General features: G+C 71.2%; 51 protein-coding genes (1 of these 51 cut by a window edge). 24 read left to right on the forward strand and 27 right to left on the reverse strand.

The annotated features are described in order from the left end of the window. Nucleotides 1–85 precede the first annotated feature (85 nt). Both ACFWY6_RS01595 and zapE read right to left on the reverse strand, forming a co-directional pair. A complete protein-coding gene (locus ACFWY6_RS01595; RefSeq protein ID WP_384685028.1) occupies nt 86–1,447 on the reverse strand; it encodes an alkaline phosphatase PhoX in 1,362 nt (453 codons plus the stop codon). Between the two features lie 102 nt (nt 1,448–1,549). After that, complete coding sequence (gene zapE, locus ACFWY6_RS01600) at nt 1,550–2,641, reverse strand: cell division protein ZapE (protein ID WP_266871552.1); 1,092 nt, start codon at nt 2,639–2,641, stop codon at nt 1,550–1,552. Nucleotides 2,642–2,678: 37 nt separating this feature from the next. On the opposite strand from zapE, the gene ACFWY6_RS01605 reads away from it, so the two are divergent. From ACFWY6_RS01605 to ACFWY6_RS01625, 5 genes are all read left to right on the forward strand, one after another. After that, complete coding sequence (locus tag ACFWY6_RS01605; protein ID WP_384685032.1) at nt 2,679–3,443, forward strand: pyrimidine reductase family protein; 765 nt, start codon at nt 2,679–2,681, stop codon at nt 3,441–3,443. A gap of 145 nt (nt 3,444–3,588) precedes the next feature. Beyond that, nucleotides 3,589–4,062 (forward strand): indole-3-glycerol phosphate synthase, encoded by a 474-nt coding sequence (locus ACFWY6_RS01610; RefSeq protein ID WP_384685035.1) that lies wholly within the window; start codon nt 3,589–3,591, stop codon nt 4,060–4,062. A 136-nt stretch (nt 4,063–4,198) separates the two neighbouring features. Continuing rightward, complete coding sequence (gene murC / locus ACFWY6_RS01615; RefSeq protein WP_384685038.1) at nt 4,199–5,596, forward strand: UDP-N-acetylmuramate--L-alanine ligase; 1,398 nt, start codon at nt 4,199–4,201, stop codon at nt 5,594–5,596. Between the two features lie 22 nt (nt 5,597–5,618). Beyond that, entirely contained in the window at nt 5,619–6,026 is a 408-nt protein-coding gene (gene msrB / locus ACFWY6_RS01620; protein WP_361823853.1) for a peptide-methionine (R)-S-oxide reductase MsrB, read from the forward strand. A 90-nt stretch (nt 6,027–6,116) separates the two neighbouring features. Then, entirely contained in the window at nt 6,117–6,719 is a 603-nt protein-coding gene (locus ACFWY6_RS01625; RefSeq protein ID WP_384685042.1) for a rhomboid family intramembrane serine protease, read from the forward strand. Between the two features lie 48 nt (nt 6,720–6,767). Here ACFWY6_RS01625 and ACFWY6_RS01630 read toward each other — a convergent pair whose 3' ends face one another. From ACFWY6_RS01630 to ACFWY6_RS01640, 3 genes are all read right to left on the reverse strand, one after another. Further along, complete coding sequence (locus ACFWY6_RS01630) at nt 6,768–8,105, reverse strand: M28 family metallopeptidase (protein ID WP_384685045.1); 1,338 nt, start codon at nt 8,103–8,105, stop codon at nt 6,768–6,770. A gap of 185 nt (nt 8,106–8,290) precedes the next feature. Next, a complete protein-coding gene (locus ACFWY6_RS01635) occupies nt 8,291–9,637 on the reverse strand; it encodes a hypothetical protein (protein ID WP_384685048.1) in 1,347 nt (448 codons plus the stop codon). After that, nucleotides 9,630–10,925, reverse strand: coding sequence for an MFS transporter (locus tag ACFWY6_RS01640; RefSeq protein ID WP_384685051.1), 1,296 nt, complete (start codon nt 10,923–10,925; stop codon nt 9,630–9,632). The genes ACFWY6_RS01635 and ACFWY6_RS01640 overlap by 8 nt, the downstream gene beginning before the upstream one ends. Nucleotides 10,926–11,048: 123 nt before the next feature. Between ACFWY6_RS01640 and ACFWY6_RS01645 the strand changes: the two genes are divergently transcribed. From ACFWY6_RS01645 to ACFWY6_RS01665, 5 genes are all read left to right on the forward strand, one after another. Further along, nucleotides 11,049–11,996 (forward strand): LysR family transcriptional regulator, encoded by a 948-nt coding sequence (locus ACFWY6_RS01645; RefSeq protein WP_384685054.1) that lies wholly within the window; start codon nt 11,049–11,051, stop codon nt 11,994–11,996. 86 nt (nt 11,997–12,082) lie between these two features. Further along, nucleotides 12,083–12,472 carry a CU044_2847 family protein gene (locus ACFWY6_RS01650; RefSeq protein WP_384685057.1) on the forward strand — a complete coding sequence of 130 codons (390 nt, stop codon included), beginning with the start codon at nt 12,083–12,085 and terminating at the stop codon, nt 12,470–12,472. Nucleotides 12,473–12,475: 3 nt separating this feature from the next. Beyond that, nucleotides 12,476–14,632 carry a trypsin-like peptidase domain-containing protein gene (locus ACFWY6_RS01655; RefSeq protein WP_384685060.1) on the forward strand — a complete coding sequence of 719 codons (2,157 nt, stop codon included), beginning with the start codon at nt 12,476–12,478 and terminating at the stop codon, nt 14,630–14,632. Nucleotides 14,633–14,663: 31 nt separating this feature from the next. Next, nucleotides 14,664–15,614: an AAA family ATPase gene (locus tag ACFWY6_RS01660; RefSeq protein ID WP_384685063.1), complete on the forward strand. Its 951-nt coding sequence runs from the start codon at nt 14,664–14,666 to the stop codon at nt 15,612–15,614. Nucleotides 15,615–15,616: 2 nt separating this feature from the next. Further along, nucleotides 15,617–19,000, forward strand: a complete 3,384-nt coding sequence (locus ACFWY6_RS01665) for an SAV_2336 N-terminal domain-related protein (protein WP_384685066.1) — start codon at nt 15,617–15,619, stop codon at nt 18,998–19,000. On the opposite strand, the gene ACFWY6_RS01670 is transcribed toward ACFWY6_RS01665, so the two are convergent. Both ACFWY6_RS01670 and ACFWY6_RS01675 read right to left on the reverse strand, forming a co-directional pair. Continuing rightward, on the reverse strand, nt 18,997–19,467 hold the full coding sequence (locus ACFWY6_RS01670; RefSeq protein WP_361823865.1) for a hypothetical protein: 471 nt from the start codon (nt 19,465–19,467) through the stop codon (nt 18,997–18,999). The genes ACFWY6_RS01665 and ACFWY6_RS01670 overlap by 4 nt on opposite strands. Nucleotides 19,468–19,559: 92 nt before the next feature. Beyond that, complete coding sequence (locus ACFWY6_RS01675) at nt 19,560–19,970, reverse strand: organic hydroperoxide resistance protein (RefSeq protein ID WP_266871568.1); 411 nt, start codon at nt 19,968–19,970, stop codon at nt 19,560–19,562. 166 nt (nt 19,971–20,136) lie between these two features. Here ACFWY6_RS01675 and ACFWY6_RS01680 point away from each other — a divergent pair, with 166 nt between their 5' ends. Beyond that, on the forward strand, nt 20,137–20,634 hold the full coding sequence (locus ACFWY6_RS01680) for a MarR family winged helix-turn-helix transcriptional regulator (protein ID WP_384685071.1): 498 nt from the start codon (nt 20,137–20,139) through the stop codon (nt 20,632–20,634). A gap of 39 nt (nt 20,635–20,673) precedes the next feature. On the opposite strand, the gene ACFWY6_RS01685 is transcribed toward ACFWY6_RS01680, so the two are convergent. From ACFWY6_RS01685 to ACFWY6_RS01710, 6 genes are all read right to left on the reverse strand, one after another. Beyond that, complete coding sequence (locus ACFWY6_RS01685; protein WP_384685074.1) at nt 20,674–21,684, reverse strand: ABC transporter substrate-binding protein; 1,011 nt, start codon at nt 21,682–21,684, stop codon at nt 20,674–20,676. 57 nt (nt 21,685–21,741) lie between these two features. Beyond that, a complete protein-coding gene (locus ACFWY6_RS01690; RefSeq protein ID WP_384685077.1) occupies nt 21,742–22,563 on the reverse strand; it encodes an ABC transporter ATP-binding protein in 822 nt (273 codons plus the stop codon). 1 nt (nt 22,564) lies between these two features. Further along, entirely contained in the window at nt 22,565–23,704 is a 1,140-nt protein-coding gene (locus ACFWY6_RS01695; protein ID WP_384685080.1) for a FecCD family ABC transporter permease, read from the reverse strand. Nucleotides 23,705–24,088: 384 nt separating this feature from the next. Continuing rightward, the gene (locus tag ACFWY6_RS01700; protein WP_384685083.1) at nt 24,089–25,372 is read right to left on the reverse strand and encodes an MFS transporter; all 1,284 of its coding nucleotides are present in this window, start codon (nt 25,370–25,372) and stop codon (nt 24,089–24,091) included. Further along, a complete protein-coding gene (locus tag ACFWY6_RS01705; RefSeq protein ID WP_384685086.1) occupies nt 25,369–26,196 on the reverse strand; it encodes a Rossmann-like domain-containing protein in 828 nt (275 codons plus the stop codon). The genes ACFWY6_RS01700 and ACFWY6_RS01705 overlap by 4 nt, the downstream gene beginning before the upstream one ends. Nucleotides 26,197–26,295: 99 nt before the next feature. Further along, on the reverse strand, nt 26,296–27,285 hold the full coding sequence (locus ACFWY6_RS01710; RefSeq protein ID WP_384685089.1) for a pyridoxal-phosphate dependent enzyme: 990 nt from the start codon (nt 27,283–27,285) through the stop codon (nt 26,296–26,298). Nucleotides 27,286–27,461: 176 nt separating this feature from the next. Between ACFWY6_RS01710 and ACFWY6_RS01715 the strand changes: the two genes are divergently transcribed. Continuing rightward, nucleotides 27,462–28,421, forward strand: coding sequence for a kinase (locus ACFWY6_RS01715; RefSeq protein ID WP_384685247.1), 960 nt, complete (start codon nt 27,462–27,464; stop codon nt 28,419–28,421). Here the strand turns inward: ACFWY6_RS01715 and rbsD are convergent. The 8 genes from rbsD to ACFWY6_RS01755 form a co-directional block, all read right to left on the reverse strand. Further along, the gene (gene rbsD, locus ACFWY6_RS01720) at nt 28,418–28,807 is read right to left on the reverse strand and encodes a D-ribose pyranase (RefSeq protein ID WP_384685092.1); all 390 of its coding nucleotides are present in this window, start codon (nt 28,805–28,807) and stop codon (nt 28,418–28,420) included. The genes ACFWY6_RS01715 and rbsD overlap by 4 nt on opposite strands. Beyond that, the gene (locus ACFWY6_RS01725; protein WP_384685095.1) at nt 28,804–29,790 is read right to left on the reverse strand and encodes a ribokinase; all 987 of its coding nucleotides are present in this window, start codon (nt 29,788–29,790) and stop codon (nt 28,804–28,806) included. Before ACFWY6_RS01725 ends, rbsD begins: the two co-directional genes overlap by 4 nt. Nucleotides 29,791–29,840: 50 nt before the next feature. After that, nucleotides 29,841–31,787 (reverse strand): substrate-binding domain-containing protein, encoded by a 1,947-nt coding sequence (locus tag ACFWY6_RS01730; protein ID WP_384685098.1) that lies wholly within the window; start codon nt 31,785–31,787, stop codon nt 29,841–29,843. Then, on the reverse strand, nt 31,777–33,321 hold the full coding sequence (locus tag ACFWY6_RS01735; protein ID WP_384685250.1) for a sugar ABC transporter ATP-binding protein: 1,545 nt from the start codon (nt 33,319–33,321) through the stop codon (nt 31,777–31,779). Before ACFWY6_RS01735 ends, ACFWY6_RS01730 begins: the two co-directional genes overlap by 11 nt. Nucleotides 33,322–33,335: 14 nt before the next feature. Beyond that, nucleotides 33,336–34,352 (reverse strand): LacI family DNA-binding transcriptional regulator, encoded by a 1,017-nt coding sequence (locus ACFWY6_RS01740; RefSeq protein WP_384685101.1) that lies wholly within the window; start codon nt 34,350–34,352, stop codon nt 33,336–33,338. A 227-nt stretch (nt 34,353–34,579) separates the two neighbouring features. Next, nucleotides 34,580–35,854, reverse strand: coding sequence for a DUF1266 domain-containing protein (locus tag ACFWY6_RS01745; protein WP_384685103.1), 1,275 nt, complete (start codon nt 35,852–35,854; stop codon nt 34,580–34,582). Between the two features lie 72 nt (nt 35,855–35,926). After that, nucleotides 35,927–37,354 carry a cytochrome P450 gene (locus ACFWY6_RS01750; RefSeq protein WP_384685106.1) on the reverse strand — a complete coding sequence of 476 codons (1,428 nt, stop codon included), beginning with the start codon at nt 37,352–37,354 and terminating at the stop codon, nt 35,927–35,929. Further along, a complete protein-coding gene (locus ACFWY6_RS01755) occupies nt 37,351–38,169 on the reverse strand; it encodes an alpha/beta fold hydrolase (RefSeq protein ID WP_384685253.1) in 819 nt (272 codons plus the stop codon). Before ACFWY6_RS01755 ends, ACFWY6_RS01750 begins: the two co-directional genes overlap by 4 nt. Before the next feature lie 213 nt (nt 38,170–38,382). Between ACFWY6_RS01755 and ACFWY6_RS01760 the strand changes: the two genes are divergently transcribed. The 4 genes from ACFWY6_RS01760 (at nt 38,383) to ACFWY6_RS01775 (ending at nt 43,913) form a co-directional block, all read left to right on the forward strand. Then, a complete protein-coding gene (locus ACFWY6_RS01760; RefSeq protein WP_384685109.1) occupies nt 38,383–40,686 on the forward strand; it encodes a GTPase-associated protein 1-related protein in 2,304 nt (767 codons plus the stop codon). Nucleotides 40,687–41,008: 322 nt separating this feature from the next. Continuing rightward, on the forward strand, nt 41,009–41,668 hold the full coding sequence (locus tag ACFWY6_RS01765) for a tellurium resistance protein (RefSeq protein ID WP_384685255.1): 660 nt from the start codon (nt 41,009–41,011) through the stop codon (nt 41,666–41,668). Further along, nucleotides 41,665–42,537, forward strand: coding sequence for a PP2C family serine/threonine-protein phosphatase (locus tag ACFWY6_RS01770; protein WP_384685112.1), 873 nt, complete (start codon nt 41,665–41,667; stop codon nt 42,535–42,537). Before ACFWY6_RS01765 ends, ACFWY6_RS01770 begins: the two co-directional genes overlap by 4 nt. Nucleotides 42,538–42,554: 17 nt before the next feature. Beyond that, complete coding sequence (locus tag ACFWY6_RS01775; RefSeq protein WP_384685258.1) at nt 42,555–43,913, forward strand: protein kinase; 1,359 nt, start codon at nt 42,555–42,557, stop codon at nt 43,911–43,913. Between the two features lie 112 nt (nt 43,914–44,025). Here the strand turns inward: ACFWY6_RS01775 and ACFWY6_RS01780 are convergent, their stop codons facing one another. Next, complete coding sequence (locus tag ACFWY6_RS01780; RefSeq protein WP_384685115.1) at nt 44,026–45,135, reverse strand: FAD-dependent oxidoreductase; 1,110 nt, start codon at nt 45,133–45,135, stop codon at nt 44,026–44,028. A gap of 76 nt (nt 45,136–45,211) precedes the next feature. Between ACFWY6_RS01780 and ACFWY6_RS01785 the strand changes: the two genes are divergently transcribed. Together ACFWY6_RS01785 and ACFWY6_RS01790 are read left to right on the forward strand one after the other, a co-directional pair. Then, a complete protein-coding gene (locus tag ACFWY6_RS01785; RefSeq protein ID WP_384685118.1) occupies nt 45,212–45,898 on the forward strand; it encodes a TetR/AcrR family transcriptional regulator C-terminal domain-containing protein in 687 nt (228 codons plus the stop codon). A gap of 255 nt (nt 45,899–46,153) precedes the next feature. Then, complete coding sequence (locus tag ACFWY6_RS01790) at nt 46,154–46,918, forward strand: alpha/beta hydrolase (RefSeq protein WP_384685121.1); 765 nt, start codon at nt 46,154–46,156, stop codon at nt 46,916–46,918. Between the two features lie 6 nt (nt 46,919–46,924). On the opposite strand, the gene ACFWY6_RS01795 is transcribed toward ACFWY6_RS01790, so the two are convergent. From ACFWY6_RS01795 to ACFWY6_RS01815, 5 genes are all read right to left on the reverse strand, one after another. Then, a complete protein-coding gene (locus ACFWY6_RS01795; RefSeq protein ID WP_384685124.1) occupies nt 46,925–49,069 on the reverse strand; it encodes a hypothetical protein in 2,145 nt (714 codons plus the stop codon). A gap of 3 nt (nt 49,070–49,072) precedes the next feature. After that, complete coding sequence (locus tag ACFWY6_RS01800) at nt 49,073–49,552, reverse strand: hypothetical protein (protein ID WP_384685127.1); 480 nt, start codon at nt 49,550–49,552, stop codon at nt 49,073–49,075. Further along, entirely contained in the window at nt 49,549–51,246 is a 1,698-nt protein-coding gene (locus tag ACFWY6_RS01805) for a hypothetical protein (RefSeq protein WP_384685130.1), read from the reverse strand. Before ACFWY6_RS01805 ends, ACFWY6_RS01800 begins: the two co-directional genes overlap by 4 nt. Continuing rightward, on the reverse strand, nt 51,243–51,944 hold the full coding sequence (locus tag ACFWY6_RS01810) for a hypothetical protein (RefSeq protein ID WP_384685133.1): 702 nt from the start codon (nt 51,942–51,944) through the stop codon (nt 51,243–51,245). The genes ACFWY6_RS01805 and ACFWY6_RS01810 overlap by 4 nt, the downstream gene beginning before the upstream one ends. Before the next feature lie 109 nt (nt 51,945–52,053). Next, on the reverse strand, nt 52,054–52,851 hold the full coding sequence (locus tag ACFWY6_RS01815) for a GntR family transcriptional regulator (protein ID WP_384685136.1): 798 nt from the start codon (nt 52,849–52,851) through the stop codon (nt 52,054–52,056). A 205-nt stretch (nt 52,852–53,056) separates the two neighbouring features. Here ACFWY6_RS01815 and ACFWY6_RS01820 point away from each other — a divergent pair, with 205 nt between their 5' ends. From ACFWY6_RS01820 to ACFWY6_RS01845, 6 genes are all read left to right on the forward strand, one after another. Next, entirely contained in the window at nt 53,057–53,446 is a 390-nt protein-coding gene (locus tag ACFWY6_RS01820; RefSeq protein ID WP_384685139.1) for a hypothetical protein, read from the forward strand. After that, complete coding sequence (locus ACFWY6_RS01825) at nt 53,446–53,901, forward strand: hypothetical protein (protein ID WP_384685142.1); 456 nt, start codon at nt 53,446–53,448, stop codon at nt 53,899–53,901. The genes ACFWY6_RS01820 and ACFWY6_RS01825 overlap by 1 nt, the downstream gene beginning before the upstream one ends. Continuing rightward, the gene (locus ACFWY6_RS01830; protein WP_384685261.1) at nt 53,901–55,241 is read left to right on the forward strand and encodes an FtsK/SpoIIIE domain-containing protein; all 1,341 of its coding nucleotides are present in this window, start codon (nt 53,901–53,903) and stop codon (nt 55,239–55,241) included. The genes ACFWY6_RS01825 and ACFWY6_RS01830 overlap by 1 nt, the downstream gene beginning before the upstream one ends. Beyond that, complete coding sequence (locus ACFWY6_RS01835; RefSeq protein ID WP_384685145.1) at nt 55,238–55,429, forward strand: hypothetical protein; 192 nt, start codon at nt 55,238–55,240, stop codon at nt 55,427–55,429. Before ACFWY6_RS01830 ends, ACFWY6_RS01835 begins: the two co-directional genes overlap by 4 nt. 62 nt (nt 55,430–55,491) lie before the next feature. Continuing rightward, on the forward strand, nt 55,492–55,860 hold the full coding sequence (locus ACFWY6_RS01840) for a hypothetical protein (protein ID WP_384685148.1): 369 nt from the start codon (nt 55,492–55,494) through the stop codon (nt 55,858–55,860). Nucleotides 55,861–56,041: 181 nt separating this feature from the next. Further along, nucleotides 56,042–57,025, forward strand: the 5' portion of a protein-coding gene (locus ACFWY6_RS01845) for a replication initiator (RefSeq protein WP_384685151.1). Its footprint extends 432 nt past the window's final position; only the first 984 of its 1,416 coding nucleotides appear in the window; its start codon is at nt 56,042–56,044; its stop codon lies beyond the right edge, outside the window.

Below are 57,025 nucleotides of genomic sequence, written 5' to 3' on the forward strand. Positions count from 1 at the left end.
TCACGCGGGGAGAGCGACCCCAGCCCGCCGGGGCGGCGGGCGCGTCCCCCGTGGTCCTGGGGGGGGCCCCGGACCTGTGCCTGGACTAGTGGTGCCAGGGCCCTGTCACGGCGAACGTCGTGCCGGGGTTGTAGCAGTTCACGTACATCGTGTCGTGGTCCGGCGAGAACGAGACGCCCGCGAACTCGCCCCACTCCGGCTCATCGGGCGTGCCGATGTTCTGGCGGCCGCGGGCCATCGCGTAGACCTCGCCGTGCCGGGTCAGGCCGTACACATGCTGGACGCCACCGCCGTCCTCGCACACCATCAGGCCGCCGCTGGGCGCGAGGCAGATGTTGTCGGGGGACTCGCCGGGCAGCTGGATGTCGGTGTCCGGGCCGAAGACGATCACCAGGGTGAGGCGGCGCCTGGACGGGTCGTAGCGCCAGACCTGACCGAAGTGGTCGGCCGCCGAACCCTCCGCGCTGTGCGCGAAGGAGGAGACGAAGTAGACGCTCGAACCGCCCCAGTAGCAGCCCTCCAGCTTCTGCGCGTGCGTGATGCCCTTGGGGCCGAAGTCCTGGAGCCGGATGGGGGTTTGGGCGGCCAGCGGGTCCGGGACGTCGACCCACTCGATGCCGTCGAAGCTCGCGCCGGTCTCCTGGACGGCGGACAGATCCGGGACGCCCGGCACCCGCATCGCCTGCAGCTTGCCGCCCGCGCGCAGTGAACCCCGGCCGCCCTCCGGCTTGTTGGGCAGGAAGCGGTAGAAGAGGCCGAAGGGCTTCTGGAAGGCGTCCTCGGTCTCGTAGACGATGCCGCGCTTCGGGTCGACCGCGATCGCCTCGTGCTGGAAGCGGCCCATCGCGGTGAGCGGCACGGCCCCGCTGCGGCGCGGGTCGACGGGGTCGACCTCGAAGATGAAGCCGTGGTCCTTGGTGTAGCCGTTCGTGCCGGCCTTGTCCTCGGTCTCCTCGCAGGTCAGCCAGGTGCCCCAAGGCGTGGGCCCGCCCGCGCAGTTGACGGCGGTGCCGGCGATCCCGACGCGCTCGCCGATCACGTTGTTCCGGGCGTCGAGCGAGAGCACGGTACAGCCGCCCTTGCCCATCGGGTCGTAGGTGAGCCCCTCGACCGTGGGCACCGGGGTCTTGCCGTTGTGGCGGTTCTCGTGATTGCGGACGAGATGGACGCCGCCGCGTTTGCCGCGGAACGCGTCCATGCCGTCGAAGTTGCTCGGCACCTTGCCCTCGCCGGACGGCAGTTCGCCGCCCTCGCGGGAGAGGACCTTGTAGCGGAACCCCTTGGGCAGATCGAGCAGACCGGCGGGGTCGGGCACAAGTGGCCCGTACCCGCCCTTGCCCTGGGCGGCCGCGCTCCCCGCGAAGAGTTCCGAGAGCGCGCCGGTGAAGGCGATTCCCGCACCCACCGCACCGGTACGGGCAAGCACTTCACGTCGTGTCGTGGACATTGGGTCGACCTCCTGCTGGCGGACAGGAACATGACCGGATGTGTGTACCACGCGCCCTGGTGTGCGGGAACCACGCGCGTAGCCACGAGTCTCAGCGCGTCGCTACGACTCCACGAGTCCCTTCGCGTCACGGGCGAGCGCCGTGAGCCGCGAGATGGCCCGGAAGTACTTCTTCCGGTAGCCGCCGTTCAGCATGTCCTCGCCGAACAGCTTGTCGAAGGGGACACCGGACGCCAGTACGGGCACCTCCCTGTCGTACAGCCGGTCGGCGAGCACCACAAGGCGCAGCGCGGTCGACTGGTCGGGGACCGGCGTCACATCGGTCAGGCAGACGGCCTTCAGGTCGTCGGTGAGCGCGCCGTAGCGGCTGGGGTGCACGCGGGCCAGATGGTCCAGGAGGTGCGGGAAGTCGTCCAGGCTCGCACCTTCGGTCGCGTACGCGGCCTTGGTGACCTGCTCTTCGGAGTACGGGGCCGGGGCCTCGGGCAGACCCCGGTGGCGGTAGTCGTCGCCGTCGATGCGCAGCGCCTTGAAGTGGGCGGACAGGCCCTGGATCTCGCGCAGGAAGTCCGCGGCCGCGAACCGGCCCTCGCCGAGCTTGCCCGGCAGCGTGTTCGAGGTCGCGGCGAGTGCGACGCCCTGCTCGACGAGCTTGGCGAGCAGCGAGGACACCAGAACCGTGTCGCCCGGGTCGTCGAGCTCGAACTCGTCGATGCAGAGCAGCCGGTGCCCGCTGAGCGTGCGCACCGTCTGCTGGAAGCCGAGCGCGCCCACCAGGTTCGTCAGCTCGACGAAGGTGCCGAACGCCTTCTGCTCGGGAGCGGCGGGCGTCGCGTGCCAGAGGGAGGCGAGCAGGTGGGTCTTGCCCACTCCATAGCCACCGTCCAGATAGACGCCGCGCGGGCCCGTGGGCGCCGCGGCCTTCTTCTGGAACCAGCGCTTCTTGCCCGCTCCAGAAGCGTGCGCCCCACCGAGCCCGGCCGCGAAGCCGCCGAGGACCTGCACGGCTTCGGTCTGGCTCGGCTGGTTCGGGTCCGGGATGTACGTATCGAAGCGGACGGAGTCGAAGCGCGGCGGCGGCACCATCTCGGCGACCAGACGGTCGGCGGGGACACGAGGCTCGCGGGCGCACAGGGACAGGGGAGCCGCTTCGGCTATGGGGCTCTGCCCGGGGGCTGCGGTGGAGGACGACACGGTTCCTAACTCTAAGGGCCGTGTAAGACTGCTGGACATGCGACGCCTGTTCCCTGTGACCGACCAGACAGACGAAACAGCGGTACGAGAGTGGGGGCTGGGGGAGCTGGCCGATGCCTACGCGTACCCCACCGGCCATGCCGCCTGGCTGCGCGCCAACATGGTGTCCACGCTCGACGGGGCCGCCCAGCACGACGGCCGCTCGCAGCCCATCTCCAGCGCCACGGACATGCGGGTCTTCGGGACCCTGCGGGGGATCGCGGACGCCGTGGTCGTCGGTGCCGAAACGGTCCGCCAGGAGGGTTACCGCCCGGCACGCGCGCGTGAGGCCTTCGCCGGGCGCCGGGCCGCTGCCGGACAGGCGGTGGCGCCCGCGATCGCGATCGTCACCGCGAGCCTCGACCTGGACTTCACCCTTCCGCTTTTCGCCGAGCCACTGGTGCCCACGCTCGTGGTGACCGGCGCCGCGGCACCCGCCGAGCGGATCGCGGCGGCGCAGAAGGCGGGCGCCGTGGTGGTGACCGCGGGGGAGGGCGCGGGGGCCGAGCCCCGGCGGGTCGTACGCGCCCTGGCCGAGCGCGGCCTCACCCGGCTGCTGACCGAGGGCGGGCCCAGGCTGCTCGGCCAGTTCGTGGCGGCGGGGGCGCTGGACGAGCTCTGCCTGACGGTGTCCCCGATGGTCGCCGCGGGGGACGCCCAGCGCATCGCCGGAGGCCCTTCGATGGCGGTGCCGGAACGTTTCGAGCTGGCGTCGGTCCTGGAGGAGGCCGGGTTCCTCTTCACCCGATACCGTCGAACCTGACAATCAGCGGAATATGCCGTTCCGTTTCGCTTCCGTTGGGCACACTAAAAGTCGCAGACCCCGTGCGGCCACGGGGCAGGATGGTTTCCGCAGGGGCCTGTCGAGACAGACTCTCGGCAGCCCACGGATGAGAAGGGCGCCTGTCGTGTTCACAAGCGTACTGATGATCGAGAAGGCCCTGACCTCCGCCGACGTGGAGTTCGTCACCACCTTGCACGGCGACGAGCCGGTCACTTTCCACGTGCTGCTCCAGCCCCGCGGCGATCAGGCGGACCGCTTGCTGCGGGCCATCGACGACGTGGCGCTCGGGGAGATCGACGAAGCGGCGAAGGAGGGGGACGTCCCCGAGGGGCAGGATGCGACGGGCCCGGCGGAGCAGGCACTGCAGGTCTCGCTCACGGCGCTGCGCGCCGCGGGCTGCGAGGCGACCGGGCGGCTCATCGAGGACCACCCCCTCGACGCGCTCAAGGAACTGGTCGACGACGCGGACGCCGACGAGGTCATCGTCCTGACCGACCCGCACTACGTGGAGGAGTTCTTCCACCGGGACTGGGCATCGCGGGCCCGGCACAAGGTCGGCGTACCGGTCCTGAAGCTGTTCTCGCACGCGGCGGACTGAGGCGGCTCGGGCGGGGGCGGCCGCCGGGGAGCGGGGCGCGGGTGTGCTCGGGGCGGGTCCGAGGCAATAGTCTGGGCCCTGCTCATCTGCTGTCAGCTATCTGCCGTAATTCTTGGACCCCTGGGGAGACACACGTATGGCACCCGGCCTGCCCACCGCCATGGACCGACCGCACTTCATCGGCATCGGCGGCGCCGGAATGTCGGGCATCGCCAAGATCCTCGCCCAGCGCGGCGCCAAGGTGGCGGGCAGCGACGCGCGGGAGTCCGCCACGGCCGAGGCCCTGCGGACCCTGGGCGCCACGGTCCACATCGGCCACGACGCGGCGCACCTCGCCTCCGACGCCACCTGTGTGGTCGTCTCCTCCGCGATCCGCGCCGACAACCCGGAGCTGGCGCGCGCCACAGAGCTCGGCATTCCGGTCGTCCACCGCTCGGACGCCCTCGCGTCCCTGATGGAGGGCCTGCGCCCGATCGCGGTGGCGGGCACACACGGCAAGACGACCACGACCTCGATGCTGGCGGTCACCCTCTCCACCCTTGGCCTGAACCCCTCCTACGCGATCGGCGGAGACCTGGACACCCCCGGGTCGAACGCGCTGCACGGCGAGGGCGAGATCTTCGTCGCCGAGGCGGACGAGAGCGACCGCAGCTTCCACAAGTACGCGCCCGACGTCGCCATCGTCCTGAACGTGGAGCTCGACCACCACGCGAACTACGCGTCGATGGACGAGATCTACGAATCCTTCGAGACCTTCGCGGGCAAGATCGTCCCCGGCGGCACCCTGGTGATCGCCGCGGACCAGCCCGGCGCGGTGGAGCTGACCGCACGCCTGCGACGCGACCACTCGGACCTCAAGATCGTCACGTACGGCGAGTCCGAGACGGCCGACCTGCGCATCCACAAGGTCACCGCACGCGGCCTGACCAGCGAGGTCACGGTCGTCCTCGGCGGCAAGTTCCTGACCTTCACGGTCTCGGTCCCCGGCCGGCACTACGCGCACAACGCGGTGGCCGCGCTCGCCGCAGGCATCGCCCTCGGCATCCCGGCGCACAACCTGGCATCGGCCATCGCCTCCTACACCGGCGTCAAGCGCCGCCTCCAGCTCAAGGGCGAGGCGGCGGGCGTCCAGGTCATCGACTCGTACGCGCACCACCCCACGGAGATGACCGCGGACCTGGAGGCGATGCGCGCCTCCGCGGGCGACTCGCGCCTCCTGGTCCTCTTCCAGCCCCACCTCTTCTCCCGCACCCAGGAGCTGGGCACGGAGATGGGCCAGGCCCTGGCCCTCGCCGACGCCTCCGTGGTCCTCGACATCTACCCGGCCCGCGAGGACCCGATCCCCGGCGTCACCAGCGACCTGATCATCGACGCTGCCGTCGCCGCGGGCGCCGACGTCCGTCCCGTCCACGACAAGACGGAGGCCGTGACGGTCGTCGCGGGAATGACGAGGCCCGGCGACCTCGTTCTCACCATGGGAGCGGGCGACGTCACCGACCTCGGCCCGCAGATCCTGGCCGAGCTGTCGAAGTAGCCGAGACAAGGGGTTCAGTGTCATGTCGTACGACATCGAGAAGCCGGACGAGCAGTGGCGCGCGGAGCTGACCCCTTCGGAGTACGCGGTACTGCGCCAGGCCGGCACGGAACCGGCCTTCGTCGGTGAGTACACCGACACCAAGACGAAGGGCGTCTACTCCTGCCGGGCGTGCGGCGCGGAGCTGTTCACGTCGGCGGAGAAGTTCGAGTCGCACTGCGGCTGGCCGAGCTTCTTCGACCCCAAGGACACGGACGCGGTGGAGCTCCTCCAGGACTCCTCGCACGGCATGGTCCGCACGGAGGTGCGGTGCGCGCGGTGCGGGTCGCACCTCGGGCACGTATTCGAGGGCGAGGGGTATGCGACCCCGACGGACCAGCGGTACTGCATCAACTCGATCTCGTTGAGGCTGGCGCCGGACGAGGGCTGATCCGGGGTGACTCCGTGCCCGTCCGCAGGGCGGGAACGGGGCGGAGCCGCTGGGCGTTGAGCCGTACACAAGGGAAGCCAGGAGGTTCCCATGGCGTACGGCGTGAATCTCCCCGTACCGGCATCGCGCGGCGAGCGGGTCAAAGGTGCGGCCGTCCTGATGGGGTGCTGGCTGCTCCTGCTGTGGCTGCTCGAGGCCGTCGACGCCGCGAGCGGCCACGCACTGGACACCTTCGGGATCACCCCACGCGAGGCGGGCGAGCTGCGGGACATCGTGCCCGCCGCCTTCGTGCACTTCGGCTTCGGCCATCTCGCGGCGAACAGCGTGCCGTTGCTGCTGCTCGGATTCCTCGCCGCGGTGTCCGGCATCCGCCGGTTCCTCGGCGTCGTCACGCTGATCGTCCTCGTCAGCGGCGTGGGCGTCTGGCTCACGGCTCCGGGACACTCCGTCACCGCGGGCGCGTCCGGGGTCGTCTTCGGCCTCTTCGGCTATCTGCTGACCCGCGGTTTCGTGGACCGGCGCGCAGGCGACGTGATCGTGGGGCTGATCGTCGGCGCGGTCTACGGCTCGATCCTGTGGGGCGTGCTGCCGACGACCACAGGCGTCAGCTGGCAGGGCCATCTCTTCGGGCTGCTTGGCGGGGTGGCCGCGGCCTTCGTGTTCCGCCGACGGCGGGGCGCCGACAGAGCTTGAAGAAGGCGGGGCCAGGCAGGCTTGCCCGGCCCTGCCCTGCCCAGCGGCCTAGAACGTCAGCTTCCAGCTGTTGATGTAGCCGGTGTCCTGCGCCGCCACATCCTGCACGCGCAGCTTCCACGCGCCGTTCGCCGCCTCGCTCGACGCGTCGACCGTGTACGTCGCGATGATGTTGTCCGCCGAGTCGTTGCTGCTGGAGTTCTTCAGGCGGTACGCCGTGCCGTCGGGGGCCAGCAGGTCCACGACCAGGTCGCCGCGCCAGGTGTGGCGGATGTCGACCGCCGCCTTGAGGGTGGCGGGGGCGTTGCCGGTGCGGCCGGTCACGTTCACCGTCGAGGTCACGGCGGCGCCGTTGTCGGGGATGGCGACGTCCGTGGTGTTCTCGTACGTGTCGCCCGGCGGGACGGGGGTGTCCGTGCCGAGGGTCCAGACCGCGTGGGCGATGGCGTCGCTGTTGCGGTCGAGGGCCGTGTCGTTGATGTTCGCCGTGGTGTCGCAGGACGAGTGGTAGCAGCGGTCGAAGGCCTGGCCCGCCGTGCCGCCCCACTTCTGGGCCTGGGCGCTGGTCTTCGTACGGCTTGCGCCGGTGAAGAGGCCGCCGACCGGGATGCCTACGTTCTTGAAGCTGGCGTGGTCGGAGCGGCCGTCGCCCTCGGTCTCTATCTCCGTGGGGACGTTCAGACCCGCGTAGTAGTCCTTGAAGGTCTTCTCGATCGTGGGGTCGTCGTCGTAGACGAAGTAGCCCGGGTTGGGGGAGCCGATCATGTCGAAGTTGAGGTAGCCGCTGACCTTTGAACGCTCGGTGGAGGGGAGGTTGTTGACGTAGTACTTCGACCCGATCAGGCCGAGCTCCTCCGCGCCCCACCAGGCGAACCGCAGGTGCCGCGTCGGCTCCAACTGCGCGCGGGAGACGGCCAGTGCGGTCTCCAGGACGCCTGCCGAGCCCGAGCCGTTGTCGTTGATGCCGGGGCCCGATGTGACGCTGTCGAGGTGGGCGCCCGCCATCAGGACCTTGTTCGGGTCGCCGCCCGGCCAGTCGGCGATGAGGTTGTAGCCGGTGGCACCGCTGGACGTGAACTGCTGGACGGTGGTGGTGAATCCGGCCGCGTCCAGCTTGGCCTTCGCGTAGTCGATGGAGGCCTTGTAGCCGGGCCGGCCGTGCGCGCGGTTGCCGCCGTTGGCCGTGGCGATGGACTGGAACTGGGTGAGGTGCGCCTTGACGTTGGCGAGGGGGATGTCCGGGGCCGCGATGGTCGGGGAAGGGGCTGCCAGGGCCGAGGGGGCGGTGACGGCCAGCAGTCCGGCGGCGGCGAGCGTGGCGATGCCCGCGGTGGTGCGTCTGAGGGCGCGGGGCAGGGCGGGTCTGAAGGGTCTGGAGAGTCTCATGTGGGGCTCCGAATTCCGAACGGCGAAGGGGACGGAACGTACGAGACGCCCTGCGATGCGGATGCCGCAGGGCGTTGGAGCTGTACGGGAGTGCAGGGGGTGCGAAGTGCGTTGCCTGATGGTGAGGGTGGGGTGACTCGCCGTCAAGAGAGGAAACCGGTCAGATGTCGGGCAGGTGGGTTCGGTTATCGGACGTCCCGCTGGGCTGCTGAGCCCTTGGGGGACTGTTGAGCGGTATGCCGGGCCCAGGTCCGCAGCTTCAGGTCGGGGTCCTCCAGGAGTGCGGCTGCCGCCCGCCGCGCCGAGGTCCCGCCGTGCGCGGCGAGCAGCCGGAACGCGGCCACGCGGATGTGCCGGGGCCACTCGGGCCCGGTGCGTTCCAGGAGCCAGTCGGCGGGGAGTTGCTTCGCCGACGGCAGCAGGGCGACGGCTGTCTCGCGTACGACACCGGGGGCGGGGTCGTCGAGCAGCGGGGTCAGCCGTCGTGTGTCCGCGAGGTCCAAGGTCCGGAGTCCCGCGACGGCCTGAGCCCGCACTCCACGCGCCGGGTGGACGAGGAGCCGCCATAGCAGCGCGCCGTCCCCGCGGTCTCCGCACTCGGCGAGGCCGATGACTGCGCCGGGCGCGAGGGCCGGATCGTCCGGCGTCGCGCACCGCTCCCGGTACCAGGCCGTCGGGCTGCCTCCGTACTGTCGTACGACGTACCGGGCGCAGGCGCGCACCACCGCGGAACGGTCGCCGAGGAAGGGCTCGGCACGCTCCGGCCGACCCGCCCGGCGCAGCGCGGTGACACCGGCCGAACGGACGCGCGGGGCACGCGCGGTCAGCAGCGGTTCGAGCAGGTCTTCGACATCAGCGTCCGTCTCCTGCATGGTCGTGAGCGCCGCCGTCGCGCACAGGTCCTGGACCACCGCGTCCTCGTCACGCGCCGCCGCGCGGGCCAGTTCGGTTGCGGTCAGGCGCCGGTGTTCGACGGCAAGGCGGTAGGCGAAGCGCCGGGTGCGGCGGTCGGGGTGGCCGAAGAGGGTGGCTAGTTGTTCGAGGTTCGCCTGGCGCAGTGCGTCAGCGAGCAGGCCGATGCCGAAGTCGCCCCGGTCGCGGCGGCCGAGTCGCAGGATCAGTGGGGCGAGGTCGGCGGCCGTTTGCGGGGTCAGCGCCTCGCGCAGGAGCTTGCCGGCGCGCTCGCGCACGGGGGCCGCCCAGTCGGCGCAGCGGATCGCGATCAGCGGCAGGAGGTCGGGGTACGGCCGCGACTGACGTATCGCAGCCTGGCGGATCCTGCCGTCGCGGTGGCAGAGGGCGAGCGCGAGGCCGGACTCGCCGAGCTGTCGCAGATCGGAGTGCAGCGGGGCCGTGCGCTCCCAGTCCGGCAGGGGCACCCCCTGGTACCAGGACACCTCCCGCGCCCCCGCGTCCAGCCAGAGCCAGGCGCCGCAGTCGGCGACGGCCACCACGCTCCGCAGCGACGCCCCCTCCGCGAGCCGCACCGCCGCCGCTGCGCCGTCCCTGCTGTCCTCGATGCTCTTACGCATGACCGTGAGTATGGGCTGTGGGGTGCCGCTCTATGAGCCCAGGGGCGGACAGATGTATTCGTCTGGGCAGTAGAAGCGGTGTGGCCAGCAGGAGTACGCCCGAGAACGTGATCGCGGCGAGTGGGCTGGTGAGTGTGGCGAGGATGCCCCAGATCACCATCAGGGCAGCCTGGAGGAGCTTGCCGCAGGCACTCCACGTGCTGAGGATCTGGGCGGTGAGATCCGCGGGAGTCCGCTGGAGGCGTTCTGTCGCGTAGATCGGATTGAAGATGCCCATGCAGGTGATCAGGAGGCCCTCGACGATGATCACGGTCAGGAGTCCGGGGATGCCGGGGCGGACGAACGCGAGACCGAGGGGGAAGAGCGATCGCAGCCAGCCGGAGACGGTCATGGTCCGGTGTCGGCCGTAGCGGGTCACGAGGCGCGCTGAGAGGCGGGCGCCCACGAAGCCGCCGAGGGCCGGGATGCCGAAGGCGAGGCCGTACTGCCAGGGCGGGAAGTGGTACTGGCCCAGGAGGAGTACGGACAGGAGCGGGGCGGTGGCCATGATCAGGCCGCCGACCAGGATCTGATTGGCGAACAGGCGTCTCAGTACGCGGTCGTGGAGGATGAAACGCCAGCCGAGGAGCAGCTCGGCTCCGCTCGGCCTGGTGGGCCGGTCGCGGGGCGCGGACGCGACGTCGGCGCCCCGGACGACCTCGCGGCCGCCCGCGACGTCGCCGCCGCGGATGCGGAGGACCCCGAGCGCCGACAGCAGGTAGCTGAGCGCGTCGGCCATGACGGTGATGACCGGGCCGAGCAGCCCGATGAGTGCGCCGCCGAGGGGCGGGCCCGCCGCCGTCGCCACCCAGCTCGTGCCCTCGAACCTCCCGTTCGCCACCAGGAGTTGATCGCCGCGGACGAGATGCTTCAGATACGCGCCGGACGCGGCGCTGAAGGCGATGCCCGCCGTCCCGGAGATGACCGACACGGCGAGCAGTTGGCCGTAGGAGAGCAGGCCGAGGACGTACGCGATCGGGACACTCGCCATCGCGGCGAACCGGATCAGGTCCATCGCGATCATCACCGGACGCTTGGCCCGGTGCTCGACCCACGGCCCCAGCGAGAACGCGACCACGGCCGCGACGGCGAGCCCGGCCGCCTCCAGGAGCGACACGGCGAACGCCGGCGCGTGCAGCACGCTCACCGCGATCAGCGGGAACGCGCCGAAGGCGATCCACGTGCCGTAGGTACTGACGGCGTACGCCGACCACAGCCAACCGAAACTGCGCCCCAACCGCACGCGCATGCGACTCCCTCGTGACAACCGATGTTTGGGTCATCGCATCACATCGGCCACAACACCCCTGGGTCAAACAACCGGACCCCGCACCAGCCACAACCATCAGTTGGGCATGCGTAAGCTGGCTTCATGGATACCGAGGCGGTGCGATCGTTCGTCCGCGCGGCCGATCTTGGGCAGCTGCGGCACGCGGCCGACGAGCTCGGCGTGACACAGCAGGCCGTGTCGAAGCGGATCGCGGCCCTTGAGCGCGAGCTCGACGTCCGGTTGTTCACAAGGACCACCCGAGGGGTCGAGCTGACGCTCGACGGTCAGGCCTTCCTGCCGCACGCCCGGAACATCGTCTCGGGAGTCGATCGCGCCGTCACCGCGATCAGGCCGGGCTCGCGGGCCCTTCGGATCGACGTCCTCGGACTGCGGTCCGCGCAGGCCGTCATCCTGCACGACTACTGGCGGGCACATCCCGAAACCGACCTCGACGTGGTGACCCTCAGGGTCAATGACCCCCGCATGGCGGTCGCCGCCGTCCAGGCAGGCGACATCGACGCCTCGTTCCGCTCGGTCACCGACCCGGCCACCCTGCCGCGCGACGTGCAGATCATCCACGCGTTCGACTCCCCGCTGGAACTCCTCGTCGGCCCGAGGCACCCGCTCGCCTCTGCACGCACACTGACACCGGCCCAGCTGCGCAAGCACCGGATCTGGGTGCCGGGCATCGCGCCGCGCAGCGAATGGGCGGAGTTCTACGATCAGCTCGCCACCGACTTCGACCTCCGCATCGACGCCGCGGGCCCGAACTTCGGCAACGAGGTGCTCCTCGACATCCTCGCTGACTCCGCGGACGTGGCAACGTTCGTGGGCTCGCGCGACCGCTACATCTGGCCGACCAACCACGATCTGCGCCGCATCCCGGTCGTGAACCCGACGCTCGCGTACCCGCTCTCGCTCATCTTCCCGCGAGCCAATCCGCACCCAGGACTCCGGGCGATCATCAACCACTTCGGAAGCCTGACGCCGCTCCCCGAGCCGGCCTGGCGGCCGTCCTGGGCGACGGCACCGGGCCGCGGCGACGCGTGACGCAGCGGCTTGCTTCGTTCGAAGACGTAGCGGCCTGCTTCGTCCGAACCCGGTACGCCGTCCGCATTGATCGGCACAATGTGAAGGTGCCGAACTTCACTGAGCTCGAGTTAGCCGACGGTACCGCCATCCGCTTCGAGGTGTTCCCCGCGCAGACGACGACGCCGCCGGCGCCCGGCTCCGAGGCGGACGGTGATCTGCCCGACGGGATGGGGCACAGCGTTCCGGTGGCGCGCGGCGGGGACGCGGTGGCCGCGTTCGCCGTCGAGGCGCTGCGGACGACCCTGCGCCCGCTGGGGCCGCTGATCCGCGAGGTGCACGACGCGGTGATGGAATCCGAACGGCCCCCGCAGGAAGCGAATGTGACGTTCGGCGTGCAGGTCGGGCAGGACCTCAAGCTCGGCATCGTCGGCGGCAGCGGGCAGGCCCACCTCACCGTATCGGCGACGTGGCAGCGGCCCTCGCAAGCGGGCTGACGGATGGGCTGGTTCCTGACCGAGGCGCGGTCGCCCTCGGCCGACCCGCGGCACTGCGTCGTCTCGGTGCTGCGCACGCGCGACGTCAAGACCGCGGGAGCCGGGGTGCTGCTGACCTCGGGCCGGCTGCTGACCTGCGCCCATGTCGTCAATGACGCGCTGGGGCGGCACCTGTTCGACACCCGGCACCCCGGCCGCGAGACGGTTCATGTGACCCTGCGCGGTCCTTCCGCCTCGGTCAACTACGCGACCAGGGTGGCCTATTGGATCCCGCCGCGGCGTCGTGACGGTGCGGACGAGGTGCGGGAGAAGGACGATCACGAGTGGCTCGGCGACCTCGCGGTGCTGCGCCTCGACTCGGTGCCCCACGAGTCCGTCGCGGCGCCGATGTGGCAGCCGATGGCTCCGGGACAGTCGCTGCGGGCCTGGCACGGCAGCGGACTGAGCAGTTCCTTCGCCGACGTACGGGTCAAGACGTGCGACGAGTCGATCGGGTACGTGGACGGGGAACCCACCGGCATGGCCATCGGCCCCGCGTTCAGCGGCGGTCCGCTCTGGTCGGTCACCGACAACGCCGCCGTCGGCCTGGTGGTCGCCCACATCATGCCGCCCGCCGATCCGGCCACCGGTGCGGCCCGGCCCTTCAGTTCCCAGCACGTCTCGCGCCGCAGCTGGGGCATCCCCTGGCAGCGCATCGAGGCCGAGCTGCGCGGTGCCGGCGCGGGGGAGCTTCTGGAGAGCGCCGAGGCCGATCCGGACGATCCCGCGCTGCCGGTGCTCACCGAACTCATCGAGGGCATCATGCCCTCTCCCGTGCTGCGCGGGGACCACGCGAGGGCCGTCGCGCGCCGGTGCGGACACGGTCACCCGGGTGGCGAATCGGCCCCCACGCCCGAGGAGTTCGCCCGGCTCCTGGTCACCGATCCGCGGGCGCTCGCCGCGCTCACCGAGGTGCTGCGGCGCCCGGAGCCCGCGGCTGTCCGCCCACTCCTGAACGCCGGGCAGTTCTCCCCGGTGCCGCGGCTGCTCTCGCCCGACGAGCACCGCAAGCTTGACCAGACGCTGAAGTCGATCCCCGCGGCGACCCTGGCCCGGCTGCCGGAAGCGGTGCGGGCCGCGCTGCCGCTGGCCGCCGCGTTCCCCGGCGACGACTCGCCCGACGGCTGTCTCGATCATCTCGAGCGGCTCGGCGGCGACAGCCGTACGGAGGGGGAAGGGCCGCGGGTGCCGGCACTGGTGCGGGTGATGGAGTACCTGGCGGCCCTCTGCCCGCCCGCGCAGTGCGCACGGCTGCGGCTCTGGTCGGACGGGGTCGCCAAGCGGCTCGGCATCCCGCGCTCGGCCCTCGCCGAGCGCCGCTCCGACGCGGTGGACTGGGCCAGGACACAGGCCGAACAGGACGCGCCACTGCGGGTGTTGGTGCAGGTGAGCCGCAGCGGCGAGGACCGCTACCGGCTGCGCGTCTGGTGCGACGAGGGCGCGGGCCCCCGCCAGGTCTCGACGGACGGCGAGGTCACCTTCAGCGCCGCGAAGGCCGCGCGGGAACTCCTTCGGGTGCTCGAATCGCTGCACCAGGCATCCCCGAGCGACCGAAGACCGCTCGTCGAGGCGCTGGTCGACCGGGCGGGACTGAACCTCCCCATAGACGAGTGGGAGAGCTTCGGGCCCGACGACCTGGTGCCGGGCGTGCTCGGCGCGGAGTACCCCCTGGTCGTCAACTGCCCGGAACTCCTGCGCCGCAACGAGCGTTTCCTTCCTGACTGGCGCCGCCGGTGGCGTCAGCTCGACACGGGCATCTCACTCCTGTTCGCCGACGAGGCACTGGGGTTGCGCGAGATCTACGGCACGCTGATGGACCGCGTGGACGCCGTGCGGGTGGCCGTGGACGTGCCGCCGCGGCTGCGCGACGAGGTCGTACAGGTGTGTCTGGCGGTCGGCGTCCCGATCGTGGTGTGGGACCGGGGCCTCGGGCGCGAGTCGCATGCCGTGGCGCGGATGAGCGGCGTGACCACCCGTGAACTGCCCGAAGGCGTGCGGTCCTACCGCGCCAAGACCGTGCACCAGCCCCGCGCCTTCCCCGGACGCCCGGTCCTCGCCTGGGCCGACCCCGACCGCACGGTTCCGCAACTGCATCTGTCCGAGCCGCAGGAGGGCTTATGAGCACGGCCATGAACGGCAGCCGGGAGGGCTTATGAGCACCCCCTCGAACGGCAGCTGGCGGATCTTCCGCGGTGACGGTCTCGCGCGTCCCGTCACCATGCCGCCCGCCCCGCCCTGGCGCCGGTTCACCCCGCAGGACGGCACCACCGCACCGCTGCCCTATCTGATCGCCCAGGAGCACGCCGACGTGGTCAACGCGGCACTGCATCTGCGCAGGCCGCTGCTCGTCACCGGGCCCGCGGGCACCGGCAAGTCCTCGCTCGCGCGGGCCGTCGCCCATGAACTGAGCCTCGGCGAGCTGCTGCGCTGGCCGGTCAACAGCCGCTCGAGCGTGCAGGACGCGCTCTATCAGTACGACGCGATCGGGCGCCTCCGGGAGACCACCCTCAGCCGCGACCGCGGTGACACCGAGCCCTCCATCGGGACCTTCATCCGGCTCGGCCCTCTCGGTACGGCCCTGGCGCCGGGCGGCACGCCCCGCGCACTGCTCGTCGACGAGATGGACAAGGGCGACGTCGATCTGCCCAACGATCTCCTTACCGTCTTCGAGGAGGGCGTCTTCGAGATACCCGAACTGGCCCGGCTGCCCGAGGAGATGGCGACGGTCGACGTGCTGACGGCCGACCACCACGGCACGGTCGCCGTGGCTCAGGGCCGGGTGCAGTGCGTCGAGTTCCCCGTGGTCGTCATCACCAGCAACGGGGAGCGCGACTTCCCGCCCGCCTTCCTGCGCCGCTGCATCCGGCTCGATCTGCCGGTGCCGGACGAGGACCGGCTGCGGGCCATCGTCTCGGCACACCTCGGGGACGGCGCGCTCCTGGAGGTCGACGACCTGCTGCAGGCGTTCCTGCGCCGCCGGGCGCCCGGCGAACTCGCCACGGACCAACTGCTCAACGCGGTGTTCCTGCGGGCCGGGGGAGTGGACCTGGACGCCGAAGGCCTCCTAGACGCCGTGCTCCACCAGCTGACCGGAAGCCTCTGACCGTGGACCGCCGGGACGACAGCCTGGGCACCGCGCTGCGGATCCTCAAGGCGGCGGGGCAGGACCTCGACGCGCACGAGGTCCTCGATGTGCTGTGGCTGGCCGAGCGCCTGGCCGACGGTCCCGAAGGGCTGCCCCTTGCGCGGGCTGTACGCCAGAGGCCGGGGCACCCGGCCGTGTCCCCCGCCGAGCCCGCCGCGCCCGCCCAGGACGACGGCGAAGTCCCCGAACCGGGCACGCCCGACGACGACTTGCCCGATCTCACCACTCCGGAGCTGCACGCCGCGTCCCTGCCGCCGCTCGTCCCCGACCGCCCGGTGCCGCTTCCGGCGGACGACGAACAGCCGGCGCTTCCGCTGCGCGTCCCCGAGGACAAGGCGCTCCGCCAGGAACTGCTCATCGGCCGCGCGCTGCGCCCGCTGAAGCGGAAACGGCCCAGCAGATGGCGTCAGGAACTGGACGAGGCGGCGACCGCGGCGGCCCTTGCCGAGACGAGGCTGCCCGATGTGGTCATGCGCCCGGCGCGCGAACGCTGGCTGCACCTGGCGCTCGTCGTCGACGGCGGCCTCTCGATGCTGCTGTGGCACCGGCTCGCCGCCGACCTGCGCACGGCGCTGCAACGCCTCGCCGCGTTCCGCTCCATCCGTGTCCTGGGACTCGACACCCGTGGCCCCGACGCCCCGGTGCTGCACGGGCGGCCCTTCGAGACCGGCGCCTCCACCATGGCGCCGACCGTGCTGCTCGACCCGACCGGGCAGACGCTGGTCCTGGTCGTCAGCGACGGCCTCGGCGGCGCCTGGCGGCGCGGCACCATGCACGACGTCCTCCTCGACTGGGCCACCAGCGGTCCCGTGGCGGTCCTGCACACCCTGCCGCCCGCGCTCTGGGACGGTTCCGGGATCCAGGCCGACCGCTGGCAGGCCACCACCCGCAGACCGGGCGGCGCCAACACGTCGTGGGAGATCACCGACCGCGTACTGCCCGCGGGCGTCGCCGACTTCTCCGGCGTACCCATTCCCGTACTCGAACCGGCGGCGGATTCGCTGCGCGACTGGTCGCTGCTGCTCACATCGCCGGGCACCACCGTCGAACTGCCGCTCCTCGCCCGGCCCCAGCGGCACGCACCGATCACCCCGGGGCGCGAGGTGCGCGGCATCCAGCACTTCCGTGACGCGGCATCCCCGGAGGCGTACCGCCTTGCCGCGCATCTGGCCGCAGTCTCCCCGCTCTCCGTGCCCGTGATGCGGCTCGTGCAGTCCGCCGTCCCCTGGCGGGCCCCGGTCGCGCAGTTGGCGGAGGTCTTCCTCGGCGGCCTCATGCATCCGTTCCCGGCCCCCGTGCCCGGACCGCTGCCCGCCAAGCACCGCATCTTCGACTTCACCGAGGAGAGCAAGACGGCGCTGCTCGACGCGGTGCCCAGCTCCGAACTCCTGCGCACAGGGCGCGCGATCGGCCGCCGCCTGGAGCAACTGGCGGGCCGCTCACCCGACTTCCCCGTCTGGCTCACCCACCCGGAGGGGGCGGACACCGTGCCCGCCGCCTTCCATGCGTTCACCGCCGTCGAGCGCAGACTCCTCGCCCGGTTCGGCGTGGCGATGCAGCCCCGCACCCCCGCCTTCGAGGCATCGGACAGGCCGCGCGCGCAGCCGTGGGCGCCCTTGACGCCGCAGGATCCGCAACGCCTTGGCCGCTACCAGCTGTTGGGCCGCCGCTCGGGCACCCGAACCCTCGTCTACCTCGGCCGGGACGCCGACGGCGGTGAGGCCGCGCTGCGGGTGGCCCGCCCCGAACTGCCCGTGGCCACCGAGCAGTTGCTGATCACCGAGGCAGAGGCGCTGCGCCGGATGCACGGACGGTACGCCCCTGAACTCCTCGCCACCGGTCTCGACGGCCGCCCGCCGTGGCTCGCCATGCGGCTGGTCGCGGCGCCCGGGAACACCGACCGGCAGCCGCCCCGGCTCGATGAACTCCTCGCGTACGAAACCCCGGAGGGCACCGCCGCGTTCGACATCCTCACCAGCCTGCTCCTCGCCTGGCATCTGGCGAGCGCGCTGAGCATCTGCCATCTCAACGGTCTTGTGCCGGCCGGTCTCTCTCCCGACTCGGTGATCGTCCTGGAGCGGTCCGTGGTGCTCGTCGGCCTGTCGGACTGCGTCGTGGACGGCGAGTACTCCGGTGCGGGGGCGGCGCCGACCGGGGAGGACAACATCAGGTCGCTCGGCGAACTGCTGCGGTTGATCAGCAGCAAGCGGCAGGCCTCGGTGCCCGGACTGCCGGACGGTATGCACCTGTGGCAGGGCACCACCTGGGAGCCTCTGCGTGACATGGTCAAGCAGTGCCTTGACCCGGATCCGCGGCGGCGGCCGACCGCGGGGTCGGTCGCCGATCAGCTGGCCCGCTACGTCGCGATCGCCCAGGCCATGCGCACAGACCGGCAGTCCTCCGGTCAGGTTCCGGCTTCCCCCGGCCGACCTGCGGCGCGCCCGCTCCTGGAGGCCCGGCCGGGCGAGAGCAGCACCCCGACCACGTCCCGCATCGGCCGCCGCAGTCTCCGCAGTCTCCGCATCGACCTGGGCGTCGGCGGCGCCCGCGCCGTGCACGAGCGCCGTCTTGAGCTGGTCCGGCGCCCGCTCACGTACAACAGGCGCATCACCGTGGTCGGCGCCCACCCGAGCTGCGGCCGGTCGACCACCACCTTCATGCTGGGCTCGCTCTTCGTGGCGGTGCGCGGGGAGCCGGTCCTCGCCATGGACGGCGCACCGGCGAGCGGTGACCTGAACGACTATCTGGCCCGGCAGGGCGCCGCGACCCCGCGCGACCTCACGAGGCTGCCGCTGGACGCCGGATACGCGGACATCCGCCGCCTGACCAGCCTCGCTCCCACGGGCCTGGAGATCCTCGCGCACCGTGCCAGTTATGCCACCCGCAGCCCGGCCTACGCGGAGGAGTACCGCCGCATCCTCACGATGACGGCCCGGCACTATCCCGTGACGCTGACGGACTGGGCGGCCCCCACCCGGGACCCGGCCCTCGACGTGGCCCTGGACACGGCCGACCGCCTGATCGTCTGCTGCACGACATCGGCCTACTCCGTGGCCGCCGCCACCGAGCTCCTCGCCCGCCTGCGCGGGCGCGGTCGGGGGGATCTTGCGGGCAGGGCCGTGATCGTCGCGTCCCGCCTGGGTGGCATCGACAAGCCCGTCCAGGACTCGGAGATCGAGGAGCGCTTCGCCGCCGACTGCGCCGGCACCGTACTTGTCCCGTTCGACCTGCACCTCTCCGAACATCGAGCGAAGGAGCTCGGGCGCCTCAGGGCACGTACGGCGGAGGCGTTCCTGGATCTGGCGGCGCGGGTGGTCGCGGATCCGCAGGAGGCGGGGGCCTAGTCCGCTTCCGGGGTCTCCGGCGTCTCCGGCCGCAGCAGCGGATGCTTCACCCCGGGAAACACCCGGGCCCGGACCACCGGCTCCGCGGACGCGCCCTGGACCACCGTCTCGGCGATGCCCCAGGGGCGTCCGGTCAGGACGACGGGGATGGTGTACGAGGACGCGCAGCCCATGCAGTCATAGCGGTCCGCCCAGGTCTCGACCTCCGTGCGGCTGCCCGGGAAGCGGGCCACGTGGCGGTGGCGGGCGTGGCAGCGGTCGCACTTCTCGCCCGGTTCGCACGTGCCGCCGCAGGGGCACGGGACGTCCAGCGTGGCGGCGGGGCGCCAGCGCTGGATGCGGACGGCCTCGGCCGTGGCGCCCATGTCCTTCATCGCCTTCAGGTTGCGGGCGGCCACGTTGTACGACTCGCCGGTCGCCGTCATCCGGTCCCGGATCACGTCCTTGCGTCCGCGGTTCGTCGTCATCTTCTCGGTCCTCCTGGGGTTCACGCAGCCCACCAGGAGGCTCATGAGATAGGGGCGTCGGGCCTTCTACGGTACCTGCCCCCGCAGGGTCCCTACTCGATGACGAGCTCGACCTCGATGTTGCCGCGGGTCGCCTTGGAGTACGGGCAGTACGCGTGCGTCGCCTCGACCAGCTGCTGACCCGTCTCGCCCGCCAGCGCCTCCGGCAGCTCCACGCGCATCACGACCGCGAGGCCGAAGCCCGCGTCGTCCTTGCCGATGGAGACCTCGGCGGTCACCGAGACGTCCTTGGTGTCGACCTTCATCTCACGGCCGACCGCGCCCATCGCACTGGCGAAGCAGGCCGCGTACCCGGCGGCGAAGAGCTGCTCGGGGTTGGTGCCCTGGCCGTTGCCGCCGAGGGCCGGAGGCATCGCGAGCGCGAGGTCGATCTGGCCGTCGGTGCTGACGGCGCGGCCCTCGCGGCCGTTCGCGGTGGCGACGGCGGTGTACAGCGCGTTCATGGGTGTCCTCTTCCGTTGCGGCGTGGTCCGGCCTGGTCCCGGCTTGGTCCCGGCTTGGTCCGGCTGTCGAAGCGGCCGACGGGGTGCGGTCGCTTCGACAGACATAAGAATTGCACGCTATTCAGTTGTGCGCAACTTAATGGCGGGTGGCAGGTACCCTGGATCCATGACCCCGCCCGCCGACGATCCGCCCCGCCCCGCCACCGACGCGTCCCTGCCCGGCGTCCCCGACGCCGAGCTGCTCCGCCTCGACCACCAGGTCTGCTTCTCGCTGCACGCCGCGTCGCGCGCCTTCGGCGGTGTCTACCGCGACGCCCTCAAGGACCTGGGCCTCACCTACCCCCAGTACCTGGTGATGCTGGTCCTCTGGGAGCACGGACCGCAGCCCGTCAAGGCGATCGGCGAGCGGCTGCGGCTCGACTCGGGGACGCTCTCGCCGCTGCTCAAGCGGCTGGAGTCCGCGGGGCTCGTCCGGCGTGAGCGCAGTGCCGAGGACGAGCGGTCCGTGACGGTGCGGCTGACCGGATCCGGCGCGGAGCTGCGCGAGCGCGCGCTGCCCGTGCCGCGGCGGATCCTCGCATCCACCGGTCTGGCCCTGGAGGAGATCCTCGCTCTGCAGGGGCTGCTCGGCCGCCTCACCGGCGCTCTGGACGAGGCTCACTGAGGCGGCCGAGGGTTCACTTGTGGGGGCTCATGCGGGGGCTCAGCCCTTCAGTTCCCGCAGGTACTTTCCGAACTTCTCCAGGCCGTCGATGTTGCGCGGGCCGCTGATGCCCTCGTTGTAGTCGAGGACGAAGAAGTTGTTCTTCTTCACGGCCGGGAGTTCCTTGGTGTGCGGGGACTTCTTCAGGAACTCGATCTTCTTCTTGGCGGGCATGTCGCCGTAGTCGAAGATGATGACGACCTCGGGCTCGGCCTTGGTGACGGCCTCCCAGTTCACCTGGGTCCACCGCTCGTCCAGGCCGTCGAAGATGTTCCTGCCGCCCGCGCTCTTGATGATGTCGTTGGGCGGGACCTGGCTGCCGGCCGTGAAGGGCTGGTCGGTGCCGGAGTCGTAGAGGAAGACCGGGACCCGGTCACCCTTCGGGGCCTTGGACTCCACCGCGCTCACGCGCTTCTTGAGGCCGGTCACGACCTCGTCCGCCTTCTTCTCGACCTTGAAGATCTCGCCGAGGCGCTCCAGGTCCGAGTACAGGGCCTTGAACGGCGTTACTTTCTCCGGGTGCTTGGGGTAGTTGAAGCAGCTCTCCGTGTGCATGAAGCTCTGGATGCCGAGCTTGTCCAGGATCGCGGGCGTGATGCCCCGCTGGTCGCTGAAGCCCGAGTTCCAGCCCGCCACGACGAAGTCGGACTTGGCCTCCACGACGAGTTCCTTGTTGAGGAGGTCGTCGCTGAGCATCTTCACCTTGGCGTACTCCGACGCCCAAGGGGACTCGCTCACCGGAGGGTTGGCCGGAGGCATCACGTATCCGTGGACGTGCTTCGTCAGGCCGAGGCTGAACAGCTTGTCCGCGCTGCCGCCTTCGTAGGCCACGGCGCGCTTCGGGGTCGTGTACTCCACCGGCTCGCCGCAGCGTTTGACGGTGACCTTCTTGGACGCTCCCGAAGCCTTGGAGCCGGAGTCCGCATCGACCTCGGCTCCGCAGGCGCTGAGCAGCAGGGTGGCTGCCAGCGCGGATCCGAGTGCGGCGCGCTGCCGGGTGGTTCTGCGCATGGGTGTGGTGCCTTTCAGGGATGGAGAGGGGGTAACGGGGAGTGGGGCAGGGGGAGTTCAGAACGTGGGCGTGAGCGCGTACAGGAGTTGCGGATCGCCCGTCAGGGGGTGGCTGACGACCGTCGCCTTCACTCCGAAGACCTCGTCGATCAGCTCCGTGGTGAGCACTTCCTCCGGCGTGCCCGTCGCCACCAACCCGCCCTGGGACAGCACCCCGATGCGGTCGCACGCGGCCGCCGCGAGGTTGAGGTCGTGCAGCACGACCAGGACCGTCAGGCCGGATCCGCGCAGGAGCGAGAGCAGCTCGATCTGGTGGCGTACGTCGAGGTGATTGGTCGGTTCGTCGAGGACCAGGATCTGCGGCTCCTGGACCAAGGCCCTTGCAAGGAGCACGCGTTGGCGTTCGCCGCCCGACAGGGTGAGTACGCCGCGCCGTGCCAGACGGGTGAGGTCGAAGCGGTCCATCGTCCGTGCGCACAGCTCCAGTTCGCGGCCGCTGAGCGCCTGGTTGCCGCGCAGATGGGGTGCGCGGCCGAGGGCGACGACCTCCTCCACCGTGAAGTCGAGGTCCACCGCGCTGTCCTGGGCCATCGCGGCGACGATCCGCGCGCTGTGCCGCAGGGGCAGGCGGGAGAGGTCGTCGTCACCGACCCGGACCACGCCGGAGCTCGGGCGCAGGGCGCGGTAGACGCACTTGAGCGCCGTGGACTTGCCGCTGCCGTTCGGGCCGACCAGGCCCACGATGCGGCCGGCGCCGACGTCCAAGGAGAGGTCCCTGACGAGTCGCTTCCCGTCGATCGTCACCGAGAGTCCGTCGAGTGCGAGTGCCTTTGCGCGTTCGCTTGCGGCTTCCTTCGCGGGTTCCCTTGCGAGTTCCATCTCAACGCCCCCCGAAGACATAGCCCTTGCGCCGCATCAGCGCGATGAACACCGGTACGCCGACCAGCGCCGTGATGACGCCCAGCGGCAGCTCGCGCGGCGCCACCAGCGTCCGCGACACCAGATCGACCCAGACCATGAACACCGCCCCGACCAGCGGCGCGACGGCGAGCACCCGTGCATGCGTGGCGCCGACCACCATGCGTACGAGATGCGGCATGACCAGGCCGACGAAGCTGATCGCACCGCTCACCGCGACCATCACGCCGGTGATCAGCGAGGCGAGGACGAGCAGGCCCTTGCGGTGCCGGTCGGGGCTGATGCCGAGGCTCATCGCGGTCTCGTCGCCGAGCGCCAGGACGTCGAGTGCCCGGCTGTACCGGTGGAGCGCGGCCGTGCCGAGCAGCACGGCGACGGCCACGACGGGCAGCGCGCCCCAGGTGGCGGCGCCGAAGCTGCCCATCGTCCAGTACAGGACCATGCTGGTCGCCTCGCTGTCCGGCGCGAAGTAGATGATCACGCTCATCACTGCCTGGAAACCGAGCGCCATGGCGACGCCGGTCAGGACGAGCCGCAGCGGGGCGAGCCCGCCCCCGCGGGTGGCCGACGCGGCGTACACCAGAAGCGAGGCGGCCAACGCGCCGATGAACGCCCCCACGGACACCGCGTAGATGCCGAGCGCGGCGAGCCCGCCCGAGACGGTCACGGCGACGGCGCCCACCGAGGCGCCGGACGAGACGCCGAGCACGAACGGATCGGCGAGCGCGTTGCGCACCAGAGCCTGGATGGCGACACCGACCGCGCTCAGCCCGGCGCCGACAAGTGCCGCCAGGAGTACGCGCGGTGTGCGGATCTGCCAGATGATCTGATACGTCGTCACCTCATCGGCATCGATCTCGCCACCGCTCAGCGCGGCCCACAGCAGCCGGGCGGTGTCACCCGGCGAGACGGTGGCAGACCCCATGCCGATGGCCACGACGACGGAGACCAGGAGGAGACCAAGGAGCACGACACAGGCCACCGCGAGGCCTGCGCGGGTCGCGAGCCGGGCTTTGACACCGCCCCTGCCCGACGTCTCGGGAGGCGGCACTTCGTCCGCCGGGACGGCGGCTGCCGTAGGAGAGGTAGCGGGCGGTGGCATGGGCGGTGGGGCCTCTCAGGTGGGTGCGGATACAGGGGAGTCGGGCGATCGATGACCGAGCGGTGGACTGTGCCGGGGGCGTCCGCCTGCGGGTGGCGTGGATGGGTTCTGGGGTGCGGGAGTCGGGCGGTGTCCGGGCGGTGGATCGTGCTCGGGCCGTCGGTCTGCGGGCAGGGTGGGCGGGACCCGGCATACGGGAGTCGGGCGGTGTCCGGCGGCGGAACCGCCTCCTTGCCGCCCGCCCGCGGCGGTGCGGACGGGGCCCCGGGGTGCGGAGTTGGGGGGGGCGTCCGCGCGGCGGAACCGCGCCCGGGCCGTCCCCCCGCGCCCCGGGCGGACGGACCCCGGCAGCGGAGAGGAGGGATGGACGGCCCGGGCGCGGAGCTAAGCGGCGGCTTCCGTCTCCTCCGCATCCCCCTCCTCCGCAGGACCCGCCCGCAGCACCAGGACCGCGGCGCCCAGCGCCACGACGACCAGCGCCCCGAACGCCGCCGCGATCCCCGGATACCCCGCGAGCCCCAAGCCGAGCCCGCCCAGCGCGGCCCCCACGAACACACCCAGGCTCATGCCCGCGGAGTTGACGCTCAGCGCCGCGCCCCGCTGCGTACCGCAGCGCCGGACCAGCAGGCTGACCACGCACGCGGCCACCACCGCGTGGCTGGCCGCGTGCAACGACGTCATGGCGAGCGCGAGCGGCAGCCAGTGCGTGAAGTAGAAGCCCACGACCGAGACGAGCGCGGCGACCAGGCCGACGGCGAGCAGCCGCTCGGTGCCGATCCGCGGCTCGGCGGAGTTCGTGATCCGCCCCGTGAGGAGGTTGCTCACGAAGAACGACGCGCCGCTGAGCGTCCAGACGAACGCGAAGAGCCCGGGGTCGAGTTCGAAACGGTCGTCGTAGTAGGCCGCCAGATAGGAGAGGTACCCCATGAACACGGCCGTGCGGAGCAGGGCGATGAGCAGCAGCGGCACGACTCCGGGGATCGCCCCGAGCGCCTTGAACGAGGCGATATAGCCCAGGCGTTGGGCGTCGGCCCGCTCCTCGACCGGATTGTTCCTGCCGCGTACGAAGAAGACCGCGGCAAGCAGCAGCGACACGCCCGTCACGGCGAACAGGTCGCCCTGCCAGCCCCAGAACACCGCCGGCAGCGCGATGACGGGAGCCGCGAGCATGGCGGTCATCGACTGCGTCGCCGTGACGAGCGTCGCCGCGCGCCCCGCCGCCTTCCCGGAACCGAAGCGGTCGGCCGCGGCCGCCGTGAGCGCCGGGTTGAGCACCGACGTACTGGCGCCGACGAGCAGGCAGAACACGGCGAGCAGGATGAAGTCCCCGCTCGCGCCGAGCGCCGCCGACAGGCCGAGCGCGGCGAGCCCGCCCGCGGCCGCCCACTCCTTGCGCACCCGGTCGATCAGCGGCGCGAGCGCGGTGCCCACCAACAGGGCGGCGAGACCGCCGAGTCCACGGAGACCGCCGAGGGTGGCGACGCTGCTTTCGGCGTCCTCCGCCATCGGCACCAGATACGTACTGAACACGGTGAACGGCAGCAGTCCGACCGCGGACGCGACCAGGACGGGCCACAGTGTGCGGGCCATCCGCAGATCGCCGGGCAGCGCCTCGTCCGGGCCGGTGTCCTGAGAGCCCACCGCGGAGCCCTTGGCGTCGACACTCACGCCGACTCCCGGTAGCGGTACATCGGCGTCTCGTCGGCGCTGAACTGCGAGAACGTGAACGGCTCGGCGTTGAGCCCGGTGACTCCGCCGGGCAGGAACGCGCGGGCCACGGCGCTGCCGCTCTGCGCGTACACCACCAGCGGCACCTCGTGCTCGCGGCAGTGCGCGAGGATCAGGTCGAAGGTGCCGTTGCTCAGCGTCATGCCGGTGGCGACCACGGCGTCGGCCTCCCTGAGCACCTCCGTCATGTCGTCCGTGACCTCGTCGCCCCACTGGGTCGTACGGAGGTTCAGATCGCAGGGGAGGCACACGCCGCCCCGCTCCCGTATCGCCGCCACCAGCGGATTGACGACGCCGATCAGTGCGACCTTGGCGCCCGGCGTGATGTCGAGGAGCCCGGCGATGGACGCGTCCCGCGCCTTCGCCCGGACCTCCGGGGTGCCGGTGGGCAGCATGACGCGCTCGGCGCGTGCGTCGTCCCGGTGCGGGTTCACCTGCGCGAGATAGGCGTCGAGCGCGGCGACGCGGACGGGCGTGGACTCGGCACGCAGCAGCTTGCCGAGCGTGTGCCCCGAGGCGTTCTCGCAGAAGTCCGGGGCGAGTTCACCGGCCTCGAAGGAACAGGCGCCGAAGGCCGTGCCGACCCGGAGCAGCAGATAGTGGTTGTGGTACGTGACGTCGCCGCCCGCGAGGCGGGTGGTGTTGTACAGCCAGAACGCGCTGGTGACGGAGAGGTCTTCCGGGTCGGGTCCGTAGGCGCCGGACAGGACGGCTTCGGTGAGTTCCGCGACGCTGCGGGGGGTGCGCGGCTCGGGGCGTGACATAGGGGGTTCTCTCAATTTCCGATGGTGGATGAAGGTGGAGAAGGTAGAGATGAAGGCGGAGATGAAGGTGCAGATGTAGGCGGACGACGGTGGAAACGGTCAGGAAAGGTCGCGCCAGGAAGTGGTCGACCACGGGTGCCTCAACTCGTCGAGTGAGGTGATCTCATGGGGTTTCAAGGTGTCGATGTCCTGGGCGTCCGCATGTTTCGCGTACGCGCTCTCGACATAGCGGTGTCCCGTGTCCGCGGCGATGAAGACGTACGTACGGGAGTCGTCGCGGCGCTGTTCCCAGAGGGTGGAGAGATAGGCGGCACCGGTGGAAAGGCCGGCGAAGATTCCGCTGTTCCTGAGCAGCGAGACGGCACCGGACAGGGCGCTCTCGAAGTTCACCCAGTGAATGCGGTCGTACGCGTCGTGCCGGACGTTCTTGAATTCGATGGCACTGCCGATACCGGCAATGATCATGTCGGGGTCGGACACCTGCTCCGAACCGAAGGTGACGCTGCCGAAGGGCTGCACACCGACGAGTGAGACGTCCCGGCCCGCCTCGCGCAGATAGCCGGCGATGGCGCCGGTCGAGGCCCCCGAGCCGACGCCGCCCACCAGGGCGAGCGGTCCCGCGGGGACCTCGGCGTCAATGGTCTCGGCGACGTCGCGGTAGCCGTAGTAATGGATGCTGTCGTGGTACTGGCGCATCCAGTGGTACGTCGGATTCGCGTCGAGGATTTCCGCGATGCGGCGCACCCGCAGCTCCTGGTCGAGCCGGAGATTCTGGGACGGCCGCACCTGTTCCAGGGTGGCGCCGAGTATTTCCAGCTGTACCCGCATGGTGCGGTCCACGGTCGTGGAACCGACGATGTGGCACTTCATTCCATAGCGGTGGCACGCGAGTGCCAGGGCCTGTGCGTAGATTCCGCTGGAACTGTCGATGAGGGTGTCGCCCGGTTTCACGGCGCCCGAATCAAGAAGGTGCCGGACCGCTCCGAGCGCCGAATAGATCTTCATCGTCTCGAACCGGAGACAGACCAAGTCCGGTCGCAGGGATATGAGATCGGGTTCCTTCACAGCTTCCGCTATGTGGTCGTGCAAAGCCTGCCCCCTGTCGGTCGTCGAGCCGAGAGCATCACACTAGATGAAAATGATTGTCAAGACGGTTAGGGCTGTGGCAGCCTGTGGGCGTGGAGACATCGATGCGCCGTGAGGGGACCCGTGAAGCCGAGAGGGAGCCTGTGGATCCGCCCCGGGAGACCGGGGCGCAGCCGCGTATGCCGGGCCTCCGGGCGGCCGGGACCGGAGTCGGCACCGCGTTCGGCACCTTCGGTGAGCTGCTTCAGGGTGTGCTGCCGGAAGCGGACGGGGACTTCCTGGTGACGCTGCCGGTGGCGCGCTGGACGATGGCGACGTTCCGCCCGGAGCCCGGCAGGTCGGCCGAGCTGACGGTCTGGCCGCCCCACAAGACGAAGGCGCTCCAACTGGCCCGCACCATCAGTGAGTTGGCGGCGGCCCGGACGGGCGCACCCGTCGGCGGCACCCTCACCGTCAACAGCGTGATCCCGGAGGGCAAGGGCCTGGCCAGTTCATCGGCCGACCTCGTCGCGACGGCGCGGGCGGTGGGTCAGGCGCTGAAGGTGGACATGCCGCCGTCCCGCATCGAGCGGCTCCTGGCGCGCATCGAGCCGACCGACGGGGTGCTCTACCCGGCGATCGTGGCCTTCCACCACCGCAGCGTGCGGTTGCGCGCGATCCTCGGATCGCTGCCGGTGATGACCGTGGTGGGCATCGACGAGGGCGGCTCGGTCGACACGGTGGACTTCAACCGCATCCCCAAGCCGTTCACCCTGGCGGACCGCCACGAGTACGCCCGCCTCCTCGACCGCCTGGCCCGCGCGGTCCGCCGCCGCGATCTCGCGGAGGTCGGCAGAGTCGCCACGCGCAGCGCCGAGATGAATCAACTCCTGCGCCACAAGCGGTCGTTGGAGCCGATGCGGGAGATCTGCCGGGAGGTCGGCGGCCTGGGCGTGGCCGTCGGTCACAGCGGCACGACACTGGGCATCCTGCTCGACACCAGGGACCCGTCCTACACGCAGCGGGTCAGCGAGGCCGCGCGGGCGTGCGGGGAGTTGGGGGGTGGGGTTTCGGTGTATCGGACGTTGAGCTTCGCGAACTGTCTGGAGGGCTCCCGACCCGCGGCGGACGTTTCGGGCCGGCTGCGACGCTCGGGCTAGAAAAACACCCCGCACCGCAGCAGCACATTCGCGTACGGCGTCGCCTCGCCCGTCCGGATGATCAGGTGGGCGGTCGACGTGAGGTGCTTCAGTTCCTCGTGGGGGACCAGGTGGAGTGGGGTGACGCGGCTGGTCAGGAGGTGGGCCGTGGGCGGGTTCGCCTCGGGCAGCTCCGCGGCCGCCGTGCCGCCCTCCGTCACCAGTTCCGCGAGTACGCCGTCCAGGACCTCGGCGAAGGACGGGACACCGGCCCGGAAGGACAGGTCGACCACGCGCGGGCCCGGCGGGATCGGCATGCCCGCGTCACAGATCAGGACTGTGTGGCCGTGGCCCAACTCGGCTATGGCACCCGCGAGTTCGCGGTTCAGGATGCCGGACTTCTTCACGGCCGGGGCTCGACTTCCTTCGCCGTCGGATACGACGCCTGCGCGCCCTGCCGGGTGACCGACGACGCGCCCACGCGTGCGGCGAACGCGGCCGCTGTCGGGAGGTCGTCCCCCTGCCCCAGGCGCCAGGCCAGGGCGGCAGTGAAGGCGTCGCCCGCGCCCGTCGTGTCCACCGCCTCGACTCGTGGACTTGGAATGCGGACAGGGGAGTTGAGGGGCGTCGCCGTCAGGGCGCCCTCCGCGCCCAGGGTGATCACCACCGAGCGGGGGCCGAGGGAGAGCAGGGCGCGGGCCCAGTCCTCCGGAGCGCCCAAGGACGCTTCGGCGCCCAGGATGTAGCGCGCCTCGTGTTCGTTCACCACCAACGGGTCGCAGGCGCGGAGGACTTCGGCCGGCAGCGGGGCCGGGGGAGAGGGGTTCAGGACGAAGCGGGTGCCCTGCGGCAGGGTGCGTACCACCTCCGTGACCGTCTCGACCGGGATCTCCAGCTGCGTCGAGACGACCCGCGACGCGGCGAGCAGGCTGCCCGCCGCGCGGATGTCCTCGGGAGCCAGGCGGGCGTTCGCGCCCGGCGACACCACGATGCTGTTGTCGCCCGACGGGTCGACCGTGATCAGCGCGACGCCGGTGGGCGCCCCGCCGACCAGGACGCCGACCGTGTCCGCGCCCGCCGCGCGCTGCGAGTCGAGCAGCAGCCTGCCGTGCGCGTCGTCACCGACCCGGGCGAGCAGCGCGGTGCGGGCGCCCAGACGGGCCGCCGCGACCGACTGGTTGGCGCCCTTGCCGCCGGGGTGCGTCGCGAGATCGGAGCCGAGCACCGTCTCGCCGGGGGCGGGGCGGCGCTCGACACCGATCACCAGGTCGGCGTTGGCCGAGCCCACGACCAGGAGGTCGTACGAGGCGTCGTCATCGGCGGCATGGGCATCAAAGGCGTCGTCATGGGAGTCGTGGGAGGCATGGGAGTCATGGGAGGCAGCGTGCATCGGTGAGATCCGGCTCCTGCTCGTGCGTGGGTACGGAGATGGGGTGGCGGTCAGGAGAAGTCGGCCACGTTCTTCTCCGTGACCACCTTCACCGGGACCTTCACCATCGGGTCGACGTCCTTGCCCCGTGCCGCGTTCACCGCGTTCCGCACGGCGATACGGCCCAGTTCCTTCGGCTGCTGTGCCACGGACGCGTAGAGCGTGCCCGCTTCAACCGCCTTCAGTCCGTCGGGAGTTCCGTCGAAGCCGACCACCGCGACCGACTTGCCCGCCTTGTCGCCGAGCGCCTTGGCCGCGCCAAGGGCCATCTCGTCGTTCTCGGCGAAGACACCGTCGATGCCGGGGTTCGACTGGATCAGGTTCGTCATGACGTCCAGGCCCTTGGTGCGGTCGAAGTCCGCGGGCTGCGAGGCGACGACCTCGATGCCCGGGTACTCCTTGAGTCCATCGGCGAAGCCCTTGCCGCGCTCACGGCTGGCCGACGTGCCCGCGACGCCCTGGAGCGTGACGATCTTGCCCTTGCCGCCCAGCTTCTCGGCGAGGGTCTTCGCGGCGAGCTTGCCGCCCGCGACATTGTCGGAGGCCACGAGCGTCGCCGTCTCCGCCTTGTTCACGCCGCGGTCGGCGGCGATCACCGGGATGTCCGACTTGTTGGCGCCGCGCACCGCCGGGCCCACCGCGTCCGAGTCGACCGGGTTGACGATGATCGACTTCATGCCCTCGCCGGTGAAGTTCTGCAGCTGGTTGGTCTGCTGCGAGGCGTCGTTCTGGGCGTCCGTGACGGTGAGATCGATGCCCGCCTTCTTGGCCTCCGCCTGCGCGCCCTCCTTCATCTGTACGAAGAAGGGGTTGTTCAGGGTCGAGAGCGACATGCCGATCTTCGTCGTCGTACCGGAGGAACCGTTGTTGAAGAGGGAGACGGCGCCGACCACGGCCGCCACGAGCGCGGCGGCGATCCCGAGCTTCAAGGCCTGCGGCCCCTTGCGCCCGACCCCGCCGGATGCCCCGGAGGAGGCGCCGGGGGTCGCTCCCGCCTTGCGGCGCAGCGTGTCCAGGAGGACGGCGAGCGCGATGACGACGCCGATCACGACCTGCTGCCAGAAGGCGGACACGGAAAGGAGGTTGAGGCCGTTGCGAAGCACCGCCAGGATCAGCGCGCCGATCAGCGTGCCCGACGCCTTGCCGACGCCGCCCGCCAGGCTCGCGCCGCCGATGACGACCGCGGCGATCGCGTCCAGCTCGTAACCCTGCGCGGCCTGCGGCTGCGCGGAGACCAGACGGGACGCGAGGACGATGCCCGCGACGGCGGCGAAGAGACCGGAGAGGCCGTAGATGACGAGCTTCTGCCGCTTGACGCGAAGCCCGGAGAGGCGCGCCGCCTCCTCGTTGCCGCCGATCGCGTACATGGAACGGCCGATGTACGTACGGGCCAGGATGACGGCCGTGACCAGACCCATCGCGATCATCACGATCACCGGGACCGGCAGCCAGCCGCCGATGGTGTCACCGAGCCTGGAGACCGAGTCCGGGAACGGGATCGGGCTGCCCTGCGAGATGACCAGGGAGAGGCCGCGGGCCACCGACAGCATCGCCAACGTCGCGATGAACGGCGGGAGTTTGCCGTACGAGACGAGCAGTCCGTTGACGAAGCCGCACGCGATGCCCGTGCCGACCGCGAAGACGACCGCGAGCCAGACCGGCAGACCCTGCGAAGTCGCCGTCCAGGCAAGGACGGTGGCCGAGAGCGCGGCCACCGAGCCGACCGACAGGTCGATGCCCGCCGAGACGATGACGAAGGTGACGCCGAACGCGAGGATCGCGGTGACGGCGGCCTGCACACCGACGTTGAGCAGGTTCTGGGTGGTGAGGAAGTCGCCGGACAGCAGCGACATCGCCACCACCAGGACGACCAGGGCGCTCAGCGCGTCGTTGTCGAGCAGCAGGCGGCGGATACCGGTGGCGCCACCCGTGTTGCCCTTCAGCGTTTCAGTGGCCACGGGAGGCCTTCCCTTCGGTTGATCCGTTCTCAACTGCCGTACTGCTGACGCTGCTGACGGCGAGTGCCATCACCGCGTCCTGCGTCGCGTCGTCCGCCGCCAGTTCGCCCGCGATGCGGCCCTGCGCCATGACGAGCACGCGGTCGCTCATGCCGAGCACCTCGGGCAGATCGCTGGAGATCATCAGGACCGCGTGCCCGGAGGCCGTCAGCTCATTGATGAGCTGGTAGATCTCGACCTTCGCGCCGACGTCGATGCCGCGCGTCGGCTCGTCGAGGATCAGGACCTTCGTGTCGGCCAGCAGCCACTTGCCGATGACGACCTTCTGCTGGTTGCCGCCGGAGAGCGTGCGCACATGCTGGCCGAGCCCGGCCATCCGCACGCCGAGCTGCTCGGCGATCCGTGCGGCAGCGACCCGCTGGCCCTTCAGGTCGACGAGCCCGGAGCGGGTCGCCGAACGCAGCGTCACCAGACCGAGGTTCTCCTGCACGGAGGCGTCGAGCACGAGCCCCTGGCCCTTGCGGTCCTCCGGTACGAGGCCGATGCCCGCGCCCATCGCGGCGATCACGTCATGCCGGGGCAGCCGCTCACCGCGTACGTCGACCGAGCCCGCGTCGTAGGGGTCGGCACCGAAGACGGCGCGCGCCACCTCGGTGCGTCCGGCGCCGACGAGCCCGGCGAGACCGACGACCTCACCGGCCCGCACCTCGAAGCTGATGTCATGGAAGACACCGTCACGGGTGAGGCCGTCGACGGTGAGCAACGCGCCCCCGGTGTCCGGCCGTTCCCGCGGATACTGCTGCTCGATGCTGCGGCCCACCATCAGGCGCACGAGCTCGTCCTCGGGCGTCGACGCGGGTACCTGGTCGATGCTGCGGCCGTCGCGCAGGACGGTCACGCGGTCGCCGAGCGCGGCGATCTCCTCCAGGTGGTGGGTGATGAAGACGACGCCGACGCCGTCCTCGCGCAACTGCCGCACGATCGCGAAGAGTCTGTCGACCTCGTCGCTCGTCAGGACGGCGGTCGGCTCGTCCATGATCAGTACGCGGGCCCGCAGGCTGAGCGCCTTGGCGATCTCCACCATCTGCAGCCGGGCGATGCCGAGTTCACGCACCTTGGCGCGGGGCGAGACCTGCACGCCGACCCGCTTGAGGAGCTCATCGGCGGCCGACTCCATCGCCTTCCGGTCGATCATTCCGAAGCGGCGCGGCTGCCGGCCCAGGAAGATGTTCTCGGCGACCGTGAGGTCGGGCACGAGATTGAACTCCTGGTAGATCGTGGCGATGCCGAGCCGCTCGGCGTCCTGCGCCCCGTGGATGCGGACCTCTTCGCCGTCCACCAGGACGCGGCCGCTGTCGGGGCGGTAGGCGCCGGAGAGCATCTTGATGAGGGTGCTCTTGCCGGCGCCGTTCTCGCCGAGCAGGACATGGACCTCGCCGCGGCGCAGGTCGAAGTCGACGGAGTCGAGCGCGACGACGCCGGGGAAGGTCTTGCGTATGCCTTCGATCCGCAGCAACTCGTCCTCGTTGCGCACGTGGTGCTTCTCGCTCACGTGGTGCTCCTCGGGTCGGTGGGGGACTCGCCGCAGGAGCGGCGCACGACGAGACGGGCGGGCAGCGTGACGGACTGCGGGCGCCTGCCCTCGATCCGGTCGGCCAACGCCTGGACGGCGGCCCGCCCCAGATCACCGGTCGGCTGGGCGATCGCCGTGATCGGCGGGTCGGTGTGCACGAACCACGGGATGTCGTCGAACGCCGCGAGCGCGATGTCGTGCGGGACGCGAAGCCCGTGCGCGCGGATGGCGTCGAGCGAGCCGAGCGCCATGAGGTTGTCGGCGGCGAAGATCACCTCTGGCGGCTCGGGCAGCGCGAGGAAGGCCTCGGTGACCCGGCGGCCGCTGTCGGCCTGGAAGTCGCCCTGCCCGATGTACTCCTCGGGCAGCTGAAGCCCGTACGCCCCGAGCGCCTCCCGGAAGGCGTCGACGCGCTCGCTGCCGGTGGTGGTGGCCGCCGGGCCCGCGATGATGGCGAGCCTGCGGTGGCCGAGCCCGTGCAGATGGGCGACCAGGTCACGTACGGCCTCGCGGCCGTCGGCGCGTACGACGGGGACGTCCACGCCCGGGATCCAGCGGTCCACGAACACCATCGGGGTGCCGGCGCGCGCGGCGTCCAGGATCAGCGGGGAGCCGCCGTCGGTGGGGGAGAGCAGAAGCCCGTCGATCCGGCGGTCCAGGAGCGTGCGCACATGGTGGTCCTGCAGCTCGGGCCGCTCGTCGGCGTTGCCGATGATCACGCTGTAGCCGAGCTCGCGGGCCGCCTCCTCGACGGAGCGGGCCAGGGTCGTGAAGTACGGATTCATCACGTCGCTGATGACCAGGCCGAAGGTGCGGGTCTGGTCGGTGCGCAGCGACCGGGCGACGGCGTTCGGCCGGTAGCCGAGGGTCTCCACCGCGGCGATGACGCGGGCCCGTGCGGCCGGGCTGACCGAGGGGTGACTGTTCAGGACGCGGGAGACCGTGGCGACGGACATGCCCGCCTCGGCCGCGACGTCCTTGATGCTCGCCATCGCCGTCCACCTCCTTGTGGAATCGATTACACGGAGGATTGGAATCGATTACACGGGTGAGTGGCAAGGGGGCGGAGGGGTAGCGAGACCTGATTGTGATGCGGGGTGCTGACTGCTCCGCGGGAAGGGCGCTTGTCGGCTGCGAGTGCGTCGTGGCTGGTCGCGCCCACGCGGCGGAGCCGCATGTGTCACAGCCCCGCGCCCCTACGGGGGCGCTGCCCCTTGGCTCAGCGGAACGGAACCGTGAGCCACGGGCTGTCCGGGTCCGAAACCAGCTCCCGGTGAGCGTGGAGGACGGTCGTGTACCAGTCACCGCAGTGCTCTTCGTCGAAGTGCAGGCACCGGCCGAGGACGTACCCGGCGGAGAACTCCTCCCACGAGCCGTACGCCGACTGCGCGGCGTGGCCCGCCCGCTCGATGGCCTCGTGCAGCTCGGCGTGCGTCGCATAGCGCGCTCCTCTGCCCCAGCGGGCCATTTTCGACGCGCGGCCGATGTCCCACGCCGCGACGGATGTGACATGGCCGTCGGCAGGAAGCAAGCCGTCGGCGCGGAAGCGGGACTCATAGCGCAGCACCTTGCCCACCAGGCAGCGCAGCGCGGCGACGAAGTCGTCCAGGTCGGGGTCGTCGCCCGGCTTGTGCGGGGCGTCGGGGCCCTCCGTCTCGAACACGCGGTTGCGGATGGTCACTTCCACGCACTGGCGCCACAGCTCGGGGTCGACGCGTGGGCCGTACTGCTCGATCAGCGAGGTGCGGGCGCCGAGCACGAAGTCCCAGTACCAGGGGCTGACTTCACGGTTAAGGAGCCGCTCCTGGACGCCGAGCCAGTCGTCGCGGTCGTGTACGCCCCACCATTCCTCAAGGCGCTCGACCTCGGAGTGGTAGCCCGCGCCGTGCCAGTCGAGGGTGTTCCAGGCGTCGCCGTTGGCGAAGCAGAGGTGCGCGCCGCAGGCCAGGCCGCGCAGCAGGGTGACCGAATCGGGCGCTCCGGTGCGGCGGGTGTCGACGCGGTCCATCAGGCGCTCGGAGTCGTAGTGGGCCGCGTGCAGATCCGCCCAGACCTCCCGCTCGTCCTCGGTCGTCAGGAAGAACTGCTGGCACGGCGTGGCCGCGTTGACCACCAGGATGTCGATGTCGTCGGGCAGTTCGGCCGCCAGGGTGCCGAGCGTGACGAACTCGTACACCACCTCCGGATGCGGCCGCGGCAGCACGCCCGCGGTGTACATCTGCGCCACCTTGCGGCCGTCCGGGACGTCGACGGTGAGGACGGGGCGCTCCGTCGCGCCCGGCGCCACGTCGGCCATCGCCACCGGGCGGTAGAGGCCCGTGACGGAAATGGCCCGGAGGTAGGTGTAGGCGTCGTCGGCCTCGGCGAGTTCGTAGAGGTGCTCTTCGAGGTCGGCGGGCGCCTGCCAGGGAGTTCCGTCCTCCGGCGCGTCGAGGTTGGGGAAGATGTCGTCGTGGTACTCGTCCTCGGCTGCGGGGACGGCTGCGCCGTGCATGCGGGAGTCTCCGTGGTGGGCGGCGCGCGGGGCTCGCGCGCGGGTTCGCGGTGGATCTTGAACGGTATCGAACTACCGCGTCTTCGGCACGTGGATCGGTGCTTGGACCGGAGCTTGGACCGGAGCTTGGACCGGTGCCTGGACCGGAGCTTGGATCGGTGCCTGGACCGGAGCTTGGACCGGTGCCTCGACCGGGACCTTGACCGGCACCGACTTCAACCCGTTGATGAAGTTGGAGACCAGGCGCCGCGGCGGTCCCGCCAGTTCGGCGGGTGCGCCCCAGGCGGTGCGGAACTCCTCGTACAGGACCCGGAGTTGGAGGCGGGCGAAATGGGCGCCCAGGCAGACGTGCGGGCCCTCGCCGAAGGAGACGTGGGGATTGGGGGCGCGGGACAGGTCCAGGCGGTGCGGATCGGTGAAGACGCGCTCGTCGTGGTTGGCCGAGGCGTGGAAGACGACCACCTTGTCCCCGGCGCGGATGGTCCTCCCCGCCAGCTGTGTGTCACGGGTGGCCGTGCGGCGGAAGCTGAGCACGGGAGGGTGGTGGCGCAGCAGTTCGTCCACCGCCGTGGCGATCGGGACGTCGCCCTCGTGCAGGCGGCGGTACTCGTCGGGGTGCTCCATGAGCGCGAGAAGGCCGCCGGGCGCCGCGCTGCGTACGGTGTCGTTGCCCGCGACCGTGAGCAGGAAGAAGAACATCTCCAGCTCGGGGGCGGTCAGTTCGGGGTCGGTGGCGAGGGTCGTCATGATGTCGTCGGCGGGCGCGCGGCGCTTGTGGGCCGCCAGGTCCTGCGCATAGCCGAACATGTCGCGCAGCATCGCGGGCGAGCGCGGATTGACCGGCTTTCCGTCCGCGTCGAGCGTCAACTCGCCCGCCTCGTCGGGGTCCTGGTAGCCGATCACGCGTTGCGTCCAGTGCAGCAGCAGACCGCGGTCGGCCTCGGGGACGCCGAGAAGATCGGAGAGATTCAGCAGTGCGTAGTCGTCGGTGACGTCGGCGACGAGATCGCAGGTGCCGTCGCCCGCGCGGGCCCGGTCCGCCGCGCCGGCGAGCAGGGCGCGGGCCCGGCCGCGGGCCAGGGACTCGAAGCGCTCCAGGCGCCTGGGAGTGAAGGCACGGCTCACGAGGCGGCGCAACCGGCCGTGCTCCGGGGGATCCTGATTGAGCATCATGCGCCGGATGAACGGCAGGTCGTCCGGGTCGGGATCGCGGATCTGGGTGGCGCCCAGGTGCGAGGAGTAGCTGCCGGAGTCCCGCAGCACGCGGACGACGTCCGCGTGCCGGGTCACCGCCCAGAAGCCGGGCCCCGCGGGCCAGTCGAGCACCTCCGGCTCGTCCTGCCAGGCGACGGGGTGCCGGTCGCGGAGTACGCGGTAGCGTTCGTGCGGGACCCCGGACGCGTACTGCCGGGGGTCGAACACATCGGGCACGGCGGCGAGTTCGGCGTCGTCGTCCGACACGGAGATCCGCCGGCTTCCGGCATGCGACGGGTGCGTCATTCCCCGTCCTCGCCGCGCGCGCTGCTCTCTCCGCTCCCGCCGCCCTCGCCGTCTTTCCGCAGGAAATCCTCCACGGCGCGGATGAGGGCGAGCGGAGTCTCGTCCATCGCGTAGTGGCCCGCCTCGGCGAGCTCGACGAGCTCGGCGCGCGCGTACCAGCGCAGCCAGGTCCGGCGCATCAGCTCCGCCCCCAGGGCGGGATCCAGCGCACCGACCACCGCGAGCGCAGGAACGGTCGAGCCATCGACCCGGTCGTGGAAGTCCTCGCGCGCCCAGGAGTCGAGCCAGGCGCGGAAGGCCTTCGCGTCGCTGACCACGAGCGAGCGCTCCATCATGCGGTCGAGCCAGGCCGCCGGCCGGATCCCGCCCGTGGTGACATCGATGATCGCGCGGCGGTTCCCCGGCAGCCGGTCGGCCTCGGCGAACAGCTCCCACTGGTCAGGCGGCAGGTCAAGTCCGGACGCGGGCACGGGAGATACGCCGACCAGCCTGCGCACCCGGTGCGGTGCGAGCGCCAGGACCCGTTGGGCGACGCTGGCGCCCATGGAGTGGCCGATCAGCGAGAAGCGGTCCCAGCCGAGGCGGTCCGCGAGCGCGACGACATCGGTGGCCCCCTCGGAGGTCGTGTACGCGCCGACGGCGTCCTTGGCCTCCCCGTACCCGCGCAGATCGACCACCGCGTACTGGAACGCGGCGAGGTCGAGGTCCGCGAGCACCGGCGCGTACGCCGAGCGGTCGGCGAGCCAGCCGTGCACGGCGACCACCTTGTGCGGACCGTCGCCGAGCAGGACGTGCGGGAGCGGGAAGGAGGGCAAGGAGGCCACGTCGACTCCGAATCACCGTGCGGAAAGGGCCGTTCACGGGGCCGTTCGTGACGGCCCGTGACCACCGTGGCCGCAACCCGCCGGGACCGCAAGGGCGCACCGCGTCGCCCGGCACGGTGGGTGGGCGCGCCGAGTGATTCCCGAGGAAGGGGGAAACTTGGCGGACGGCCTGCGATCGGGACGTACGGATGGTCAGAATGTGGCATGGCCATCCGCCGCCTCAGTTACCGGCTCGACGAGGAGCCGGACACCGGAGCCGTCCGCCTGATTCCCGCACCGCCGGGACCGGAGAAGCAGGAGCAGCAGCAGGAGGAGGAGCAGGAGAATCAGGAGGAGGGGGAGACAGAACAGCCCCTGGGATCAACTGCGTTGGCGGAGTACGTCCTTGCTGTGGGCCACCGTCATGGGCTCAGCCGCAGCAGGCTTCCCGGAGGCGGCAGCCTTCTCTGCGTGACCGGCACCGAGCAGCGGATCGACGCCGTGTACGCCGACTCTCCGGACGAACTCCCCTTGTCTGACCTCCCCTTGTATGACCTCGACTTGAGTGCCGAGCAGCTCATCGCCTTCGCCCGCGAGCACGCCCACCGTGTCGAGCCCTTCCTCGCCGATGTGCACCGTCTCTTCGAGGAGCGCGCCGGACGTCAGATCGTCGTCGCCGAGCACGACCCGGAGACCGTGGCCCACTGGGTCGCCCTCGCCTGTGCCTCGCTGCCTCCCGCGTACGCCATGTCGCTGACGTTCAGCACCTGGGCCGACGCGCCGCGGCGCGCACCGCAGCAGATCATCGGCATCGGCCCGGATGCGGACTTCGACCGCTTCCACGGCCCCACGCTCGACCACCTCTACCGCGTGCACGACGGCCTGGGCGGCCAGGGCAGTTCACCCGTCGCCGACACCTGGGCCGAGGTGACCGCCAAGGAGTGGATCGAGGGGACGCCGCCGGAGCCGCCGCCCGACGCGGGCGACCCGTTCGGTGTTACGCGGCCACCGCTCGACGTGGGCAAGTTGCTGGCCATGTCCGACGCCGCCCGGCGCGAGGCGGTCCGCGCCCACGCGGAGACCGTGCGGCAGGAGCCCGCGGTCAGCCCTGTCGTCGACGAGCTGTATCTGCTCTGCGAGGAGCTCGGCGGCGCCGACCACGCCGCGGCCGAACCGCTCGCGATCGCCCTCGTCCGTCATTACGTGGCGGTCGCCGAGGCCCAGGAGACCCTGCCCGACATCGCGGCCTGCGAACGGCTCCCGCTGAGCGCCGATGCCTGGCAGCGGCTGCGCGCGGAGTTCGGAGAGCGCGCGGACGACGTGCTGCGGGGCAAGGTGCGGCGCCATCCCATGGGCACATGGACCCAGCCGCTGCGGCTCGCGCTCGCCCTGGGCGCGGAATCGGGGCGGGGGCTGCAGGAGGCGACCGGGCGGCTCGCCCGCGCCCTGCTCAACCCGGGGCGGCGCGAGTGCGCGGAGGCCGTCGAGGTCCTGCAGGCCATCGGCCACCCGCGCCTGACCCGGCAGGTCCTGAAACTGCTCGGCGGCAACCTCACGGAACACAAGCTGGACCAGCTGCGTGGCCTGGCCAACGCGCCCCAGGGCGAATGGCTGCTGCGCAACATCGACGACGCGCCGCTCGTGGTCCGCCTCGCCGAGGCGGCCGCGCGCTGGAGCAGGGAGCCCGGCGGTCCGCGTGGCGCCGCGCTCTTCGCCGCGCTCACCGAGCTGCTGCCCGGGAGGCGGGTGAACGACGCGGACGTGCTGTGGCTGCTGTGGTGGCTGGTGTGGGGCGGCCGGCAGCCCGACCGCGCCGACGTGCAGCGGGTCGCCCGCGTCTGCACGGCGGGCCTGATCGTCGAGGCGGGCTTCGCGGTCCGGCTCGTGGGCTGGCTCAGGGCCCCGGAGCGGCTCGACGCCGAGCTGATCGAGCTGGCCAGGAGCCTGCTGGGCGTCAAGGCGAAGCTGCGCGGCACCGAGCGTGCCACCGCCGAACTCGTCGTGCTGGCCAAGGACTTCGCCGACGGGCTGCTACCTGTGGAGCAGGCCGGCGGTCAGCTCGGCGACAAGTTCGAGCAGGCGAAGCCCCTCAACGTCGTCCTGCAGGAAGGGACCGGCGCGCTGGTCGCACTCGGGCTCGCCCGGGTGGATCCGGTCAAGCTGTGCCGCTCGCCGGGCCTGAGCTTCCTGATGGGCGCGCACAACGACGTACTGCACCCCTACCGCTCGCACCTCCTCGCCGCCGACGCGCGCGAGCGGATGATCCAGGAACTGCCGCACCGGCCCGACCAGATCGCCGCGCTCTACCACGCGTGGCGCCCCCGTCAGCGGCGCGGCGTCACGGAGGACTGGCGGCGCGTCGCCGACCAGCTGCTCACCCAGGTGCTCGCGCCCGTGCTGCCCTGGCTCAACGACTGGTCGCTGAGCGAGGTCGCCACGGAGCTGGTCCGGCTCACGCCCGAGCGGGGACACCAGCGCGTCCAGGAGTGGAACGCGTGGCGCAACAGCATCGATCCACTGAACCGCTGAATGGCTGAACCACCGAACCATCGAGCCACTGATCCACCGAGCCACTGAACCACCAAGCCACTGAACCGTAGATCCACCGATCCACCGATCCACCGATCCACCGAACCGTCGAACCACCGATCCACCGATCCACCGAACCGTCGATCCACTGATCCACCGAACCGTCGATCCACCGAACCGTCGATCCACCGAACCGTCGATCCACCGAACCACTGAACCGCCGAACCACCGATCCACGAGAGGACCAGCCAGCGTGCGGAAAACCAGCGAGGCCGGCGTGGCCGTCGAGAGTGACGCCGCCGACAACTTCCCCGGCGGCAGCATGGCGAACCGCCCCGTGCACTTCATCTGGATGCTCGACTGCTCAAGCTCCATGGGCGTCAACGGCAAGATCAGCGAGCTGAACTTCGCCATCCGCGAGGCCATCCCCGAGATGCAGCAGGCCGCCGAGTCCAACCCGGCCGCATCCCTCCTCGTACGCGCCATCTCCTTTGCCAATGGGGCGAGTTGGCACGTGGACGAGCCGACCCCGGTCGACCGTTTCGCGTGGGAGGAGATGCACACCTACGGCGGCACGGACATGGGCGCCGCGTTCAAGCTCGCGGCCGGTGCGCTGCAGACCCCGCCGATGCCGCAGCGCGCGCTGCCCCCGGTGCTCGCCCTCGCCTCCGACGGGCAGCCCACCGACGACTGGCGTGCGGGACTGCGCGAGATCGACGCGACGCCCTGGGGCAAGCGCGCCGTGCGGGTGGCGGTGGCCATCGGGGACGACGCGGACAAGAGCATGCTCAAGGAGTTCCTCGGCAACCCCGAGCTCGAACCGCTGCAGGCCAAGAACCCGCGCCAGCTCGCCGCGGCCATCCGCTGGATGTCGACGGCCGTCGTGAAGGACGCGTCGACGCCGAAGGTCGAGGACGCCAGGCCCACGACCCCGCTCGGTCCGGCGCCGCTGACCAAGGGCGACGAAGACGACATCTGGTGAGCGCGCCTTCGACACGGGTCGACGGCTTGGCGCTGCTCAGCGCGACCGTCAAGGGAGTCGGCAAGAAGTACAGCCAGGACAGCCTCGGCGCGCTGTCCGTGGCGGACGGCCGGGCCGCCGTCCTCACCGTGGCCGACGGCCACGGATCCGCCGCGCACTTCCGCAGCGACCTCGGATCCCTGTGGGCCGTCGAGGAGTTCACCGCGTGCGCGCGGGGCTTCGCGCAGGAGGCGGTGCGGGTCGGCGCCGACGTGACGGGCTGGACCGGCCTGCGCACCGAGGCGCGCAGGCTGCCGCAGCAGGTGGCGCACCGCTGGCGCGAGCGGGCGCTGTGGCACGACAGCAACTCCCCGGCGCGCGGCGGCCGTCATCTGCCGGGCGCCGCCGACGAAGCGCCCGACCTCGCCGTGTACGGCAGCACGCTCATCGGCGCCGTACTCACCGAAAGCATGCTGTTCTGCTGGCAGTTGGGGGACGGGGACATCGTCCTCGTCGACGCGGAAGGCACCCCGCACACACCGCTCTCGACGGGCCCCGACATGGGGGACGAGACGGACTCGCTGTGCGAGCCGGAGCCATGGCGCAAGATGCGGTCGCACTGGCAGCCCTTCACCACGGGGCCGCCGCCCGCCGTCCTGATCTCCACCGACGGCCTCTCCAAGAGCTTCGCCGACCACCAGGGGTTCCTGGACTTCGCCACCGGTGTGACCGACCGCGCCGCGGGGCAGGGCGTGCCCGCGGTGCAGGGGCAGTTGGCGGACTGGCTGGAGCGGGCCGCCAAGTACTCCGGTGACGACACCACCTTCGTGGGCGCGTTCGCGGCCACGGCGCCCACCGGGCAGACACCACCACCCACAGTCGAACAGTGAGCCGAGAGAGGAACCGCATGGTGAACGGCATGCTCGCCGCCGGAAAGACCCTGGTGGCCGAGTCGGGGGAGAAGGTCAAGGTCGCCGAACTCTTCGGCTCCGGCGGCCAGGGCGAGGTCTACCGCGTGACGACGCCGCACGGCGACCGCGCGCTGAAGTGGTACTACCCGCAGCTGGCCGACGCCCGCCAGCGGCAGATCCTCGAAGGCCTCATCGCGCGCGGCTGGAGCGACGACCGCTTCCTGTGGCCGACCGCCATCGTCCTGGACCCGGAGGGCCCGGCGAACGGTGAGCCGGGCTTCGGCTATCTGATGGACGTACGCCCCGAGCGCTTCCAGGACCTGCCCGCGCTGTTCCGCCGCGACCCCTCGGTGTCCGCCGCGACGATGCGCACCCTGGTCACCGTGGCGCTGCACACCGTCGAGGCGTACCTGTCGCTGCACTCCCAGGGCATCGCCTACCGCGACATCAACTGGGGCAACATCTTCTTCGACCCGCGCACCGGGGACGTCCTCGTCTGCGACAACGACAACGCGGTCGTCGAGGGCGAGTCCGCCGCCGTCGCGGGGACGATGGACTTCATGGCGCCCGAGCTGGTCCGCCGCGACAAGGGGGCGCAGCCGGGCACGCAGACCGACCTGCACTCCCTCGCGGTGCTGCTCTTCCTGCTCCTGATGAACGACCATCCGTTCAACGGCGCGCAGGCCCTGAGCATCCGCTGCATGGACGAGGCCGCCAAGCGGCGCCTCTACGGCACCGATCCCGTCTTCATCTACGACCCGGCCGACGCCCGCAACCGTCCGGTGCCGGACGAGCAGCCGACCGTGGTCGCCACCTGGGGCGCGCTCCCGAAGATCCTGCGGGACCTGTTCGTACAGACCTTCACGGAAGGGCTGCGGTCGCCGGTCCGGCGGGTGCGCGAGTCGCAGTGGTGCGACGCCCTGAGCCAGGTCCTCGACGCCATCACCCAGTGCGGCTCCTGCGGCAAGCAGAACCTCACGCAGCCGGACGGCGCGGCCCCCGACTGCTGGAAGTGCGGCCGTACGCTGCGACTGCCGCCGCGCCTCGAACTCGTCACCGGTACGGGCACGTTGCGCACCCGGCGCGGCATCAGGCTCGCCCCCAGCGCCCGCGTCTACGCCCATCATCTGGCCGAGTACCCGGACCGGCACGACTTCCGGGCGGTGGTCGGCGAGGTGACCGAACACCCCAAGAACCCGGGCAGGTTCGGCCTCACCAACCACACCAAGGACGTGTGGACGGCACGCAAGGACGACGGGACCGTGCGCGATGTGGAGCCCGGCCGCACGATCGCCCTGCGGACGGGGCTGCTCCTCGAGTTCGGGGGCGGGGCGGAGGCGGAAGTGCGGGACTAAGCGCTCCGCGGGACTAAGCGCCCCGCGGGAAGTGCGGTCATGAACCCGCGGGCCGGTGGGGGCTGGTCGCGCCGTTCCCCGCGCCCCTTACGGGGCGGGTCATCGGTCGCGTTCAGCCCGGCTGGAAGAAGGCGAGCAGCTTCTTGCTTGCGTCCGGTGACATCAGCAACTCCTGCATGTCCGCCGACATCCGGGCGGCGGCGCCGGTGCGTTCGAACATCTCGCGTTCGTACTCCTTGACGGCGGCGGGAAAGTCGTCCGGGTGCGCGGCCAGCGCGAGGCCGAGCAGCGCGCCGTCGAGCAGCGCCATGTTGGCGCCCTCTCCCACCGGCGGCATCAGGTGCGCGGCATCGCCGAGCAGTGTGACGTCCGGCGTCGACGGCCAGGTCAGGCCGACCGGGAGCGTGCTGATCGACCGCGGCACGACCATGTCGTCACAGGCCGCGATCAGCGCGGTGAACCGTGCGTCCCAGCCGGGGAGCAGGTCGATCAGCCGCGCCCGCGCGGCGGCCGGGTCGTCGAACGGGATCCCGCTGGCGGCGAACCAGTCCTCGGCGGTGTTGTAGAAGCTGATGCCGATGCGGACGCGGCCGTCGCCGTTGCGCTGCGCCGCCAGGGACAGTCCGTTGCCGAGCACCCAGTAGTTGCCGCGCCCGACCATCGCCGCGAGGTCGGGGTGCGTGCGGTCGATGTCGGGGATGCCGACCTCGACGACGTTCTGGCCGATGTGCGCCGGGCGGGCGTCGGTGAGCAGCGCGCGGACCCGGGACTGTGCGCCGTCCGCACCGACCAGCAGGTCGTACGCCGCACTGCTGCCGTCGGCGAAGTGCAGCACGCCGTCGTCGGCGGATGTGAACGCGTGGCCCCAGCGCACCGCGCCCTCGGGGAGGGAATCGAGGAGCAGGTCGCGCAGATCGGCGCGGTCGACCTCGGGTCGCTCCAGCGGGGCGTCGTCGGGGGTGTCCTCCTGGAGCAGCAGGGTGCCGTCCGGCTCCAGGAGACGCATGTCCTGGCCTTCGCCGCGGGCGATCGCGTGGAACCGGTCGATCAGGCCGGCCTCGCGCAGCGCCCGCTGGCCGGAGTGGATGTCGAGCATGCCGCCCTGGCCGCGGGCGCCGCGTGACGATTCACGTTCGTACACGACGGAATCCATGCCGTTCACGTGCAGCACACGGGCGAGAGCCAGGCCGCCGAGGCCGGCTCCGACGATGGCAATGGTCATGATGGGTCCCCTACCCCTCGATACACCGTACTGACCGATACACTGTATCGCCACGAGGCGATGTATTGTCAGCGGCATGTTGGTGTGGGAGAGGCCGGAGCCGCCGAATCGACCCGTGCCGGTCCCGCTGAGCCGGGAGCGGATCGTGCGAGCGGCGATCCGACTGGCCGACGCGGACGGCCTGGACGCGGTGTCGCTGCGCAAGGTCGCCACCGAGCTGGACGTCCGTCCGATGCGTCTTTACGGCTACATCGCCGGCAAGGAGGAGCTGCTCGACCTCATGGTCGACGCCGCCCACGCCGAGATCCGGCCGGTCGGAGACGGCTGGCGTGAGGTGCTCCGGTCGCTTGCCGAGGCCACGCGGCACGCCGCTCACGAGCACGAATGGCTCGCCGATCTCCTGGGTGGCCGACCCCAGCTCGGGCCGCACGCGCTGGCCACGGGGGAGACAGTGATGGCCGCACTGGCCGACGCCGACGTGGAGGTGGACGCCATCATGCCGGTGGTCGCCGCAGTCAACGCGTACGCGATCGGCGCCGTGCGCCGGGAGATCGCCGAGCGGCGTGCCGAGCGGGCCACCGGGATGGACGAGAAGCGTTGGCAGGCCTCGCTCGGGCCCTATCTGGAGCGGACCTTCGCCACCGGCCGATTCCCCGCGCTGGCCACGGTGGTGCGCGATGCCGCCCACCACGACGCCGACGACACCTTCAGGATGGGAGTCGACTTCCTCCTCGACGGCATCGCCGCCCACATCTCACGGTGACGCGCGGCCGAAGGACCGGACCGGGCATGGCGTCAGGTCGTCAGGTCGTCAGGTCGGATGTCCCTTCCCGGCCTCCGCGAAAACCTGTTGGCGGACCACGGCGACCGCTGCTAATTTCCCGGAGGCCGTGCGAGAGAACGAGGAGGTGGTACCCGTGAACGCAGCAACGACATGGGTGCTCTCCTTCGGGGTCACGGCAGGGCGATAGGTCGTCGTCCGGGAGCGCCACTCTGAGCACTCCCGAAAGGCACGACCATGCACTTCACTTCCGAACAGCGCCTCGACGACGGCGTCGTCGAACGCGAATTCACCCTCGGCGAGATCCCCGGCACTCTGTGGACGCCTGACTCTGCTGGATCTGCTGGATCTGCTGGATCTGCTGGATCTGCCGGCGCCGCACCGGCCCCGCTGATCCTGATGGCCCACAACAACGGCCTGCCCAAGGGGGCGGACCGGCTGGTGGCACGGGCCCGGCATGCCGCGGCGCACGGCTACGCGGTGGCCTCCATCGACGCCGCCGGGTGCGGTGACCGGCCCCGTTCCGCCGCCGACGAGCAGGCCCGCGCCGACCTCCGCCGGGCGGTGCGGGCCGGCGAGCCGGTCGACGAGATCTTCGAGTCCTTCATCGGCCCGCTGGTCGAAAAGGCGGTCCCGGACTGGCGGACCACCCTCGACGCCCTCCTTGCGCTGCCCGAGATCGGCGGCCCTGTCGGGTACTCGGGGTGGACCGCCGTCGGCATCCGCCTTGCGGTGGCCGAACCGCGCATCGCGGCCGCCGGTCTCTTCGCCGGGGGCTACGTGCCCCACGCCCAGCGCGAGGAGGCCCGGCAGGTCACCGTCCCGCTGCTGTTCCTGCTGCAGTGGGACGACGAAGGGAACCCCCGGCAGCGGGCCCTGGACCTGTTCGACGCCTTCGGCAGCAAGCAGAAGACGCTGCACGCCAATCTGGGCGGGCACACCGGCACCCCGTGGTTCGAGGGGGAGGACGGGATCCGCTTCTACGACCGGCATCTGAAGTGAGCCGGCTCAGGGGCTGCGGCGGCGCCGGCGGTGCCACCAGGTCCGCCACCACCTGACGGGTGCGGGCGGGGCCGGCGGAGGTGCGGGCGGCAGGATCGCCCGCGCCGGCGGCGGTTCGATGGTCACGGCGTCCGGGCGGGGCAGCGCGCCGACCGTGAACCGGCACTCCCCCGCGGAGACCGGCACCGTCACGGCCCGCCCGGCGACGTGCCGGCTGCGCGCCACCCGCAGCTCATCGCGGCGCTCCCCGTCCTCCCAGGCGACCAGCGCCAGAACGGCGGGCTCCGGCCAGGTGAAGCGCAGCTCGGCACGGTCGTCGGCGAGCCTGCGCACCGCCAAGTCCCGTACCTCTCCCGGGTGTTCGATGACCACGCTTGCCCCGGACACGGCCCGCTCCCCGAGCACGCTCACCGCGGTCAGCCTGACCCGCCTGCCGGGCGGCGGCCGCATGTCGACGGAGGCCGGTGCGGAACCGGGCGCGGGCAGCCGGGGGACGATCCCCGAGACGTCCGCGCCCGGCGGCACGGGGCGTTCGGTCCAGGGCACCAGGTGGCCGTCCCCGCACACCGGCGGCCGCCATGCGACGCGCACCCGGCCGCCCCCGTCGAGGCGCTGGACGGTGAGTTCCTCCACCGGGGCGGGCCAGCGCTCGGCCCGTGCGGTGACGCGGACTCCCGGCGACAGGACGAGGCCGCCGTCGGGGCCGGGGTAGCCGCAGCGGACCTCATAGACGTACAGACCTGCGGGGAGAGGGGTGTCGACGAGCCGGTCACGCCTGCAACTCACCGTATGGTCCGGGGTGTTGTCGCCGTCCTGACTCATGCGTACGACGCTGACCTCGGCCGCGGCGGGATCGCGTCGCCACGTCACGGTCACGCCGTCCGGCACGGCCGTGGCGGACAGTTCCGTCACGTCCGGGGCGAGCAGCACGGGGGCGGTGACGCGCGGCACTCCGGCAAGGCGCTCCCCGAGCAGCGGGAACACGGCGTACCGCAGCGGCTGTCCCACCGGGGCGTCGCGGTCGACGACCGTGCGTGCGGTGCCGTGCGCCGAGACCTCGACGGCGATCTCGGGCCGGCCGTCCGGGAAGCGGAGTACGCGGTACGCCACGGACGTGCCGTCGCGCCGGGGCGCCCGCCAGGTCAGCCGGACCGTCCGCTCGTCGACGGCGGCCGTCACCTCCGCATCCTCCGGGGCGAAGGGGTCATCGGTGAGGCGCGTGGCGGTGCGCAGCAGCCCTGCCTGGGCGTCCCGGTCGTCCCTCGCCTGCCGCAGCGCGCCGAGCCAGGCCGACGCGGCGGCCCCGAAATCGCCGCAGGACTCCGACCGAACCGCCTGGTCCATGAGGTGGTCCACGGCGGCGGACCGGGCGCGGAGGGTGTCGAGGAGGGCGTCGAGGACGTGATCGGAGTGGTGGGCGGGCAGCCACGCGGCGAGCCGCTCGGCCTCGCGCAGCCGGGTGCTGGGCCAGATGTCGCTCAGGGTCTCGGCGGCGTGCCGCGCGGCACCGGCGCCACGCAGCTGTGCGTCGCCGGCGCCGGGGCCGTGGGCGCCGGCGGCGCCGGCGAGGCGTCCCGCCTCGCTGCGGTGGACGCCGAGCGCGGCCGCCTCGTCGGCGGTGGGCGGGGTGATGGGGGGATCGGCATCGCTGTCGGCGTCGGTGAGGGGGACCGGGTGCCCCGCGGCGTCGTCCGTAAGGCGGCAGCACAGCTCCCACAGGACGAGCCGGCGCAGGCCCATCGGGTCTTCCTGGAGGACGGTTGTCAGGACCGCCACGACGGCGGCCGCCTCCATGCCCCGCGCGTCGCCCGAAGCGTGCCAGCGGGCGAAGGACTCCTGGACGTACGCCAGATCGACGCGCTGCCAGAGCCCGCCGCGCCGCGGGAACCACAGTCCGTCCAGGACACGGAACCCGTCGTCCGTCTCGGCCTTCGGGAGGGTGCCGAACAGCGCCTGGGTGGCCTGCGACGCGTGCCGCGGTGCGGGGGCGCGCAGCGCGTCGGCGGCGTGCCGGAAGCCCAACTTCCTGATGGTGGCGTGCAGTTCGCCGTATCCGGCGATCCCAGGGAAGGCGGGCAATGCGGGCAATGCGGGCAGCGGAAGCCCACTCTCGTCGTCCGGCGGTCGTTCGCCGGGGTGCGGTCGTGCCATGGGTCAACCGCTCGGCGTCGTGTAGAAGTACACCCTGACCTTCGCGGTCTGCGCGGGGTCGCTCAGTTTGTGGAAGTCGTCCGTCGCCGTCTTCTTGGTGAACATGTCCGGACGGCCCTTGCCGAGCAGCGAGTTGACGCGGTGTGCGTATGCCTCGCCGCTGTGATCGCCGCCGAAGGTCAGGACGAGTGCGGCCTCGCGGCCCGCCCACTTGCCGGTGTTCTTGCGGATCTGCGCGGTCAGATCGCCCTTGTCCGTGCCCTTGACCCCGAACTCCTCCGGCTCGAGCTCCACCGAGCGCGGGCCCGTGGCGGAGGGCTTCGGCTTCGGCTTGGTGTCGCTGGGGGACGGCTTGGGGCGGTTGGCCAGCGGGTCGGGACGGTCGGCCATCGACACCAGGGCGAGCACGAGGAGCAGATCGGCGAAGAGCCACCCCGCGAGCACGACGACCCCCGCCCGTCCGCGCCGCGGAGCTCGCCTCACGCGTCACCTCCGCCGGAGGCGGGGGGCCGCTGGGGCCGGGTGGGAGGATCCAAGGGGCGGGTGGGGGAAGGCAGTTGGGGTCCGCGTCCGCCGTTCGTGCCGCTCCATGGGGCGGCGTCTCTCACTTCTCCGTCGGAGCTGGAGCTGGAGCTGGAGCTGGAGCCGGGGCCGGCCCCGGAGCCTCGGTGACCGCCGTATTCCCCGGAGGCGGAGTGCCCGACGGCGCCCGCGTCACCGTCGGAGCCCCCGGAGGCCGAGTGTCCGACGGCGCCCGCGTGCCCGGAGACCGGATCGCCGCTCCACCGCACACCGCCGTTGTCCGGCGCGCCCGCACCGCCGGGATCGGCGTGCTGCCCAGGGCCGGACACGTGACCTCCGATGACCGGATCGCCGCCCCAAGCGCCGCCGTCGGCCGAACCGCCCCCACCCGATGGCCTGCCGCTCTCAGCGCCACCGTCGGCCGAACCGCTCCCGTTCCACGGACCGCCGCCCCGAGCACCGCCGCCCGGCGCCCCGCTCCACCCGTGCCCGTTGACCTCCCCGCCGCCCAGCGGCGACGAAGGCGCGCCCGTCAGTGAGCCGATCCGCGCGTCGATGCGTGCCGCCGCGTCCTGCCAGTGTGCCGCCGCCGCGTCCCAACGCTCCGTCGCCTCGCGCATCCCGTCCACCGCGTCGCCGGTGCGGCCCGTGCTTGCCACCAGGGCCTGCGACGCGCGCTCCGTGGCCGCCGCCACCGACTCGGACTTGGTGACCAGTGACTGCTGGGCGCTGATCAGGGACTTCAGGGACGCCTCGACCGTGTCGCCCGCCGTCTTGACGCGGTCGGCGATCCCGCGGGCCGCGTCCGCGTTGGCCGCGCCCGCCTTGTCCGCCGCGGTGCGGCCGTCCCGCAGGGTCTGTTCGATGCGGTCCGCCGCGATGCCCAGCTTCGGCACTTCGAGGGTGAGCGAGTCCGCCGCGGCCTTCAGCGCGTCGATGGACCTGCTCACCGCGCTCGTCGTCCCGGTGAGCGCCTTGTGGCTGGTCGCCGCCTTCGCCGCAAGCTGCTCCATCTGCGTGGCCGCCTTGGTCAGTTCGGAGGTGAACTGCTTCGGCGACGCGCTCCGGTAGGGGGCGATCAGCATCTGCGTACGCGTGAGGACGGAGGCCAGCTCTGCGAGCAGCCGCTCGCGCTCGCGCTGCTGTTCCGCCTCCTCCCGATCCGCGCGCGACCGCACCCGCGCGTGCCAGACCGACAGGGCCACGAGCAGCGCGATCAGGAGTACGGCCATCAGGGCCACGTTCTCGAACCGGCCGAACCCCGACAGATGCCCGCCGAAGCCGGACTGCCACAGCTGGAGGAAGGGCCGCGTCGACTCCTCCCGGTCCACCTCGCTCAGCTCCCCGTACGCCCGCACCGCCTCCCGCAGCCCGAACCACGTCACCAGGAGCGGGATGAAGACGAGCACGCCGAGCGCGGCTTCGAGGAGCCCGTCGCGCCGACCGGACCCAGCGGGCTTCGTGAGCACGCTTTCGGGGCGTACGTAGGCGTCCACGAGGTCCACCTCCGCCCATCTGTCCAGCTGGTGCGGAGGCTTCAAATCCTTGGCGAGGACGCCGAGTTCGGCGGATCTGGGGGTGAGTGACGGATGGTCTGCCAGACGCTGCAACTCGTCGACGAGCTTCTGCCGGTCCAGCAGTTCTGCGGGTGTCAAACGCTTCCCCCTGTTCTCGGGCCCCGCCGGCTGCGCCCGTCGCGGTTCAACCGCCGCAACAGGGCCTCGGCATCGGCGTGTTCAGGATTCCATGTCAGGCACTTCCCGAGGGCCTCGATGGCCTCGTCCCGGCCCCCGCGCCGCTGCAGTTCGACCGCGTGCCGGTAGGTACGCTCGGCGAGCAGCCCGCGCACCCGTTCATTGGTCGGGTCGTGGCTGTACGCACACCTCAACCACCGCTCGGCGTCCGCGAAATGACCCGGTGACGTGTCGGCCATCGCGGCCGCGCAGTGCACGTCGATCATCGCGTCGAGCACATCGGCTCCGGCGGGCCTGGTGGCCGCCCCCATCCACGCGGCGTGCGACGCCTGCACGGCGTCGTCGTAGCGCCGCAGTTCCAACAGGGCATCGGCGCGCGCGAGTTGACGCATCGAGATCCGGTCGGCCCGTGGTGGGGTCGGCTCCGCGTCCGGGGCGGGCAGCGGTGCTTCCGACGCGGGTTCGAGCGATGCCGCGACCGGCTCAGGGACGACGGCGTACGGCACCGCGGGCGCGAGCTCCGACAGGAGCGCCTGAGCCGCCGCGACGATCTCCCGCAGCAGCGTCACCGCCTCGTCGGGCCGCCCCTGCCGCACAAGCAGCCGCGCCCGCGCCACGTCCAGCTGCGGCGCTGACCGCTCCGCCGCCGCGTCGCCCACCAGCGTGGCCGTCAGCGCCGGTGCGTCGGCGAGGGTGTCGTGGGGGGGGGGGGGCCGCCGCCGCCCCCCCCCCGCGCCGAAGGCGCGCCCTTGAGCAAGTAAAGAGAAGTTACTCCGATGCGGGGCGGCTGAGCGGGGCGCGCTTGGCGGCTGCCTTGCTCGGCGTCAACGGGTAGGTGAGCCGGGTCGTCGCGGCGGGCGCGGTGAGCTCCTCGCACAGCAGCGGGCGGCCGTCGGCGTCGGCGATCACGCGGTAGGTGATCAGGAGTGGACTGGCGTCGGTGAGGTTGAGCGCGGCCCGCTCGTCCGGGTAGGGGATGCGCGCGGTGACATGCTCGGTGAACGCCAACGTGTGTCCGGCATCGGTGAGTTGTTGGTAGAGATCGGAAACCGGCGCGTCGGGCTGCTCGGCGAGCGAGGGGACCTCGGCGGCCGTGGCGAGCGGGATGTAGGTGCGGTGGGCGATGCGGACTCCGGTGTCTGCGTCCCACAGCAGGCGATCCACGCTGATGGCGTCCTGGTCCTGCTGTTCCAGCAAGGCGGCGGGCATGCCGTCCAGTGCGGTCCTGGTGATGGCCGGCGTCTCCCGCTCGGGCAGATCGGACAGGTGCCATGTCTTGCCGGCGCGCTGGATGCCCCGGCTCACGGTGACGGCGGGGATCGCGCTGCCGCGTTCGCGGACGATCGTTCCCTTGCCCTGGCGTGTGTAGACCAGGCCCATGCCGCGCAGTTCGGCGATGGCGCTGCGCACGGTGTGCTTGCCTACCCCGTAGTCCTCGGCCAACTGCTGATCGGACGGCAGTATGTCGCCGGGCCCGTACTCGCCGCTCCTGATGGCCTTGGCCATCTCCTGCGCGACCTGCATGAACATGGGTCGCGGGCGCTCGATGGGCTTCTTGGCTGCCATGCGGTGGCGTCCTCCTCGGACTCGTTGTCGTGGGCGCGTTCCCGCCCTCGAACGAGGTCTTCTGTCAGTGCTCCATGCTAGGGCCACTTTCCCACCTATGAGGATAAGTGGTTGACGCAATGGCGCATACCCGTAGAGGATCGATCTATCCACCTATCCGGATAAGTGGATGAGTGGTGACTCTGAGAGGAGAGGTGATGTGCCCATGCAGAACAAGCCGGTGGACATGACCCGTCTCGGCATAGCGCGCTGCGAGATCGCGCCCGAGCCGCGTGTCACCCCGGACGGGGAAGTACGCAGGGACCGGGACGGCAACCCCCAGTGGATTACCGGGGTGGTGGTGCGTCAGCTGGAAGGACGCCGGATGGACGCGATCAACGTGATCGTGTCCGGTGCTCAGCCGACGGGAATCAAGGAAGGCGCCGAGGTTCGGCTCACCAACCTGTGGGCCAATGAGTGGGAGGTGGACGGGCGGCGCGGAACGTCGTGGCGCGCGGATGCCATCACCCCAGTCCCGCCTGCGAGCGGCTCGGGCTCCGGCTCGGCTTCGTCGGCTCCGGCCGGCGGGGCGCGGGGCAAGGGCGGTGAGCAGTGATGGACCGCTACTTCTGGCACCTGAGTACATCGCAGGCGGACGGCGTGACGTGCGTGGTGTGCGGGGCCGACTTCCTGCGCAAGCGGGTTGATCAAGTCGTCGTCGGCCGCGAGCCCGCCACCGACTCGCAGGTCTATGCGTGCAAGGCACCCTGCACGGCGGAGCTGGCGGCTGAGGCCGACCGGATGGCACGTGAGATGCGCACGGCGGCGGGCCTGGAAGCCGTGGACGCGCTCGCGGACACCTACGAGGAAGCGGGGCTCCTCGGCGCTGACGGTGAGTTCGGGTACCTGCTGCGCGACCTGCGGGTTCTGGTCGGCGCTGAGGCGATGCTCGCCGTGCTCCAGGACCTGCCCACCATCCGGTTCGTACTCCAGATGACGGCCGTGCACGCAGAAACGGCGATGACACGGGCCCGCATGGTGCTGGCACGCGATCAGCACGGGGAGGCATGATGCCCGGCTCGCTGATCGTCTGGATCCTGTCGGCGCTGCTGATCCTGGGCGTGCTCACCCAGTCCTGGTGGGAACCACGTCTGGCGGCGCGCGGGCTCGACGTCCAGGCCCTGCCGCTGCGCTGGTGGCTGACCGGTTATCCCAGGATCGCCGTGCGGATGCGGTGGACCTGGCGGCGCCTGGCGATGCTCAACGGCCTCTCGGTCAGCTACCGCGCCAATCAGCGGATGCTCGGCCGCGACATGTTCGTGCAGGGGCAAGCACTGCGGCCCAAGCCCCCGCGCCTGTCCTGGCCCATGCCCACCAAAAGCGGCGGGCTGCGGGTGCGGATCATGCTGCATCCGGGCCAGACCCCCGCCCCGTACTACGCGGCGGCACGCGCCATGGAACACACCTGGCGCGTGCACGGCGTGCGGGTCACCTCCCCTCGCCGGGGCCAGGTGCTCATCACCGTGACGGCCATCGACCCCCTGACCGGGAAAGCCCCGGTGCGCACGGGGCCCTCGGAGCTGCTGGCGGCGGCCGTGGGACGCGTCGAAGAGGGTGAGCCCTGGGTCGTCGACTTTCGCCGGGTGCCGCATTGGCTGGTCACCGGCGCGACCCAGAGCGGCAAATCCTCGCTGCTGGCGGCCCTGGTCCTGGCGCTCTCCCCGCAGCCGGTCGCCCTGGTGGGCATCGACTGCAAGGGCGGCATGGAACTGGGCCTGTTCGGCCGGCGCCTGGCGACCCTGGCCACCGACCGCACACAGGCGCTCGCGGTCCTCTCCGCCGTACTCACGGAGATCCAAGACCGCATGCACACCTGCCGAACGGCGGGCGTGCGCTCCATCTGGGACCTGCCCGACGCGCAACGGCCGGTGCCCATGGTCGTGATCGTGGACGAGTTGGCCGAGCTGTATCTGACGGACGGCTCGCGCGAATCGCGTGATGAGGCCGAGCAGTGCGGAACCCTGCTGCTGCGCCTGGCCCAACTCGGCGCCGCGCTCGGCGTCTACCTGGTCGCCGCAGGACAACGCGTCGGCTCGGACCTCGGGCCACGGGTCACCGCGCTGCGCGCCCAACTCGGCGGCCGGATCGCGCACCGCGCCCACGACGAGGCATCGGCAGAAATGACCCTCGGCGACATCAACCCCGATGCGGTGATCGTCGCCCAGACGATTACGGAAGACGAAAAGGGCGTCGCCGTATTCGCCACAGGCGGCCGATGGACCCGCGCCCGATCCCACCTCGTCACGACATCCGACGTCGCCGCAATCACGGCCACCAATCCCCCGCCCGACCCATTCCGCTCCGGGCCTCCAACCGTGGGTCCGGCAGAGAAAGGAGCATCCATGCCATGACGCAAACAGACATCGTCGTCATCGACGCGTTCCTGTTCCTGTTCGTGTTCATGACCGCGCACTCCCGCGAGATCAACATCTTCCCGACGATTCTCATCGTCATGGCGGGCTTCCTGCTCGGCATGACGCCCTTCGGATATCCCGTGTGGTGGACGTTCCAGGCCATCGGAAACGCCCTACTCGGGTAACGGTGCCGGCACCGAATACCGGAAGTTTTCCATCCCGAAATCCCTGACAGAGGAGAACCATTATGAAGCTCACCCGGAACATCACCCGAGCCCTGGCGGCAAGCATCCTCGGCCTGAGCGTCACCGCAGGCAGCATCGCCATCACGGCCCCGACGGCGCAGGCCTACGACAAGTCCAAGGGCAAGATCTCCTGCAAGGCGGCCAAGGTACGTATCAACCCGGCCAAGAACTCGACCGCACGCGGCATCGCCTATCGCGGCGACAAAATCATCTACGACCAGTTCGCCTACAAGAAGAGCGAACGGCGCTGGTACACGCGCGGGAAAGTGACCTGGAAATCCGACGGCGCGAAGATATACGGCTACGTCCCGTATGGTTGCGCCAACCCGTACGGAACCAACCCGGCACCCACACCGCCGATACCCCGCTAATACGGGAATCTTCGGCTCCATCGCTCCACACGTTCTACGCTTCTAAAATCTCTCTTTATCGCTGACGCCATCTCTGGCCTATTCAAAGACACTTCGGGAGTTGAGTTATGTCCGCCGCGCCTATCCCTCGCGAAAGGGGACCCCCTTCATGTATCCGGCGACGGATAAGGCGCGGCGCTCAGTGCTCAATGAGGCTGAGCGCCTGCGCCTTCTTTCACCCACAGAACGCGACCTGCACCGCCTCCTGCACGAGCCGGGCTTCCCGCGCTGGCTGGAACAGATCAAAGCCATCGGCGGATGCGCCCACCCCATCTACCTGACCGGACGCACCACCACCTGCGACACGGCCACCGGCAACCTGCTGCGCCACTACGACACGACGGCAGAGCCGGGTGGCCGGATGCCGGTGCGGTGCCGCAACCGCAGGGAGACCCGCTGCGCCCCCTGCTCATACCTCCACGCGGGCGACACCTTCCACCTGGTCCGCTCCGGCCTCCTGGGCGGCAAGGGCACCCCGGACCGCGTGCAGCTCCACCCCCGGCTCTTCGTCACCCTCACCGCGCCCTCGTTCGGCCCGGTGCATCGGGCAAGCGGCTCGGACGGCGGCTACTGCCGACCTCGGAGGCAGCGGACAACATGCGAGCACGGCCGGCCCGTTGGCTGCGGACTCCAGCACACCGACACCGACCCGGCAATCGGCCAACCGCTCTGCGCGGACTGCTACGACTACCCCGGACACGCCCTGTGGCACGCCTCCGCCGGACGGCTGTGGAACCGCTACTGCCACACCCTGCGGCGCCACCTCGCCTCGGCGGCCGGCATCACTCAAACCCGGCTGCGCGAGCACGCGACGCTCTCGTTCACGAAGGTCGCCGAGTACCAAAAGCGCGGTGCAGTCCACTTCCATGCGGTCATCCGCCTGGACGGCCCGGACGGCCCCGCCTCACCTCCGCCCCTGTGGGCCACGGCCGAACTGCTGACACAGGCGGTCCAGTCGGCGGCGGCCTCGGCGCACGTCCGCACGCCGTACTCGCCGGCCACCGGTGAGCGCCTCCTCGGCTGGGGCGAGCAGCTCGACGTGCACCCCATCCGGAGCGACGCATTCACAGAATCCGCGGTGACCGACAGCGCGGTTGCGGCCTACGTCGCCAAGTACGTCTCAAAG

Origin of the sequence: Streptomyces sp. NPDC059037, assembly GCF_042740015.1 — a bacterium.
Classification (GTDB): domain Bacteria; phylum Actinomycetota; class Actinomycetes; order Streptomycetales; family Streptomycetaceae; genus Streptomyces.

Bases quoted from the DNA above. Each gene is read 5' to 3' on its own strand.
- ACFWY6_RS01595 (WP_384685028.1), bottom strand. From the start codon at position 1,447: ATGTCCACGACACGACGTGAAGTGCTTGCCCGTACCGGTGCGGTGGGT.
- ACFWY6_RS01605 (WP_384685032.1), top strand. From the start codon at position 2,679: ATGCGACGCCTGTTCCCTGTGACCGACCAGACAGACGAAACAGCGGTA.
- murC (WP_384685038.1), top strand. From the start codon at position 4,199: ATGGCACCCGGCCTGCCCACCGCCATGGACCGACCGCACTTCATCGGC.
- msrB (WP_361823853.1), top strand. From the start codon at position 5,619: ATGTCGTACGACATCGAGAAGCCGGACGAGCAGTGGCGCGCGGAGCTG.
- ACFWY6_RS01625 (WP_384685042.1), top strand. From the start codon at position 6,117: ATGGCGTACGGCGTGAATCTCCCCGTACCGGCATCGCGCGGCGAGCGG.
- ACFWY6_RS01630 (WP_384685045.1), bottom strand. From the start codon at position 8,105: ATGAGACTCTCCAGACCCTTCAGACCCGCCCTGCCCCGCGCCCTCAGA.
- ACFWY6_RS01635 (WP_384685048.1), bottom strand. From the start codon at position 9,637: ATGCGTAAGAGCATCGAGGACAGCAGGGACGGCGCAGCGGCGGCGGTG.
- ACFWY6_RS01640 (WP_384685051.1), bottom strand. From the start codon at position 10,925: ATGCGCGTGCGGTTGGGGCGCAGTTTCGGTTGGCTGTGGTCGGCGTAC.
- ACFWY6_RS01645 (WP_384685054.1), top strand. From the start codon at position 11,049: ATGGATACCGAGGCGGTGCGATCGTTCGTCCGCGCGGCCGATCTTGGG.
- ACFWY6_RS01655 (WP_384685060.1), top strand. From the start codon at position 12,476: ATGGGCTGGTTCCTGACCGAGGCGCGGTCGCCCTCGGCCGACCCGCGG.
- ACFWY6_RS01660 (WP_384685063.1), top strand. From the start codon at position 14,664: ATGAGCACCCCCTCGAACGGCAGCTGGCGGATCTTCCGCGGTGACGGT.
- ACFWY6_RS01670 (WP_361823865.1), bottom strand. From the start codon at position 19,467: ATGACGACGAACCGCGGACGCAAGGACGTGATCCGGGACCGGATGACG.
- ACFWY6_RS01675 (WP_266871568.1), bottom strand. From the start codon at position 19,970: ATGAACGCGCTGTACACCGCCGTCGCCACCGCGAACGGCCGCGAGGGC.
- ACFWY6_RS01680 (WP_384685071.1), top strand. From the start codon at position 20,137: ATGACCCCGCCCGCCGACGATCCGCCCCGCCCCGCCACCGACGCGTCC.
- ACFWY6_RS01685 (WP_384685074.1), bottom strand. From the start codon at position 21,684: ATGCGCAGAACCACCCGGCAGCGCGCCGCACTCGGATCCGCGCTGGCA.
- ACFWY6_RS01690 (WP_384685077.1), bottom strand. From the start codon at position 22,563: ATGGAACTCGCAAGGGAACCCGCGAAGGAAGCCGCAAGCGAACGCGCA.
- ACFWY6_RS01695 (WP_384685080.1), bottom strand. From the start codon at position 23,704: ATGCCACCGCCCGCTACCTCTCCTACGGCAGCCGCCGTCCCGGCGGAC.
- ACFWY6_RS01705 (WP_384685086.1), bottom strand. From the start codon at position 26,196: ATGTCACGCCCCGAGCCGCGCACCCCCCGCAGCGTCGCGGAACTCACC.
- ACFWY6_RS01715 (WP_384685247.1), top strand. From the start codon at position 27,462: ATGCCGGGCCTCCGGGCGGCCGGGACCGGAGTCGGCACCGCGTTCGGC.
- ACFWY6_RS01725 (WP_384685095.1), bottom strand. From the start codon at position 29,790: ATGCACGCTGCCTCCCATGACTCCCATGCCTCCCACGACTCCCATGAC.
- ACFWY6_RS01740 (WP_384685101.1), bottom strand. From the start codon at position 34,352: ATGGCGAGCATCAAGGACGTCGCGGCCGAGGCGGGCATGTCCGTCGCC.
- ACFWY6_RS01745 (WP_384685103.1), bottom strand. From the start codon at position 35,854: ATGCACGGCGCAGCCGTCCCCGCAGCCGAGGACGAGTACCACGACGAC.
- ACFWY6_RS01750 (WP_384685106.1), bottom strand. From the start codon at position 37,354: ATGACGCACCCGTCGCATGCCGGAAGCCGGCGGATCTCCGTGTCGGAC.
- ACFWY6_RS01760 (WP_384685109.1), top strand. From the start codon at position 38,383: ATGGCCATCCGCCGCCTCAGTTACCGGCTCGACGAGGAGCCGGACACC.
- ACFWY6_RS01765 (WP_384685255.1), top strand. From the start codon at position 41,009: ATGGCGAACCGCCCCGTGCACTTCATCTGGATGCTCGACTGCTCAAGC.
- ACFWY6_RS01775 (WP_384685258.1), top strand. From the start codon at position 42,555: ATGGTGAACGGCATGCTCGCCGCCGGAAAGACCCTGGTGGCCGAGTCG.
- ACFWY6_RS01780 (WP_384685115.1), bottom strand. From the start codon at position 45,135: ATGACCATTGCCATCGTCGGAGCCGGCCTCGGCGGCCTGGCTCTCGCC.
- ACFWY6_RS01785 (WP_384685118.1), top strand. From the start codon at position 45,212: ATGTTGGTGTGGGAGAGGCCGGAGCCGCCGAATCGACCCGTGCCGGTC.
- ACFWY6_RS01790 (WP_384685121.1), top strand. From the start codon at position 46,154: ATGCACTTCACTTCCGAACAGCGCCTCGACGACGGCGTCGTCGAACGC.
- ACFWY6_RS01795 (WP_384685124.1), bottom strand. From the start codon at position 49,069: ATGGCACGACCGCACCCCGGCGAACGACCGCCGGACGACGAGAGTGGG.
- ACFWY6_RS01815 (WP_384685136.1), bottom strand. From the start codon at position 52,851: ATGGCAGCCAAGAAGCCCATCGAGCGCCCGCGACCCATGTTCATGCAG.
- ACFWY6_RS01820 (WP_384685139.1), top strand. From the start codon at position 53,057: ATGCAGAACAAGCCGGTGGACATGACCCGTCTCGGCATAGCGCGCTGC.
- ACFWY6_RS01825 (WP_384685142.1), top strand. From the start codon at position 53,446: ATGGACCGCTACTTCTGGCACCTGAGTACATCGCAGGCGGACGGCGTG.
- ACFWY6_RS01830 (WP_384685261.1), top strand. From the start codon at position 53,901: ATGCCCGGCTCGCTGATCGTCTGGATCCTGTCGGCGCTGCTGATCCTG.
- ACFWY6_RS01835 (WP_384685145.1), top strand. From the start codon at position 55,238: ATGACGCAAACAGACATCGTCGTCATCGACGCGTTCCTGTTCCTGTTC.
- ACFWY6_RS01840 (WP_384685148.1), top strand. From the start codon at position 55,492: ATGAAGCTCACCCGGAACATCACCCGAGCCCTGGCGGCAAGCATCCTC.